Origin of the sequence: Rhizobium sp. 2MFCol3.1 (genome assembly GCF_000377565.1) — a bacterium.
Lineage (GTDB): Bacteria > Pseudomonadota > Alphaproteobacteria > Rhizobiales > Rhizobiaceae > Rhizobium.
Genome location: NZ_KB898356.1, coordinates 301,142 through 358,812, shown reverse-complemented (window position 1 = coordinate 358,812; position 57,671 = coordinate 301,142). Strand labels below are relative to the sequence as shown.

Annotated in this window: 51 protein-coding genes (1 of these 51 cut by a window edge); 9 read left to right on the top strand and 42 right to left on the bottom strand. The window is 61.6% G+C overall.

The genetic code is table 11. The features are described from left to right. On the bottom strand, window positions 1–1,339 hold the 5' portion of the coding sequence (locus D460_RS0110425) for an acetoacetate--CoA ligase (RefSeq protein WP_018898487.1). It extends 614 nt beyond the left edge of the window; only the first 1,339 of its 1,953 coding nucleotides appear in the window; its start codon is at window positions 1,337–1,339; its stop codon lies beyond the left edge, outside the window. A 161-nt stretch (window positions 1,340–1,500) separates the two neighbouring features. Here D460_RS0110425 and D460_RS0110420 point away from each other — a divergent pair, with 161 nt between their 5' ends. Then, the gene (locus D460_RS0110420) at window positions 1,501–3,405 is read left to right on the top strand and encodes an AsmA-like C-terminal region-containing protein (protein WP_018898486.1); all 1,905 of its coding nucleotides are present in this window, start codon (window positions 1,501–1,503) and stop codon (window positions 3,403–3,405) included. On the opposite strand, the gene D460_RS0110415 is transcribed toward D460_RS0110420, so the two are convergent. The 5 genes from D460_RS0110415 to D460_RS0110395 all read right to left on the bottom strand — a co-directional run bounded on the left by D460_RS0110415 (window position 3,406) and on the right by D460_RS0110395 (window position 9,017). Continuing rightward, window positions 3,406–4,224, bottom strand: coding sequence for an ABC transporter permease subunit (locus D460_RS0110415; protein ID WP_018898485.1), 819 nt, complete (start codon window positions 4,222–4,224; stop codon window positions 3,406–3,408). A 3-nt stretch (window positions 4,225–4,227) separates the two neighbouring features. Then, window positions 4,228–5,139 (bottom strand): ABC transporter permease subunit, encoded by a 912-nt coding sequence (locus D460_RS0110410; protein ID WP_018898484.1) that lies wholly within the window; start codon window positions 5,137–5,139, stop codon window positions 4,228–4,230. A gap of 4 nt (window positions 5,140–5,143) precedes the next feature. After that, the gene (locus D460_RS0110405; protein ID WP_018898483.1) at window positions 5,144–6,286 is read right to left on the bottom strand and encodes an ABC transporter ATP-binding protein; all 1,143 of its coding nucleotides are present in this window, start codon (window positions 6,284–6,286) and stop codon (window positions 5,144–5,146) included. Window positions 6,287–6,367: 81 nt separating this feature from the next. Beyond that, entirely contained in the window at window positions 6,368–7,465 is a 1,098-nt protein-coding gene (locus tag D460_RS0110400; RefSeq protein ID WP_018898482.1) for a polyamine ABC transporter substrate-binding protein, read from the bottom strand. A gap of 142 nt (window positions 7,466–7,607) precedes the next feature. Further along, window positions 7,608–9,017: an XRE family transcriptional regulator gene (locus D460_RS0110395; protein WP_018898481.1), complete on the bottom strand. Its 1,410-nt coding sequence runs from the start codon at window positions 9,015–9,017 to the stop codon at window positions 7,608–7,610. Between the two features lie 194 nt (window positions 9,018–9,211). Between D460_RS0110395 and aceA the strand changes: the two genes are divergently transcribed. Further along, complete coding sequence (gene aceA, locus D460_RS0110390; protein ID WP_018898480.1) at window positions 9,212–10,501, top strand: isocitrate lyase; 1,290 nt, start codon at window positions 9,212–9,214, stop codon at window positions 10,499–10,501. 24 nt (window positions 10,502–10,525) lie between these two features. After that, window positions 10,526–10,762, top strand: a complete 237-nt coding sequence (locus D460_RS0110385) for a hypothetical protein (RefSeq protein WP_018898479.1) — start codon at window positions 10,526–10,528, stop codon at window positions 10,760–10,762. Window positions 10,763–10,793: 31 nt separating this feature from the next. Here D460_RS0110385 and D460_RS0110380 read toward each other — a convergent pair whose 3' ends face one another. The 5 genes from D460_RS0110380 to D460_RS0110360 form a co-directional block, all read right to left on the bottom strand. Further along, window positions 10,794–11,663: a LysR family transcriptional regulator gene (locus tag D460_RS0110380; RefSeq protein WP_018898478.1), complete on the bottom strand. Its 870-nt coding sequence runs from the start codon at window positions 11,661–11,663 to the stop codon at window positions 10,794–10,796. A 297-nt stretch (window positions 11,664–11,960) separates the two neighbouring features. Further along, on the bottom strand, window positions 11,961–13,811 hold the full coding sequence (locus D460_RS0110375) for a methyl-accepting chemotaxis protein (RefSeq protein ID WP_026283004.1): 1,851 nt from the start codon (window positions 13,809–13,811) through the stop codon (window positions 11,961–11,963). A 197-nt stretch (window positions 13,812–14,008) separates the two neighbouring features. Beyond that, entirely contained in the window at window positions 14,009–16,537 is a 2,529-nt protein-coding gene (locus D460_RS0110370) for a HAMP domain-containing methyl-accepting chemotaxis protein (RefSeq protein WP_018898476.1), read from the bottom strand. Between the two features lie 300 nt (window positions 16,538–16,837). Next, window positions 16,838–16,981, bottom strand: coding sequence for a hypothetical protein (locus tag D460_RS36365; protein ID WP_018898475.1), 144 nt, complete (start codon window positions 16,979–16,981; stop codon window positions 16,838–16,840). 164 nt (window positions 16,982–17,145) lie between these two features. Then, the gene (locus D460_RS0110360) at window positions 17,146–18,327 is read right to left on the bottom strand and encodes an aminoacetone oxidase family FAD-binding enzyme (protein WP_018898474.1); all 1,182 of its coding nucleotides are present in this window, start codon (window positions 18,325–18,327) and stop codon (window positions 17,146–17,148) included. A 126-nt stretch (window positions 18,328–18,453) separates the two neighbouring features. Here D460_RS0110360 and D460_RS0110355 point away from each other — a divergent pair, with 126 nt between their 5' ends. The 5 genes from D460_RS0110355 (at window position 18,454) to edd (ending at window position 25,417) form a co-directional block, all read left to right on the top strand. Then, window positions 18,454–19,890 carry a glutamine synthetase family protein gene (locus tag D460_RS0110355; protein WP_018898473.1) on the top strand — a complete coding sequence of 479 codons (1,437 nt, stop codon included), beginning with the start codon at window positions 18,454–18,456 and terminating at the stop codon, window positions 19,888–19,890. Between the two features lie 10 nt (window positions 19,891–19,900). Continuing rightward, on the top strand, window positions 19,901–21,199 hold the full coding sequence (locus D460_RS0110350; RefSeq protein WP_018898472.1) for an FAD-binding oxidoreductase: 1,299 nt from the start codon (window positions 19,901–19,903) through the stop codon (window positions 21,197–21,199). 134 nt (window positions 21,200–21,333) lie between these two features. After that, the gene (gene zwf, locus D460_RS0110345; protein WP_018898471.1) at window positions 21,334–22,809 is read left to right on the top strand and encodes a glucose-6-phosphate dehydrogenase; all 1,476 of its coding nucleotides are present in this window, start codon (window positions 21,334–21,336) and stop codon (window positions 22,807–22,809) included. Between the two features lie 11 nt (window positions 22,810–22,820). After that, window positions 22,821–23,519: a 6-phosphogluconolactonase gene (pgl, locus tag D460_RS0110340; RefSeq protein WP_018898470.1), complete on the top strand. Its 699-nt coding sequence runs from the start codon at window positions 22,821–22,823 to the stop codon at window positions 23,517–23,519. Window positions 23,520–23,596: 77 nt separating this feature from the next. Further along, window positions 23,597–25,417, top strand: coding sequence for a phosphogluconate dehydratase (gene edd, locus D460_RS0110335; protein ID WP_018898469.1), 1,821 nt, complete (start codon window positions 23,597–23,599; stop codon window positions 25,415–25,417). An 82-nt stretch (window positions 25,418–25,499) separates the two neighbouring features. On the opposite strand, the gene D460_RS0110330 is transcribed toward edd, so the two are convergent. From D460_RS0110330 to D460_RS0110305, 6 genes are all read right to left on the bottom strand, one after another. Continuing rightward, window positions 25,500–25,853, bottom strand: a complete 354-nt coding sequence (locus tag D460_RS0110330) for a hypothetical protein (RefSeq protein ID WP_018898468.1) — start codon at window positions 25,851–25,853, stop codon at window positions 25,500–25,502. 173 nt (window positions 25,854–26,026) lie between these two features. After that, entirely contained in the window at window positions 26,027–27,118 is a 1,092-nt protein-coding gene (ugpC, locus tag D460_RS0110325) for a sn-glycerol-3-phosphate ABC transporter ATP-binding protein UgpC (protein ID WP_018898467.1), read from the bottom strand. A 24-nt stretch (window positions 27,119–27,142) separates the two neighbouring features. Beyond that, window positions 27,143–28,795 (bottom strand): alpha-glucosidase, encoded by a 1,653-nt coding sequence (locus D460_RS0110320; protein WP_018898466.1) that lies wholly within the window; start codon window positions 28,793–28,795, stop codon window positions 27,143–27,145. 40 nt (window positions 28,796–28,835) lie between these two features. Beyond that, on the bottom strand, window positions 28,836–29,999 hold the full coding sequence (locus D460_RS0110315; protein ID WP_018898465.1) for an ABC transporter permease subunit: 1,164 nt from the start codon (window positions 29,997–29,999) through the stop codon (window positions 28,836–28,838). 1 nt (window position 30,000) lies between these two features. After that, window positions 30,001–31,014, bottom strand: coding sequence for a sugar ABC transporter permease (locus D460_RS0110310; RefSeq protein WP_018898464.1), 1,014 nt, complete (start codon window positions 31,012–31,014; stop codon window positions 30,001–30,003). Between the two features lie 162 nt (window positions 31,015–31,176). Beyond that, window positions 31,177–32,538, bottom strand: a complete 1,362-nt coding sequence (locus D460_RS0110305; RefSeq protein ID WP_026283002.1) for an ABC transporter substrate-binding protein — start codon at window positions 32,536–32,538, stop codon at window positions 31,177–31,179. A gap of 272 nt (window positions 32,539–32,810) precedes the next feature. On the opposite strand from D460_RS0110305, the gene D460_RS0110300 reads away from it, so the two are divergent. Next, window positions 32,811–33,833 carry a substrate-binding domain-containing protein gene (locus D460_RS0110300; protein WP_026283001.1) on the top strand — a complete coding sequence of 341 codons (1,023 nt, stop codon included), beginning with the start codon at window positions 32,811–32,813 and terminating at the stop codon, window positions 33,831–33,833. Between the two features lie 272 nt (window positions 33,834–34,105). Here D460_RS0110300 and folD read toward each other — a convergent pair whose 3' ends face one another. From folD to D460_RS0110175, 25 genes are all read right to left on the bottom strand, one after another. Then, on the bottom strand, window positions 34,106–35,005 hold the full coding sequence (folD, locus tag D460_RS0110295) for a bifunctional methylenetetrahydrofolate dehydrogenase/methenyltetrahydrofolate cyclohydrolase FolD (protein WP_026283000.1): 900 nt from the start codon (window positions 35,003–35,005) through the stop codon (window positions 34,106–34,108). A 122-nt stretch (window positions 35,006–35,127) separates the two neighbouring features. After that, window positions 35,128–36,951, bottom strand: a complete 1,824-nt coding sequence (locus tag D460_RS0110290; protein ID WP_018898460.1) for a hypothetical protein — start codon at window positions 36,949–36,951, stop codon at window positions 35,128–35,130. Between the two features lie 95 nt (window positions 36,952–37,046). Then, window positions 37,047–37,859 (bottom strand): WecB/TagA/CpsF family glycosyltransferase, encoded by an 813-nt coding sequence (locus D460_RS0110285; RefSeq protein ID WP_018898459.1) that lies wholly within the window; start codon window positions 37,857–37,859, stop codon window positions 37,047–37,049. 249 nt (window positions 37,860–38,108) lie between these two features. Continuing rightward, a complete protein-coding gene (locus D460_RS0110280) occupies window positions 38,109–38,642 on the bottom strand; it encodes a hypothetical protein (RefSeq protein WP_018898458.1) in 534 nt (177 codons plus the stop codon). Further along, complete coding sequence (locus D460_RS0110275; RefSeq protein WP_018898457.1) at window positions 38,642–39,007, bottom strand: hypothetical protein; 366 nt, start codon at window positions 39,005–39,007, stop codon at window positions 38,642–38,644. Before D460_RS0110275 ends, D460_RS0110280 begins: the two co-directional genes overlap by 1 nt. Window positions 39,008–39,024: 17 nt before the next feature. After that, entirely contained in the window at window positions 39,025–39,591 is a 567-nt protein-coding gene (locus D460_RS0110270; RefSeq protein ID WP_026282998.1) for a rod-binding protein, read from the bottom strand. A gap of 32 nt (window positions 39,592–39,623) precedes the next feature. Beyond that, window positions 39,624–40,037 carry a hypothetical protein gene (locus D460_RS0110265; RefSeq protein ID WP_018898455.1) on the bottom strand — a complete coding sequence of 138 codons (414 nt, stop codon included), beginning with the start codon at window positions 40,035–40,037 and terminating at the stop codon, window positions 39,624–39,626. Between the two features lie 4 nt (window positions 40,038–40,041). Beyond that, a complete protein-coding gene (gene fliR / locus D460_RS0110260; RefSeq protein ID WP_026282997.1) occupies window positions 40,042–40,794 on the bottom strand; it encodes a flagellar biosynthetic protein FliR in 753 nt (250 codons plus the stop codon). Next, window positions 40,791–42,878 (bottom strand): flagellar biosynthesis protein FlhA, encoded by a 2,088-nt coding sequence (flhA, locus tag D460_RS0110255; RefSeq protein WP_018898453.1) that lies wholly within the window; start codon window positions 42,876–42,878, stop codon window positions 40,791–40,793. Before flhA ends, fliR begins: the two co-directional genes overlap by 4 nt. An 88-nt stretch (window positions 42,879–42,966) precedes the next feature. Continuing rightward, the gene (gene fliQ, locus D460_RS0110250) at window positions 42,967–43,233 is read right to left on the bottom strand and encodes a flagellar biosynthesis protein FliQ (protein WP_018898452.1); all 267 of its coding nucleotides are present in this window, start codon (window positions 43,231–43,233) and stop codon (window positions 42,967–42,969) included. Between the two features lie 69 nt (window positions 43,234–43,302). Next, window positions 43,303–43,743: a flagellar hook assembly protein FlgD gene (gene flgD / locus D460_RS0110245; RefSeq protein WP_018898451.1), complete on the bottom strand. Its 441-nt coding sequence runs from the start codon at window positions 43,741–43,743 to the stop codon at window positions 43,303–43,305. Further along, window positions 43,734–44,183 (bottom strand): flagellar biosynthesis repressor FlbT, encoded by a 450-nt coding sequence (gene flbT / locus D460_RS0110240; protein ID WP_018898450.1) that lies wholly within the window; start codon window positions 44,181–44,183, stop codon window positions 43,734–43,736. Before flbT ends, flgD begins: the two co-directional genes overlap by 10 nt. Beyond that, window positions 44,180–44,527, bottom strand: a complete 348-nt coding sequence (gene flaF, locus D460_RS0110235; RefSeq protein ID WP_018898449.1) for a flagellar biosynthesis regulator FlaF — start codon at window positions 44,525–44,527, stop codon at window positions 44,180–44,182. The genes flbT and flaF overlap by 4 nt, the downstream gene beginning before the upstream one ends. Window positions 44,528–44,568: 41 nt before the next feature. Continuing rightward, the gene (locus D460_RS0110230) at window positions 44,569–45,690 is read right to left on the bottom strand and encodes a flagellar hook-associated family protein (RefSeq protein WP_026282996.1); all 1,122 of its coding nucleotides are present in this window, start codon (window positions 45,688–45,690) and stop codon (window positions 44,569–44,571) included. A gap of 4 nt (window positions 45,691–45,694) precedes the next feature. Then, window positions 45,695–47,155: a flagellar hook-associated protein FlgK gene (gene flgK / locus D460_RS0110225; protein WP_018898447.1), complete on the bottom strand. Its 1,461-nt coding sequence runs from the start codon at window positions 47,153–47,155 to the stop codon at window positions 45,695–45,697. A 19-nt stretch (window positions 47,156–47,174) separates the two neighbouring features. Continuing rightward, the gene (locus tag D460_RS0110220) at window positions 47,175–48,461 is read right to left on the bottom strand and encodes a flagellar hook protein FlgE (protein WP_018898446.1); all 1,287 of its coding nucleotides are present in this window, start codon (window positions 48,459–48,461) and stop codon (window positions 47,175–47,177) included. A gap of 128 nt (window positions 48,462–48,589) precedes the next feature. Continuing rightward, complete coding sequence (locus D460_RS0110215) at window positions 48,590–49,261, bottom strand: winged helix-turn-helix domain-containing protein (protein WP_018898445.1); 672 nt, start codon at window positions 49,259–49,261, stop codon at window positions 48,590–48,592. A gap of 282 nt (window positions 49,262–49,543) precedes the next feature. Beyond that, on the bottom strand, window positions 49,544–50,128 hold the full coding sequence (locus D460_RS0110210; RefSeq protein ID WP_026282995.1) for a lytic transglycosylase domain-containing protein: 585 nt from the start codon (window positions 50,126–50,128) through the stop codon (window positions 49,544–49,546). Beyond that, window positions 50,049–51,470, bottom strand: a complete 1,422-nt coding sequence (locus tag D460_RS0110205) for a flagellar hook-length control protein FliK (RefSeq protein ID WP_018898443.1) — start codon at window positions 51,468–51,470, stop codon at window positions 50,049–50,051. Before D460_RS0110205 ends, D460_RS0110210 begins: the two co-directional genes overlap by 80 nt. 1 nt (window position 51,471) lies before the next feature. Then, on the bottom strand, window positions 51,472–52,968 hold the full coding sequence (motC, locus tag D460_RS32870; protein ID WP_018898442.1) for a chemotaxis protein MotC: 1,497 nt from the start codon (window positions 52,966–52,968) through the stop codon (window positions 51,472–51,474). Window positions 52,969–52,971: 3 nt separating this feature from the next. Next, the gene (locus D460_RS0110195; protein ID WP_018898441.1) at window positions 52,972–54,219 is read right to left on the bottom strand and encodes a MotB family protein; all 1,248 of its coding nucleotides are present in this window, start codon (window positions 54,217–54,219) and stop codon (window positions 52,972–52,974) included. Then, window positions 54,216–54,857 (bottom strand): hypothetical protein, encoded by a 642-nt coding sequence (locus tag D460_RS0110190; protein WP_018898440.1) that lies wholly within the window; start codon window positions 54,855–54,857, stop codon window positions 54,216–54,218. The genes D460_RS0110195 and D460_RS0110190 overlap by 4 nt, the downstream gene beginning before the upstream one ends. A gap of 168 nt (window positions 54,858–55,025) precedes the next feature. After that, window positions 55,026–55,991 (bottom strand): flagellin, encoded by a 966-nt coding sequence (locus D460_RS0110185; RefSeq protein WP_018898439.1) that lies wholly within the window; start codon window positions 55,989–55,991, stop codon window positions 55,026–55,028. A 286-nt stretch (window positions 55,992–56,277) separates the two neighbouring features. After that, window positions 56,278–57,186, bottom strand: coding sequence for a flagellin (locus tag D460_RS0110180; RefSeq protein ID WP_018898438.1), 909 nt, complete (start codon window positions 57,184–57,186; stop codon window positions 56,278–56,280). A gap of 260 nt (window positions 57,187–57,446) precedes the next feature. Further along, window positions 57,447–57,671: flagellin (locus tag D460_RS0110175; RefSeq protein ID WP_026282994.1), on the bottom strand; the 225-nt coding region annotated here is incomplete at its 5' end.

Genomic DNA, 57,671 nt, shown 5'->3' with positions numbered 1-57,671 from the left:
GGCCGAGCCCGGGACCCTGGATTTCGCCGCGCCAGACCGGCTGCATGGGATTTCCCAGTACAAAGCAGGAGACGATGTCGGTGCCGCCGGAGATCGAGGCCAGCTGAATGTCCTCCTTGATGCCCTCATAGACGAAGGTAAAGCCCTCGGGCGATAGCGGCGATCCAGTCGAGGTCATCAGGCGAAGGCTGCTCAGATCGTGCGAACTGCGCGGCATAAAACCGCTTTTGCGGACGGCATCGATATATTTCGCCGAGGTGCCGAAGACCGCGAACTTTTCGGCTTGCGCATAGTCGAAGAGCACATTGCCATCGGGCGCGAAGGGCGAGCCGTCGAAGAGGCAGAGCGTGGCGCCGACGGCGAGCCCCGATACCAGCCAGTTCCACATCATCCAGCCGCATGTCGTGAAATAGAAAAGCTTTTCGCCGGCGCCGAGGCCGCAATGCAACCGATGTTCCTTGAGGTGCTGCAAAAGCGTACCGCCGGCCGAATGCACGATGCACTTGGGCACGCCCGTCGTACCCGAGGAGAACAGGATATAGAGGGGGTGCGAGAACGGCAGGCGCCGGAATTCGATCGGGCGGGCGGGATGGGCGGCGATGAAAGCGTCCAGCGTTCGGGCACCGGATACGGCCCGCGCGACATCGTCGGCATCACCCGCATAGTGCACGACTACGGTGGGAACGCCGAGTTTCGCCGCGACCGCGGCCACCTTCTCCTTGATAGGCTGCAGCTTGCCGCCATACCAATAGGCATCGCAGGTGACGAAGAGCTTCGGCTCGATCTGGCCGAAGCGATCGAGCACGCCCTGTTCGCCGAAATCGGGGGAACAGGAGGACCAGATCGCACCTATCGAGGCGGCTGCGAGCATGAAGGCGACTGTTTCGGGCACGTTTGGCATCATTGCCGCCACACGGTCTCCAGGCCCAATGCCCTCGGCGCGCATGGCCTGCTGCAATCTCGATACCTGCTCGCGCAGCCGGTCCCAGCTCCAGCGATCCTCTGCCTTGTCTTCTCCGCGAAAGATGATCGCGTCGCCGGTACCCTCTTCTGAGAGCAGGTTTTCGGCAAAGTTCAGCGTTGCGTCGGGAAAGAAGCGGGCGTCGAGCATGATTTCGTCATCGACAAGCACGCGCTCGCCGCGTTCACCCTTGACGCCACAGAACTCCCAAACCGACGTCCAGAATTTGGCGCGGTCGGCGACCGACCAGGCATGCAACTCGCCATAACTGGATAGTGAAAGGCCAAAGTCCCGGTTGCATTTCTGCATGAAGGAGAAGATCGGGCTTTCTTCGACCGAGGCTCGCGAAGGGATCCAGAGTGGCTTATCGTCACGCATGCAGAACTCCTCTTGTTAGAGACCTATATAACATGCCGTGACGGCGGATAAAGGTGCTACTCGGCCGGGTCGCCCGGCTATATATTTGCAACCGCGCAGCATTTGATATATCCGGAATTTCAGTACATTAACGGGCAGATGTCGAAAGACTGGCGAAACGCATGGGTACGTCCCGACCACCGCCGCGGCGGATAAAAATCAGGCCCGTCTCCCGCTGGCTGCCGGGTGTCGCCCGCGTCGGCACGATCTCGCTGCTGGTCTTTCTCGCCGTCTTCGTTTCGCTTCGGGTCGCCGGGCCCTATGTGATCTCGACCGGGCTCGTGCGCTCCGGCATCGAGGATAGGCTGTCGCGATGGACGGGCTACAATGCCGAGATTTCCGGTCGGCCTGTCATCGAGTTCTGGCCGACGCCGCGCATCACCGTGAACAAGATTGCGGTGCGCCAGAAGGACGCCAACAAGCTGCTCGGCACGATCGAAAGCGTCTCGGCCGAGTTCAGCCTGATCGATGCCTTCAGAGGCAAGGCGAGCTTCCACGAATTCCATATCCTGCGCCCCAACCTGCTTTTGACGCGCGAGCGCGATGGCACGATCGACTGGACGAATGACGGCCAGCTGGCGCAGGCTATCGCCGGCGCGCAGGAAAAGAACGGCGAAGAGACGCTCGACACGACGCTGGATGCTGACATCGGCACCATCACGGTCGAAGACGGCACCTTGAACGTGACCGATGTCGCCAGCGGCAGGACCTACCGCTTCGATGGCGTGACCGCCGATATCGGCTGGCCGCGCCTGTCGAGCCCAATCGGCGCGGTGCTGATCGCCCGCACCAATGGCCTCGACCTGAAGCTCGACTTCTCGTCGCGCAGCCCCTTGCTGACCTTCGGCGGCAAGAATGCACCGTTGCGGGCCGCGCTGACATCGAACCTGGTGACGGCCAAGTTCGATGGCGTGGCCAACATCGCCCATCTGTTCAGCCTGCAAGGCACCATGTCCGTCGGCATTCCTGATCTGCCGGCCTTGCTGACATGGGCGGGACGCGCGCTGCCGGATGCGGCGACGCTCAAGGCATTTTCGATCGACAGCGATGTGACCTCGTCGGCGAACGGTTTTCGCTTCGATAATCTCACGCTCGGCATGAACGGCTCGAACGCCAATGGCGCGATGGATGTGAGCTTCGTGCCCGGCAAGCGCGCCAAGCTCGGCGGCACGCTGGCCTTCGACCAGATCAATTTCAAATCCCTGTTCGACGCCTTCGTGGTGCGGCTCGCCGCCGGCGAAGATCATGGGCCGCCCGATGGCGGCGCCTTGCAACAGCTCGATATCGACCTCAGGCTATCAGCCAAGCAGGCCGATCTCGTCCCCTTCAAGCTCGCCAATGTCGGCGCGAGTATTATCGTTTCCAGCAATGAGGCGCGGTTCGATATCGGCGACGGCCAGTTCGAAGGCGGCGCGCTGACTGCTCATATCGAGACCAAGCGCGGCGACTTCGATGGCGGTGGTAAGCTGCAGATGTCGATCCGGGGCGCGGATTTCGCCAGCCTGATCGAACGCCTCAACCTCAAGGGTCCGCTGCCGCTCGCGACCGGTTCGCTCGACCTTTCCGTCAGCACCGCGCTGCCGATCTGGAAGGCGGGGCCGGCGGATGTGAGCGGCAACATTCATTTTCGCGCGCAGGCAGGTTCGCTGCCTGGGTTTGATTCCGAGGCGGTGCGCAGCGAAGCGGCAAAGGCGGAGTTCTTCGCGCTGAGCGCCGTCTCACATCGCTCCTTCGCGTTCGATCGCCTTGATATCGCGGCCGATCTCGATGACGGGGCTGCGCAGATCAAGCGCGGCCGGATCGAAGGGCCGCAGGAAACCATCACGCTTTCGGGCGTCATTCCCTACAAATCGAGCGGGCTTGCGCTCTCAGGCAAGATCATCGCCACCGATCCCGCAAACGACGCAGCCTTTCCGGCCCTGCCGTTCTTCGTCGGCGGTTCCTGGCCGGATCCGGTCCTTTCGGCGCTGCCAGGTAACCAGCAACCGGGCAACCAGCAGCCGCCGCAGGAAGGCGCTACGAAGTAATCACGGCGCGTTCGCGGCCGCCCGCTCGTCCCTCTCACGCTGCAACTCGCGCCGCTTGGTGATGACGGATGTGCAGACGACGCCGACCGCAACGATGCCGATCAGGATTGTGCAGACCGCGTTGATCTCCGGCGTGACGCCGAGGCGCACCTGGCTGTAGATCTTCATCGGCAGCGTGGTGGCACCCGGACCGGACGTGAAGCTGGCGATGACGAGATCGTCCAGCGACAGGGTGAAGGCGAGGATCCAGCCGGACGCCACGGCGGGCGCGATGATCGGCAGCGTGATCTCAAAGAAGGTGCGCACTGGCGGCGAGCCGAGATCGAGCGCCGCTTCCTCGATCGAGCGATCGAACGTCAAAAGGCGCGACTGCACAACGACCGCGACGAAGCACATGGTGAGCGTCGTATGGGCCAGCGTGATGGTCCAGAAGCCGCGGTCGAGGCCAATCGCCACGAAGAGCAGCAGCAGCGACAGGCCGGTGATGACCTCGGGCATGACCAGCGGCGCGTATACCATGCCGGAGAAGAGCATGCGGCCGCGAAAGCGCGTGTAGCGCACCAAAGTGATGGCAGCGAGCGTGCCGAGAATGGTCGCGGCGGTTGCCGAGAGCACGCCCACGCGCAGCGTCACCCAGGCGGCGTCGAGCAGCGCCTGGTTCTGGAAGAGCGACACGTACCACTTGGTCGAAAAGCCGCCCCAGACGGTGACGAGCTTCGATTCGTTGAAGGAGAAGACGACGAGCAGGACGATCGGCAGATAGAGGAAGGCGAAGCCGAGCGTCACGGAGGCTACGTTGAAGCGGGTCCATTTCATCATGGTCTATCTCCCCTGCTCATCAGCCTTGGCCTGCACATTCTGGAAGAACACGATGGGTATCACCAGGATGAGAAGCAAGATGGTGGCCACGGCCGAGGAGACCGGCCAGTCGCGGTTGGAATTGAACTCGTTCCACAGCGTCTTGCCGATCATCAGCGTCTGCGATCCGCCGAGCAGATCGGGGATAACGAACTCGCCGACCGCGGGGATGAAAACCAGCATGCAGCCGGCGACGACACCAGGAAGCGACAGCGGGAAGGTCACGCGCCAGAAAGCCGTTATCGGCGGGCAACCGAGATCCTGCGCCGCCTCGATCAGTGTGCCGTCCATCTTCTCAAGTGACGAGTAGAGCGGCAGCACCATGAACGGCAGATACGAATAGACGATGCCGATATAGACCGCGATGTTGGTGTTGAGGATGATCAACGGGCTGTCGATGACATGCAGCGACTGCAGCAGCTGGTTCAGCAGCCCCTCGGGCTTCAGGATGGCGATCCAGGCGTAGACGCGGATCAGGAAGCTCGTCCAGAACGGCAAGATGACCAGCATCAGAAGCGTCGGGCGGATGCTGCGCGGGGCATTCGCCATACCATAGGCGATCGGATAGGCGATCAGCAGCGTCAGCAGCGTGGAGATGCCGGCGATGATGACGCTGGAGAGATAGGCGTTGAAATAGAGCGGATCGTCGATCAGGTAATGATAGTTGTCGAAGGAGAAGCTTGCGATCTTGTCCCAGACGTCGGCCCAGCTATCCGAGAATGAAAAAGCCGGATCATAGGGCGGCATCGCGATCGCCGTCGTCGACAGAGAAATGCGGAAGACGATGAAGAACGGCGCCAGGAAGAACAGCAGCAGCCAGACGTAAGGGACGATGATGACGAGGCGGTTGTAGACGGATGATCCGAGCTTGCCCATTGCGTCAATCCCTCAACAGAACGCCGGCGTCCTCGGCGAAGGTGACCCAGACTTCCTGATCGTAGACAAAGGGATCATCGACCGCGCGCTGCGCATTCAAAGACGACGCCTTCACCACCTTGCCGCTCTTCAGCTTCACATGGAAAACGGTCATGTCGCCGAGATAGGCGATGTCCCAGAGCTCGCCCGAGGCGGCATTGATGCCGGGATTGGCCGGCGGGGTGCGCGTGACCTTCAGCTTTTCTGGCCGGATGGCGAAGCCGGCGGGGCTGCCGACAGCCAGGGGCTCCGCGCCCGACAGCTTGATCGTGAGGCTCTCGTCGATAGCGATCTCGACGCCAGTGGCATTGGAGGCCGTGACCTTGCCGTCGAAGATGTTCACGTCGCCGATGAAGTCGGCCACGAAGCGGGAGTTCGGGGCCTCGTAGATTTCGGCCGGCGTCGCCACCTGGATGACCTTGCCGTGGCTCATGACCGCGATGCGGTCGGCCATGGTCATCGCCTCTTCCTGGTCGTGGGTGACGACGACAAAGGTGAGACCGAGGTTCTGCTGCAGGTCCATCAGCTCGAACTGGGTTTCCTCGCGCAGTTTCTTGTCGAGCGCGCCAAGCGGTTCGTCGAGCAGCAGCACTTTCGGGCGCTTGGCAAGCGAGCGGGCGAGCGCCACGCGCTGGCGCTGGCCGCCGGAAAGCTGGTTGGGCTTGCGGGACGCGAATTTCTCCAGCTTCACCATCTTCAGCATCTGCAGCACGCGTTCGCCGATCTCGTCCTTGGCCATCCCATCCTGGCGCAGGCCGAAGGCGATGTTCTTTTCGACCGTCATGTGCGGGAAGAGCGCGTAGGACTGGAACATCATGTTGACTGGCCGCTTGTAGGGCGGCGTTCCGGCCAAATCAGTGCCATCGAGGATGATCTCACCTGATGTCGGCTGCTCGAAACCGGCCAGCATGCGCAGCAGCGTGGACTTGCCGCAGCCCGATGCGCCGAGCAGCGCGAAGAACTCGCGGTGATAGATATTGAGCGAAAGGTCGTCGACGGCGGTGAAATCACCGAAGCGCTTGGTGACGTTCTTGACCGAGATGAACGGCTTGGCGGCCGGATCGGCCCAAGGCGCAAAGGAACGGCGAATATTGCCGAGTGACTTCATGATTTTTCCCCGAAAACTGACCTGATCCAATGCGCCACTAAAAGAAATGCCCGAACCATCAGGTTCGGGCAGATCAGTGCATTACTGACCGGTGACGACTGTCGTCCACAGTCGCGTCACTGCACGCTGCGCTTTCGCATCGAGCGGCGGAACGGTGAATAGCTTCGCCATGACCTCGGGCGTCGGATAAATCGCCGTGTCATCGATCACTTCCTTGTCGAGCAGCGGCTGCGATGCCTTGTTGCCGTTGGCGTAGAAGACGTAGTTCGATGCCTTGGCGGCAACCTCGGGCTTCATCATGTAGTTGATGAATTCATGCGCTTCCTCGACATGCGGGGCATCCTTCGGAATACCGAAGACGTCGAAGAAGATCTGCGCACCCTGGTTCGGCACCGAGTAATCGACCTTGACGCCGGAGTTGGCTTCGGTGGCGCGGTCGCGGGCCTGGAAGACGTCGCCCGAGAAGCCGAGCGCGATGCAGATGTCGCCATTGGCAAGCGCGCTGATGTATTCCGACGAGTGGAATTTGCGCACGAAGGGACGAACGGCCATCAACACGTCCTGTGCCTTCTTCAGGTCTTCCGTCTTGGTGCTGTTCGGATCGAGTCCGAGATAGGCAAGCACGGAGGGGATGACGTCGGTCGGAGAGTCCAGCATGTAGATGCCGCAGTCCTTGAGCTTGGCAGCCTTTGCCGGATCGAAGAGCGCATCCCAGTTGGGCTTCTCATCCGTGCCGAGCGCTGCCTTCACCTTGTCGACGTTGTAGCCAATACCTGTCGTGCCCCACATGTAGTCGACGGCGTATTCATTGCCAGGATCGAAGGACGCCACACCCTTGGTGACCACGTCCCACATGTTGGACAGGTTCGGCAGCTTCGACTTGTCGAGCTTCTGGTAGACACCGGCGGCGATCTGGCGCTGCATGAAGGATACGGTCGGAACCACGACGTCGTAGCCCGTGCCGCCGGCCAGAAGCTTGGCTTCCAGCGTCTCGTTGCTGTCGAAGGTGTCGTAGACGACCTTGATGCCGGTTTCCTTGGTGAAATCTTCGAGGATGGAACTGTCGATATAATCGGACCAGTTGTAGACATTGACGACGCGATCCGCGGCAACGGATGGCGTGATCGAAAGCCCAGTCACGAGAGCCGTGGCCGCGAGCTTTACGAGAATTGACCTCATGCTATCTCCTGCTTTTTGTTTGGGCACCGTTTTCCGCGGATGCCCTCCCTCTGGTTTTGGTTGCAGACTAGAAAGGATTTCTGGAGCCGACAAGCGCAAAATCCTGCACTCTCAATGATTTCGCTGTGACTAAAGACCGGGACTAAAAGTCGAAGTTGCCAAGGCCCGAGACCATCTCGTCGAGCCCCAACGGGCGTGTAACAGGCGGCTCGGCGCGCGAGAGGCAACCGCGCCTTTCGCAGAGACGACAGCCGGAGCCTGCCGTGATCGCCTTTTGCGCGGAAACCGCCCGGCCGTAGACCGTCCCCTCGCCCGCCGAAGCATCACAACCGACGAGAAGCGCCGTGCGACGGACGCGCTCGCCGAACGGCGCGTTCGGCCCTTCCAGCGTGCGGGATATTGTGAGGTAGCGGTTATTATCAGGCATCTCGACCATCTCGGCCAAGATCTGTCCGGGCTGCAGCAGGGCGGCATGGACGTTGAGCTTGGGACAGTCGCCACCGAAGCGGAGATGTGGGAAGCCCTGTGATCCTGACCGCCGCAGCCGATGGCCGGCGCCGTCGATCTCCATGGTGAAGAAGGAGACGGCCGAGGCGCCGGGGCGCTGCAGCATGGTCAACCGGGTTGCGGCTTGCGCGAAGGAGACATTGAAGCGCACGCGCAGGATATCGATGTCGTAGGACGCCGCCTGGGCCGCGGCAAGGAAGGGCGCGTAGGGCATGGTCAGCGCCAGTGCCGCATAGCGCGCAAGCTCGAAGCGGGCGATGCGCTTCGCCTCCTCGGTGGAGAGCATCAGGCCTTCGAGCTCGGCGAGGATTGCCTCGCGCAGCGCCAGCGTTGCGACTTCGATTGCGATCTCCTGCGCCTGCTCTGCCGGCGACAGGCGCTCGGAAATGAAAAGCCGCATGGAGTGACGATCGAAACGACGGCGGAGATCCGGCATGACGTGGATGGGGAGGACGCGGACGCCGATGCCACGCTCGGCGCGCAGCCACTCCTTGAACGTCGAGATGATATCGCGGGGGTCGGAGAGCGCATGCAGGAACGCTTCCGCCGCCGTCTCGATGCGCGGGAAATAGGCCGAGCGGCGCTCCAACACATCGCGCACCTCATCGGCCGGCAGCCGCGCGCCCGACAGCGGTACCTGCCCCTCCCCTGCACTCAGAAGCGTGAGATCGGAGAGGCGCGCCGCCTGCTCCCGGTAAGCGCGGTAGAGCTTGATGACGCCGCTTGCCGCATTGGGTGCCGCTTCCGCGACTTCGACCAGCTCCTGATCGCCCGGCAGCTCGCCGGATAGCAGCGGATCGGCGAAGACTTCCTTCAACTGAGTGAGGCTGCCGCCGCTTTCGGCGCGCAGCTCCTCCAGATCGACCTTGTAGACCGCCGCGAGCTTCAGCAGCAGCTGGACGGTCAGCGGGCGCTGGTTGCGCTCGATCAGGTTGAGATAGGACGGCGAGATCTCCAGCGCCTCGGCCATCGCCGCCTGCGTCACGCCGAGGCCGTTTCGGATACGGCGGACCTTGGGACCGGCAAACATCTTGCGCTCAGCCATGTGACAATCCTTTACAGAATATCCGGATCAAAGAATTTACAAAACTTGACAAATTTACTGTCCAAACTTGTCACGTCCTTTGCATCACGACCCTTATTGTATCGCGTTTCTCCGGTTAACTCTGGCCACTTCCCGATGATTTGTAAATCCTGTCAATCAGCCAGACGGCCATGATGTTATGCAAGGAGGAAGACATGACAGAGTTTGACAAGCTTCACCGCAATATCCCCGCCAACCGCTTCGCCGGCATCGAGCGCCCCTATTCGGCCGACGATGTGCGACGGCTGCGCGGATCGGTCGAGCTTCGTTACTCGTTGGCCGAAATGGGCGCCAACCGGCTCTGGCAACTGCTGCATCAGGATGACTTCGTCAACGCGCTGGGCGCGCTTTCCGGCAACCAGGCCATGCAGATGGTCCGCGCCGGGCTGAAGGCAATCTATCTCTCGGGTTGGCAGGTCGCGGCCGATTCCAACACGGCATCGGCGATGTATCCCGATCAGTCGCTCTACCCTGCCAATGCCGGGCCGGAGCTTGCAAAGCGGATCAATAGAACGCTGCAGCGCGCCGACCAGATCGAGAGCTCGGAAGACAAGGGGCTTTCGGTCGATACCTGGTTCGCGCCGATCGTTGCCGATGCCGAAGCGGGCTTCGGCGGGCCGCTTAACGCCTTCGAGATCATGAAGGCCTATATCGAAGCGGGTGTCGCGGGGGTTCATTTCGAGGACCAGCTGGCGTCGGAAAAGAAGTGCGGCCATCTCGGCGGCAAGGTTCTGATCCCGACCGCCGCCTATATCCGCAACCTCGACGCCGCGCGCCTTGCCGCCGACGTCATGGGTGTTCCGACGCTCGTCATCGCCCGCACCGACGCGGAAGCCGCCAAGCTGTTGACCTCCGATATCGACGAGCGCGACCAGCCCTTCGTCGACTACGATGCCGGCCGCACGGTCGAGGGCTTCTATCAGGTGCGCAACGGGCTGGAGCCCTGCATCGCCCGTGCCGTCGCCTACGCCCCGCATTGCGACCTGATCTGGTGCGAGACCTCCAAGCCGGATCTGGAGCAGGCGCGCCGGTTCGCCGAGGGCGTGCACAAGGTGCATCCGGGCAAGCTGCTCGCTTACAACTGCTCGCCGTCTTTCAACTGGAAAAAGAACCTCGACGACGCGACGATCGCCAAGTTCCAGCGTGAGCTCGGTGCGATGGGCTACAAGTTCCAGTTCATCACGCTGGCGGGCTTCCACCAGCTGAACTTCGGCATGTACGAGCTCGCCCGCGGCTACAAGGACCGGCAGATGGCCGCCTATTCGGAGCTGCAGCAGGCGGAGTTCGCCGCTGAAGTGAACGGCTACACAGCCACCAAGCACCAACGCGAAGTCGGCACCGGCTATTTCGACGCCGTGTCGATGGCAATCACCGGCGGGCGGTCCTCGACCACCGCGATGGAGGAATCCACCGAGCACGCACAGTTCAAGCCAGCAGCCGAGTAACATCGTTCAAAGGAGGAGAAGACCATGCCTACGCTTGCACGCGTCAAGGAACGCGCAGAGGAACAATCCACCAGCATGACACCGGATCAGCAGGGCATGATCCGCATGCTCGCCAATGATCTGCACCGGCTGAACCAGTCGGTCATGAAGGCGGTCGATGCCGGCGTTTCGGTCGAGATCGTGCGATCTGCCCGCCATCACGGCGGCGATGGAAACTGGGGTGACCTGTTGATCCCCGTCATTGTTGCAGGCCGGAGCTGACTAGCCCCCAATCCGCCTGCAACACGGCGCCTCAGCTTCGGCTGGGGCGCTTTCCCGCGAAAAGATCGCTGTAACTTTTCAACAGCTTGGTCATGCGATCGGCGACGGTACGGATCTCCTGGCGATGCCGGTCTTCGTTGTTCATGACGATCCACTGCTGGTGGCGCAGGTCCGGTAGTTCCGAGCCGAGGCGCTGCAGGTCTGGATCAAGATCGCCGACGAAACAGGGCAGCACCGCCTTGCCGGCGCCGGCGCGAACGAGATCGAGCAGCGAGCGCGGGCGATTGACGGTGGCGACGATGGCACCTCCAGCATTGCGGTGCGGCCAGCGCAGATAGTTGGAGATCGCATCCTCTTCTCCGACAGCCAGCCAGCGCTCTTCCTGTTCGCCGGCATTGCGCCTGGCATAGACGGCGTAGGCCACCTCCCCCAACAGCCGCGCGGCGAGATTGTTTTCCTCCGGCTTGAAGGCGCGGATGCCGATATCGATCTCGCGGTAGTTCAGGTTGGCGCGCGCCTCGCCTATCGTCAGCGACACCGCGAAATGGTCGCCGGGCATGCGGACGGCGCCAAAATTCTCGGCCATCAGCCAGGCGACCCAGGTGCCGGCGGCGATCCGTACGGTCGCTCCAACGCTGCTTGCCTGGCGCCAGGCATCGACCTTGCGGGCGGCGGCTTCCATGTCCTTCAAATGTTCGAGCAGAGCCTGGCCATCCGGCGTCAGCCGGTAGCCGGTCTGGCTGCGGGAAAACAGGGTTCGGCCGATCTCCTGCTCGAGATCAAGCATCCGCCGGCCGATCGTGGCGGGGCTGAGCTCGCTTGCGGCAGCCGCTCCCGTCAGACCGCCGAGGCGCGCCACCTGCAGAAAGAGCTGAAAGGAATCCCATTGCGTGCTTTTCATGAGCGAAAAACATAATGGGATTTCTTGCGTTTATGAAGCGAATTTTGACGAATACCCTGTGTCCATCTTCACTCGGAAAGGACATGGTCATGATTGAGTTGATCGCCTTCACGCAGCTTGCGGAGCTCGGCCAGAGGAATTGCGACAGGTATTCGGCGCGGGCCGAAGAAGCCTTCTATCAAGGCTACGGGCAATCGAAGCTTGAGCGCTTCGCCGCTCGCCTTCTCGCCCTGCTACCCACGAAAAAGGGCCGCCCAACGGGCAGCCCTTCGATGATCAAACCTGATGGCAAAGATATCAGGCCGCGTTTCGCATGCGGATCTGCTGGGGCGCCGAAGACGCATCGATGCGGAACTGCTGTATCAGCGACATGAGCGCATCGGCTTCACTCGCCAGCTGGCGGCTCTGCTCGGTGGTATCCTCGACCATGGCCGCGTTCTTTTGCGTCATCTGATCCATCGCGTTGACAGAGCTGTTGACTTCCTGCAGGGCGGCCGACTGGTCGGCGCTGGCGGTGGCGATGGTTTCGACGTGCTTGCTGATCGCGATGATCTCGCTGCTGATCGAGGCCAGCACCGAGCCGGTCTTCTGGACCAGTCCCGAACCTGCCGCGACTTCGCGGGTCGAGGTTTCGATCAGGCTCTTGATCTCGCGCGCGGCATCGGCCGAGCGCTGGGCAAGTTCACGCACTTCCATGGCGACGACGGCAAAGCCCTTGCCGGCTTCACCGGCGCGCGCCGCCTCGATGCCGGCGTTCAGCGCCAACAGGTTGGTCTGGAAGGCGATGTCGTCGATCACCTCGATGATCTGCTCGATCTGCTTGGATGCGGCTTCGATGCGGTCCATCGCGGCAACCGTATCGCCAACCACGACAGTCGAGCTGTCCGCGGTCTTCTTGGTGACGATGACGGCGCTGTTTGCCTCGCGGGCGCGTTCGGCCGACGATCGGACGGTGACGGTGATCTCTTCCACGGCAGCAGCGGTTTCCTCCAGGCTTGCGGCCTGGGCTTCGGTGCGCTTGGAGAGCTCATCGGCAGAGTTGAGCATGGAGCCGGAATTGCGGTGGATCGTCGCCGCGTTGTCGCGGATGCGCGAGAGCGTATCCTGCAGGCGTTCCAGCGAGGCGTTGAAATCAACGCGCAGCTGTTCAAGCCGGCCGACGAAAGGAGTCTCGATCGTTTCCGAGACATCGCCGCGCGACAGGCGGCCAAGACCGGCCGCGAGCTCGGTAACGGCAAACTGGATCTGGTCGTCGAGCGTGCGCTTTTCGGCGTCGTTGCGGCTGCGCTCTGCGTCGCTGAAGGCGCGCTGCTCTGCGGCCTGCGTTTCCAGCGTGAGCCGGGCGCGGGCGCCGTCCTGGAACAAAGCGAGCGCCTTGCCGATCGCGCCGAACTCGTTCTCCTTCTCGGTGCAGGGAATCTTCGTGTCGAGATTGCCAGACGAGATCGTGTTGATGGCGCCCGTCAGCGTCTCGAGCGGACGGATGGTGGCGCGGATCGCGAAGTAGGCGATGACGCCGACGATCAGCAGGACCGCGAGGCCGACGCCGACCACCAAGGTCAGGAGCTGCTGCAGGCTGCTATAGTAGACTTCCATCGGAATGCCGATGAAGAGCACACCAACGGTGGCGCCCGCAGCACTCTTGACCGGGAAGTAGCCGGTCATGAACTTCTTGCCGAAGAGATCGGCCGGGCCGTAATAAGCCTCGCCCTTTGCAAGAACCGCCTGCGCCGGATGGCCGGCAGCCAGCTTGGTGCCGACGGCACGCTCGCCGTTTTCCTTCTTCACGTTGGTCGAGATGCGGACGAAATCGCCGCCCTGACGCTCGAACACCGTGGCGTAGCCCGCGATGGAGGCGGCGGTGCGATCGACGAGAGCATGATCGGTGAGCGACGATGGCAGCTTCTCTTCGCTGACGGCCACGAGCTTGTTGTCGCGAACATCGACCTTCGCCGCCTGATCACCGGCCGCATAGAGCACCGCCATGGCGCGGCTTGCGTCCTTCGCATCGGTGACCGCGCTGGTCATGACGTACGCGCTAAGATTGTAGTATGTTACAGAAACAATCGCCGCTGTACTGAACACCAGAAGAGCAAGCGTGATCGCGACGATCTGCCGGACAATAGACGCAGAGAAAAAACGAAGCATACAAAGACCCCTGAATACTAATCGGGACAAGTTTTAATGCTAAAGTTTTAAAATAAATCCTATCGAAACTGACAAGCATCATGTCCGGCGAAGCGAAAATGCATGGATGATTTCCTGCATGTCCACCATGCCCTGGAAACGCAAATGGCTCCGTCACCGGAGCCATCGCATGTTCGCCTCGATAATATTGGCCGCGATCAGGCGGCGCGGTAGACCTTTTCCTGGCTGCCGCGGTCGATCTTGAACTGCCTGATGAGACCAAGCAGAGCGTCGGCTTCGTTGGCGAGCTCGCGGCTGGCGGCCGTGGTTTCCTCGACCATCGCGGCATTCTGCTGGGTCATCTGGTCCATCTGGTTGACCGTGGTGTTGACCTCCTGCAGCGCGCCGGACTGATCGTGGCTGGCGCGAGCGATGACTTCGACATGCTCGCTGATGGCGACGATCTGCGTGCTGATCTTTGCCAAGACCGTGCCAGTCTGCTGCACGAACTGCGAACCGGAGTTCACCTCGTTGGTCGACTTGTTGATCAGCCCCTTGATCTCCTGTGCGGCAGCGGCGGAGCGCTGCGCGAGTTCGCGGACTTCCATGGCGACGACGGCGAAGCCCTTGCCAGCTTCCCCAGCGCGCGCAGCCTCGATGCCGGCGTTGAGCGCCAGAAGGTTGGTCTGGAAGGCGATCTCGTCGATGACGCCGATGATCTGCTCGATCTGCTGCGAGGCTTCCTCGATGCGCGTCATCGCGTCGATCGCATTGTTGACGACGGTGGCGGAATCATCGGCGCTGCGCTTGGCCTGGCGCACGACCTGATCGGCCTCCTTGGCGCGTTCGGCGGACGAACGCACGGTGACGGTGATCTGGTCTACGGCGGCTGCCGTCTCTTCCAGCGAGGCGGCCTGGTTTTCGGTGCGCTTGGCGAGATCCTCGGCGGACTGGGCCATCTGGTTGCCATTGCCCTGGATCATTTCGACGTTGTCGCGGATCTGGCTCATGGTCGCCTGGAGGCGCATCATCGAGCCGTTGAAATCCTGACGAAGCTGTTCGAGGCGGCCGATAAAGGGCGTGTCGATCGTGGTCGAGATATCGCCCTGCGACATGCGCTCGAGACCAGATGCAAGCGCATTGACGGCAAACTCGATCTGGCGGTCCATCTCGCGCTTTTCGGCGTCGTTGCGCTGGCGCTCATGCTCGGAAGCGGCGCGCTCTTCGTCGCTCTGCTCCTCGATGCGGATCTTGGATATTGCGTTTTCCTTGAAGATGCCGAGCGCGCGGGCCATGTCGCCGATTTCGTCGTGGCGCTGTTCACCCGAGATGCTGGTGTCGAGCGCGCCATCGGCGATGCGGCGCATGGCTGACGTGATCTGGCCGATCGGCCGCTGCAGGGTCAGGACAAGCGCGATGCCGCCGACAACCGAAAGCAGGATGCCGAGACCGGTTGTGAGAACGGAGATGCCATTGGCCTGGGTGCGTTCGACGCCGGCCGTCTGCTTCTGCAATTCGGCAAAGGCGGTGAGTTCGCCCCAGACGGCGTTCAGCTGCGTGCGGGCGGAGGCGTAGTCGGCGACGCGCTGCTCAATGGTAGCGACGAGGCTTTCGGCATCCTTGTCCATCGAGGCAAGCGCCGGCGACATGGCGGCGACGATATCCTCGGCGAAGTTCATGCCCTTGGCGCTGGCGAGCAGCGTATTGAGGTTGGTGCCGAGGGTGGCGATTTCCTGGTGCAGGCGAACGCGGTTGTCCTTGTCCGGCTTGGCGGCGAATTCGCCGAGGACCAGCTGCAGCGAATAGATCGCGCTTTCGAGGCGGCGCGTATCTTCCAGCACGGAGTTGGTCTGGGCGATGCGGCTGTCGAGCTCGACGAAGGTGGTCGTGGCGGCACGCATCATCTGCGTCGCGGTCAGCTGGGTGTAGGTCGACATCTGGCGGAAGCGCGAAACGAGACGTCCGAGATTGGCGATCGCCTCATCGGTGCCGGCGTCGGCGGCGGTCGCCTGCGCCTTCACGTCGCTGATCGTCTGAGCGAGCGACTGCGTCATGCTCTTCTGGTTCTGCGGAACGGAGATCTCGATCAGGCGCTGGGCTTTCAGGATGCCCGGGAGCGCGTCGGTAACCACCTTGAGCTTGTCGGCCGGCAGTTGCGCCTTGCCGAAATCGGCCATCACGGTTGCCAGCGCATCGCCGCCCTTCAGGAGCCGGTCGGCGGCGCGCAGCGTCGCGGTGGCGTTGCCTTCGTCGTTGCGAATGTTTTCCTGCAGCTGCTGGGCGTCGTAATTGACGTTGAAGCGGCTGGAGATCATCACCTTCTGCGCTTCGTCGATCGACTTGCGCAGGGCGACTTCCTGTTCGTGCAGGGTCCAGAGCTTGCCGACCGTGTCGGAGATACCGGAGGTGCCATCGGTGGCCGCCTGCAGATTGGCGCGGCCGGCATTGTCGCCGATCTGCTTCAGCGTGGCGCTCAGCGTCGCATGCTGCGTGGAGACATCTGCGTAGAGCTTGTCGCGCGCTTCCTCATTGGTCACGCGCAGGAAATCGTCCATGGAGCCGAAGAGATCCTTGAAACCGCTCAGCGACTGAAGAACGCTGTTGGAGATCTCCATTCGGCCCTGAAGCAGGCCGGACGCATAAAGGCCGGTGAAGCCGACTGCTGAAATGCTTAAAACAAACGGCAAGACGAAGATGAGGACCTTTGTCTTGATCCTGAAACGGGAAAGAATCCTGTCAATAAACATGGGGGTTCCGGCCTTCCATACACCACTCCTCCCACCGGCGGCGAGATTGCGCGTCGGCTGAGTGCATCGAACATTTTGGAACAATGGGGGATCGCGAGCGCATGCTCGGACGGCAATCATTGCCTGTCACGCCCCGCAAAAAAGCGAGGCGCCCATAAGTCATACTAAAGCTTTGCCGAAGATGCGTTAATTTTTATATAAGCTTAGGTAGCCGGATATCACAGCAAACCGGGCGTTCGCGCGCTTATAGTGCAGGCGCATCGGTGCGCCGCAAGGTCTCGTTGTCTTAAAGGGAGTGCCTTAGAGCATTCGTGGAAGGAAGAGCGCCATGACGGCGGCAGCGGCACTGGCGGCCAGAACGAAGTAGCGGATTGCGACAAGCCGTGTGTCCGGCTGGGCCTTGGCAATTGCGATGGCGCGGGCGCGTCGTGTGTTCTTGTTCATCTGCAGAACCTCACTTCTCTATGTCACAACAATCCAACAAAAGACTGTGCTCGTAAAGCCTTATTTAGGAAGCCAATTTAAGCACGTCATCGGGACAGGATGGCGCACCCTGCTTAAGAACTCTTGAATCCTTCAACTGGTTTCATCTCTACGAAGAATAAGCTTTATAGACTGTCACCAGCCGCGACACCCGAGGCCCAGGCCCACTGGAAATTGTAGCCGCCGAGCCAGCCGGTCACGTCCACGCACTCGCCGATGAAGTGGAGACCGGGGACTGCCTTGGCCTGCATGCTGCGGGAATCGAGCGCTGCTGTGTCGATGCCGCCAAGCGTGACTTCAGCGGTGCGGTAGCCTTCGGAGCCCGAAGGCTTGATCGTCCAGTTCTGTGCGGCATCGACGAGGCGCACCAGCACCTTGTCGGACATGTCAGCCATGTTGCCGGTGACGCCGGCGCGCTCGGTCAGATATTGCGCCAGACGCTTGGGGAGCACCTCGCCGAGTGCTGTCTGCGCCGACTGCCGACCGTTCGCCTGCTTTGCCGCCTTCAAATGTGCGAGGAGATCGATGTCGGGCTCGATGTCGACGGTGATCTCGTCGCCCTCGCGCCAGTAGGACGAGATCTGCAGGATGGCCGGGCCGCTGAGGCCGCGATGGGTGAAGAGCAGCGCTTCGCGAAAGGCGGTCTTGCCGTGGCGCAGTTCGGCGGGGGCGGCGATCCCCGAGAGCGGGGCGACGCTTTCGAGCAATTGCGGGTCGAGCGTCAGCGGCACGAGGCCGGGGCGGGTTTCGATGAGGGGCAGGCCGAACTGTTCGGCGATGCGATAGGCGAAACCGGTCGCGCCCATTTTCGGGATCGACTTGCCGCCGGTGGCGATCACCAGCGAGGTTGCGTGATACTCGCCCTCGGAGGTGGAGACGCGAAAGCCGTCTTCGGTCTTATCGACGGCGACGATCTCGGTGCGCAGCTCGAGCCTTGCGCCCGCCGCCTGCATCTCGTCCAGCAGCATACGGATGATGTCCTTGGCGCTGTCGTCGCAAAACAGCTGGCCGAGCGTCTTCTCATGCCAGGCGATCCTGTGGCGATCGACCATGGCGACGAAGTCCGATGGCGTGAAGCGGGCGAGCGCCGACTTACTGAAGTGCGGATTGGCCGAGAGGAAATTCTTCGGCGAGGCATGAATATTGGTGAAGTTGCAGCGACCGCCGCCGGAGATGCGTATCTTGTCGCCGGGCGCCTTGGCGTGATCGAGCACGACCACCGAGCGGCCGCGCTGCCCGGCGCGGATGGCGCACATCATGCCGGCGGCGCCCGCGCCTATGACGATCACATCGCTTCTTCGCTGCACGGCTGTTTCCTTCGTCGAAAGGCGTCTTCTTTTTCCATCAATAGGCGAAAGTCAACGTGCCTCCCCCCTCGCCAATTGCCAAACTCCGGTTATTATGGCTGCAAGATCAACGCAAACCGGTGTGTCATGTCCCCAAAAAAGACGACGCTGAAGCCTGCCAAGAACGTTCCCGCCTCGAAGAAATCTCCCCCGGACCCTGGATATCTTCGCGGCGTGGCCTCCTGGAAGGAAGCAGCGCAGTTCTTGCGGGCACGCGGGATCGAAGACATCGAATGCATCACGCCAGACCTTGCCGGCGTGCCGCGCGGCAAGATGATGCCGAGCTCGAAATTCACCTCCAACACATCGCTGGCGCTGCCTTCCGCGATCTACCGCCACACGATTTCGGGCGAATACCCCGAGGAAACCGAAAGCTTCCGCTACGAGCCGCGCGACAGCGATCTGAAGCTGGTGCCCGACCTTTCGACGCTTTCCGTCGTGCCTTGGGAGACGGACCCGACCGCGCAAGTGATCTGCGATATCGTCAGCGCCGATGGAGAAGAGGTCCCCTACACGCCGCGCAACGTCTTGAAGCGGATCATGAAGCTTTATCATGACCGCGGCTGGAAGCCGATCGTGGCGCCCGAGATCGAGTTCTATCTCGTCGCCAAGAACGACGACCCCGATTATCCGCTGCATCCGCCGAAGGGCCGCTCGGGCCGCGCCATTCTCGGTGGCCAGGGCTATTCGATCGCCGGGATCAACGAGTTCGACGAACTGATCGACGATATCTACCACTTCTCCGAAAAGCAGGGGCTGGAGATTGACACGCTGATCCACGAAGAAGGACCGGCGCAGCTCGAGATCAACCTTCGCCACGGCAATCCGATCGAGCTTGCCGACCAGGTCTTCATGTTCAAGCGGACGATCCGCGAGGCGGCGATGAAGCATGGCATCTACGCTACCTTCATGGCCAAGCCGATGCAGGGCCAGGCCGGCTCGGCGATGCACATCCACCAGTCGGTCATCCACGAGGACACGGGCAAAAACGTGTTTTCCAACCCCGACGGCTCGCCCTCGAAGGAGTTCTTCCACTTCATCGGCGGCATGCAGAAGTATGTGCCGAGCGCGCTCTGCATGCTGGCGCCCTACGTCAACTCCTACCGCCGCCTGACGCCGGACATGTCGTGCCCGGTCAACAACGCCTGGGGCTACGACAACCGCACGACGGCGTTCCGCGTACCGGTTTCTGATCCGCAGGCGCGGCGTGTCGAAAACCGGCTGCCTAGCTCCGACGCCAACCCCTATCTGGCGCTGGCGGCATCGCTTGCCTGCGGCCTCTTGGGCATCATGAAGGAAATCGAGCCGACGGCGCCGACCGAGGATTCGGCCAATGAAGGCTCGATCGACCTGCCGCGCGGGCTGCTTGAAGCCGTCGCGCTGATGGAGGATGAGCCGGCCTTCGAGGAGGTGTTCGGCCGCGAGTTCATCGGGCTCTATGCCGGCGTCAAGCGCGGCGAGTTCGAGACCTTCATGCAGGTTATCAGCCCGTGGGAACGCGAATTCCTTCTGCTCAACGTGTGAGGATGGCGCCATGACATCCGAACAGAAATGGCAGAGCCCGATCGCGCCCGGCATTTCGTGGTATCAGGCAACGGCGGGCGAGCGGCCCACCTATCCTGAGCTCGACGGATCGAAGACATGTGACGTCGCCATCATCGGTGGCGGCTATACCGGGCTGCAGGCGGCCTATCATCTCGCCAAGGCGGGCGTGTCGGTGGTGCTCATCGAGGCCTGCCGGTTCGGTGATGGCGCGTCTGGCCGCAACGGCGGGCAGCTCGGCACCGGGCAGCGCTCCTGGCCGGAGGAGCTGGAAGAAGAGATCGGCTTCGAGCGCTCCAAGGCGCTGTTCGACCTGGCCGAGGACGCCAAGAAGCACCTGCTTGATTTTGCAACCGAGCATCAGATCGACATCGATTTCATGCCCGGCCAGATGAACGTGGCGCATAAGGCGAGCTACGAGAAGGCCTTTCGCGACAATGCGGAGATCGGAGCGAGCCGCTACGGCTACCCGCACGCCACCTTCATGGACCGCGCGGAAACGCAGGAGCGGCTGGGGTCTACACGCTTTTTCTGCGGCGTGCGCGACACCGGCACCGGCCACATTCACCCGCTGAAGCTCCTGATCGGGCTGGCGCGGGCGACGGCGGCTTCCGGCGCTCAGGTCTTCGAAATGACGAAGGCGACGGCGATCCGGCAGGGCGGCGGCAAGGTGACGGTCGATACGCCGCGCGGCCAGATCACAGCCGACAAGGCATTGATTGCCTGCAACGGCTATATCGACAATCTGGAACCGATCACTGCCAGCCATGTCATGCCGATCCGCTCCTTCATCGGCGCCACCGTGCCGCTCGGCGAGAAATCCACGGTCATTCCTGGTAGCGAGGCGGTTGCCGATTCGCGCTTTGTTGTCCGCTACTTCCGGAAATCGAAGGACGGGCGGCTGCTGTTTGGTGGTCGCGAGGCCTATACGGCAGACAATCCGCGCGATATCTCCGAGCACATCCGCCGGCAGATCGCCGAGATCTATCCCGAACTCGGCAATGTCGAGATCACCCATGCCTGGGGCGGATCGGTCGCGATCACCATGCCGCGGCAGCCCTTCGTGCGCGAAGTCATGCCAGGGGTGACCTCGATCGGCGGCTATTCCGGCCATGGCGTGATGCTCGCGAACTATTGCGGGCGGCTCTATGCCGAAACTGTGATCGGGAAATCCAGGGACCTCGAACTATTCAAGGCGCTGAAAATCCCGGCCTTCCCGGGTGGCCCGGCGATGCGCGCCCCCCTGCTCTTCCTGGCGCTTTCGTGGTTTGCGCTGCGCGACAAGTTTTAGTCAGATTGCGGATTTCCTCACGAGGCTTTTCGATCTAAAACCAGTGCCGGACAAATTCGTTGCAGCGCACACTGGCTTTTTTAAATCGATTAGATTAAAGAGGCCATGAACCAGTCTGATTGAGAGATAGCCTCATGAGCAGCCAAATCATTCCCGTTGAACCTTTCGATTACGTCGTCTTTGGCGGCAGTGGCGACCTTGCCGAGCGCAAGTTGCTGCCGGCCCTCTACCATCGTCAGATCGAAGGCCAGTTCTCCGAGCCGACCCGCATCATCGGCGCCTCTAGAAGCGCGCTGACCCACGAAGAATACCGCAAGTTCGCGCAGGACGCTCTGAAGGAGCACCTGAAAAAGGGCGAGTACGACGAGGCCGAGGTCGCCAAGTTCTGCGAGCGCCTGTTCTACGTGCCCGTCGATGCCCGCTCCGACGCCGGTTGGGACCAGCTGAAGAAGCTGCTCGACGAGGGCAAGGACCGCGTGCGCGCCTTCTATCTGGCCGTCGCACCCGGCATCTTCGGCGACATCTCGCAGAAAATCCACGATCACAAGCTGATCACCAAGACCACCCGCATCGTCGTCGAAAAGCCGATCGGCCGCGACCTGGACTCGGCCCTGCAGCTCAACGACACGATCGGCAAGGTCTTCAAGGAAGAGCAGATCTTCCGTATCGACCACTACCTCGGCAAGGAAACCGTGCAGAACCTGATGGCGCTGCGCTTTGCCAACGCGCTCTATGAGCCGCTCTGGAATGCACAGCATATCGACCACGTGCAGATCACCGTTGCCGAATCCGTCGGCCTCGAAGGTCGTGCCGGCTACTATGACACGGCTGGCGCGCTGCGCGACATGGTGCAGAACCACATCATGCAGCTCGTCTGCCTGGTTGCCATGGAAGTCCCGTCCTCGATGGATTCCGAAGCGGTTCGCGACGAGAAGCTCAAGGTGCTGCGCGCGCTGAAGCCGATCGACGCTTCGAATGTCGAGCAGACCACCGTGCGCGGCCAGTATCGCGCCGGCGCTTCGGCGGGCGGCCCGGTCAAGGGTTACCTCGAAGAGCTCGAAGGCGGCGTGTCCAACACCGAAACCTTCGTTGCCATCAAGGCCGAGATCAACAACTGGCGCTGGGCCGGCGTTCCCTTCTACATCCGCACCGGCAAGCGTCTTGCCGGCCGCATGTCGGAGATCGTCATCACCTTCAAGTCGATCCCGCACTCGGTTTTCGACCAGTCGGCCGGCCGCATCAACCAGAACCAGCTGATCATTCGCCTGCAGCCCGACGAAGGCGTCAAGCAGTCGCTGATGATCAAGGATCCGGGCCCGGGCGGTATGCGCCTGCGCAACGTTTCGCTCGACATGAGCTTCGCCGATTCCTTCCAGGTTCGTAACCCCGACGCCTACGAACGCCTGCTGATGGACGTCATCCGTTCGAACCAGACGCTGTTCATGCGCCGCGACGAAGTCGAAGCGGCGTGGCAGTGGGTCGACCCGATCCTCAAGGGTTGGGAATCCACCGGCCAGAAGGTTCAGGGCTACACGGCCGGCACCTGGGGCCCCAGCCAGTCGATCGCGCTCATCGAGCGTGATGGCCGCACCTGGCACGACAACCTCTAAGGATCGAGAGAATGGCAGCGACCATGCACAATTTTGCCAACGCCGCCGAACTGGCGCGCAACCTTGCCGACAAGGTCGCTGCATCGCTTTCGACGGCCATCGCCAAGAAGGGAACGGCGGAAATCGCCGTTTCCGGCGGCTCGACGCCGAAGGCATTCTTCCAGGAACTGTCGACGCGCGATCTCGACTGGACGAAGGTGACCATCACCCTCGTCGACGAGCGTTTCGTGCCTGCGGATAATCCGCGCTCGAACCATCTGCTCGTGATCAGCAATCTCCTGCAGAACAAGGCGAAAGCGGCAAAGTTCCAGCCGCTCTACCAGTCGGCGGCAACGGTCGAGGAAGCTGCAAAGCTCTCGACGGCGGCCACGGCTTCGATCGGCAATCCGTTCGATGTCGTCATTCTCGGCATGGGCGGCGACGGCCACACGGCATCGTTCTTCCCCGGCGGCAGCAATCTTGCGGTCGCTCTCGACCCGAAGACGCCGCGCGGCATCATCACCATGGACGCTGACGGCGCGGGCGAACCCCGCCTGACCTTCACCTTCTCCAGCCTGCAGGATGCAGGGCTGCTCGTTCTTCACATCGAAGGCGACGGCAAGAAGGACGTTCTGGCAAAGGCCGAGGGTGCCGGCGACGAGGCGGAGATGCCGATTCGGGCAATCCTTCGCCGCGCCGCGACGCCCGTCGACATTTACTGGGCTCCGTAAGCCAACGGCCTTAATGGCCAACACGGCGTAAAGCCGCGAACAGACAATCGAATACCAGCAAACGACAAGGATCTCCCATGTCCGCTCATTCGCGCGTTGCCGCCATCACCAACCGTATCGTCGAACGGTCGAAACCGTCGCGAGAGCTTTATCTCGAGCGCTTGCGAAACGCGGTGGGCAAGAGCGTGGTTCGCTCTTCGCTCGGCTGCGCGAACCTGGCGCACGGCTTCGCGGTCTGTTCCCCCGCCGAGAAGGATGCACTGGCCGGCGACCGTGTTTCCAATCTCGGCATCATCACTTCCTACAACGACATGCTCTCGGCGCATCAGCCGTTCGAGACCTATCCGGCGATCATTCGTGAGGCGGCAGCGGAAGCTGGCGGTATCGCGCAGGTGGCGGGCGCCGTTCCCGCCATGTGCGATGGCGTGACCCAGGGCCAGCCGGGCATGGAGCTCTCGCTCTTCTCGCGTGATCTGATCGCCATGGCTGCCGGTATCGGCCTGTCGCACAACATGTTCGACGCGGCGCTCTATCTCGGTGTCTGCGACAAGATCGTGCCGGGCCTGACGATTGCCGCGCTGACCTTCGGCCATCTGCCGTCGATCTTCGTGCCGGCAGGACCGATGACTTCAGGCCTGCCGAACGACGAGAAGTCGCGCGTGCGCCAGCTTTATGCCGAGGGCAAGGTCGGTCGCGCCGAGCTGCTGGAGGCCGAGTCCAAGTCCTACCACGGACCGGGCACCTGCACCTTCTACGGCACAGCGAATTCCAACCAGATGCTGATGGAGATCATGGGCTTCCATATGCCCGGCTCCTCCTTCATCAATCCGGGCACGCCGCTTCGCGAAGCATTCACCCGCGAGGCGACCAAGCGGGCGCTGGCGATCACGGCGCAGGGCAACGAGTTCACGCCGGCGGGCGAGATGATCGACGAGCGCTCGATCGTCAACGGCGTCGTCGGCCTGCACGCCACCGGCGGCTCGACCAACCACACGCTGCACCTCGTTGCCATGGCGCGCGCCGCCGGCATCGAGCTCACATGGCAGGATATCGCCGAGCTCTCCGAAGTGGTGCCGCTGCTTGCCCGCGTCTACCCGAACGGGCTTGCCGACGTGAACCATTTCCACGCGGCCGGCGGCATGGGCTTCCTGATCAAGGAACTGTTGAAGCACGGCCTGGTGCACGACGACGTGCGCACCGTGTTCGGCCACGGGCTGCAGGCCTACACGATCGATCCGCGCCTTGGTGAGGATGGAAACATCGTGCGCGAGCCCTCCCCGGAAAAGAGCGTCGATCCGAAGGTGCTCGCCAACATCGAAACGCCGTTCCAGGCCAATGGCGGCCTGAAGATGTTGCGCGGCAATCTCGGCAAGGGCGTCATCAAGATCTCGGCCGTGAAGGCCGATCGCCACGTCATCGAGGCGCCGGCGATCGTCTTCCATAGCCAGCAGGAGCTTCAGGACGCCTTCAAGGACGGCAAGCTCAACCGCGACTTCATCGCCGTCGTCCGCTTCCAGGGACCGAAGGCGAACGGCATGCCCGAGCTGCACAAGCTGACGCCGCCGCTCGGCGTGCTGCAGGACCGCGGCTTCCGCGTGGCGCTTCTGACAGACGGGCGCATGTCCGGCGCGTCGGGCAAGGTTCCGGCGGCGATCCACGTGACGCCGGAGGCCGTCGACGGCGGACCGATCGCGCGCATCATGGACGGCGACATCATCCGTCTCGACGCGATCGCCGGCACGCTCGAGGTGCTGGTGGACGCTGCCACCATGGCCGATCGCAAGCCTGTCGTCGCCGACCTCTCTGACAACGAGTTCGGCATGGGCCGCGAGCTGTTCGCCCCCTTCCGCCGCGCCGTCGGCGCGTCCGACAAGGGCGCCAGCGTGCTGTTCCACTGAGGCACGGCGATACAAGATAGAAACGACAAGGCCCGCGAGATCGTCTCGCGGGCCTTGTCTTTTTAATCGTAGCGATCGGCGATCAGCCGCGGATATCGAGCACGCGGTCGCGATGGGCTGGATGGGTGCTGTAGACGAAGATCTTGTTCAGTTCCTTGTCGGTCAGCATGCGCAGGAAGCGGACTTCCACGGTGTTGTTGGGATTAACACGGGTCAGCATGCAGCCGATCTTGGTGATGCGGGCATCGGGAAGATCGAGATAAAACTGACGCGGAAGATTGAACTGCGTCAGGATCGCCAGGACCGCGCTGCTCTTGGAAATGCGGATGATGTCGCAACGGCGCGAGGCCATGTTCATGACGCCCTTCTCGGTATATTCGAGACGCGCGGCGTTCATTGTGTCCTCCATCTTGAACCGCACTTCGCGGTCGTACATGAAGGATTCTTCCTTGTTTAGAAAATGTCCTGATGACTGGGGGCTCGGTGTCGCCACTGTCGTAATCCTCTAAGTATGCAATGAGGAAAGACTACCAAGCGATCTTTAACAGAAAGTTCGAACAGCATAGCGCCGGGCCGCATTATTCACACGGCCCGGGAGCTATTTACAACTTACTTGCGATAGGTTCGACCTTCTGCATCAAAGAGATGCAGCTTCGAACGTTCGGCCGAGAAATGCATCTTCTGGCCACGCTTTACATCATAGATGCCGGGCAGCTTGACGATGATCGGCTCGTTCTGAACGAGACCCTCGATATAGAGCAGCGTCACCTCGCCGAGCGCTTCGACGATCGAGACTTCACCTTCGAAGAGGTAGTCGTCGGCCGGGCCAGCGATGCGTAGGTCTTCGGGGCGAACGCCGAAGCTGGCGGTCTTGCCCTTCTCGGAGGCTGCCGTCGGGATATCGAGCGTGACGGACTTGCCGCCGGTCAGCGTAACGGTGGTCGTGTTGCCGGCTTCCGTGACGGTGGCCGGGATGACGTTCATGGCGGGCGAGCCGATGAACTTGGCAACGAAGAGGTTGGCAGGACGCTCATAGAGCTCCAGCGGCGCGCCAACCTGTTCGATATTGCCGGCGGACAGAACCACGATGCGATCGGCGAGCGTCATCGCCTCGACCTGGTCGTGGGTGACGTAGATCATCGTCGTGTCGGCCATCTGCTCGTTGAGGCGGGCGATCTCGATGCGGGTGGCGACGCGAAGGGCCGCGTCGAGGTTCGACAACGGCTCGTCGAAGAGGAAGACCTTCGGGTTGCGGCAGATGGCGCGGCCGATGGCGACGCGCTGGCGCTGGCCGCCCGAGAGCGCCTTGGGCAGGCGATCGAGATATTTGGTGAGCTGCAGGCTTTCGGCCGCCGCGCGCACGCGACGGTCGATTTCCTGCTTGTTCTCGCCGGCGATCTTCATGCCGAAGGCCATGTTGTCGTAGACCGTCATATGCGGGTAGAGCGCATAGGACTGGAACACCATGGCAATGCCGCGCTTGGAGGGCGGGACGTCGTTGACCAGTTGGCCGTCGATATACATGTCGCCGCCGGTGATGTTCTCCAGGCCGGCGATCATGCGCAGCAGGGTGGACTTGCCGCAGCCCGACGGACCGACGAACACAACGAATTCGCCCTCCTTGATATCAAGATCGATGCCATGGAGCACGTCCACGGCACCGTAGGATTTGCGAATGTCCTTGAGTGTCAGTCCAGTCATCGAGTTCTCCTCCTCCAGAAGTCTCTAGGCGAGCCGAGCGAAATACGCGCCCCAGGCGGGTATATCGATCTTGTCGCCATAGTTATTGCTGACGAAACCATGGCCCGTCAACGCCTGCCAGTTGCCTTCAGGTAGAGCAACCAAGGCTTCGGTCGCGCTCATGTTGAAAACGCAGAGCAGCTTTTCGTTGCCGTATTCGCGTTGGAAGACCAGCATGTCGCCCTGCGGCTCCATGAACTTGATCTCGCCCTTGGCGAAGGCCGGGTGCTGCTTGCGGAAGGCAATGAAGCGGCGATAGTGCTCGAGCACCGAGGCCTCGTCGCCCTGCTGAACGCTAACGGCGCGCAGGATATGTTCGACAGGAACCGGCAGCCATGGCTTGACCGTCGAGAAGCCACCCTGGGCGACCTGACTGTCCCAGACCATCGGCGTGCGGCAGCCATCGCGGCCCTTGAACTCCGGCCAGAACTGGATGCCGTAGGGGTCCTGCAGGTCCTCGTAGGCAAGGTCGGCTTCCGTCAGGCCGAGCTCCTCGCCCTGATAGAGGCAGACGGAGCCGCGCATGGTCATCAGCATCGCCGCATACTGCTTGGCGAAGGCATCGCGATCGGCAACGAGCGAGCCCCAGCGGGTCACATGGCGCACGACATCGTGGTTGGAGAGCGCCCAGCAGGCCCAGCCATCGGGGGCGGCAGCGGCGAAATCGTTCATCACGTCTTCGATGCGCTCGGGCGACAGCGGATCCGGCGACAGGAACTCGAAGGCGTAGCACATGTGCATCTTGTCATCGCCCGACGTGTATTCGCCGACGATCTCCAGACCGCGCTGGCTATCGCCGACTTCGCCGACAGCGGCGATATCCTGGAACTCCTCGAGCACCGCGCGGAAGCGCTTCAGAAAGGCGATATTCTCCGGCCGGTTCTTGTCGTAGATGTGTTCCTGGAAATTGTAGGGGTTGACCGCAGGCGCCGTCGAGGCGTTGCGGCGCTCGGGCGCCAGGGCCGGATTGTCGCGCAATTCCTTGTCGTGGAAATAGAAGTTGATGGTGTCGAGGCGGAAGCCGTCGACGCCGCGCTTCAGCCAGAAGCGGACGACATCGAGCAGACGGTTCTGAACCTCGGGGTTATGCAGGTTGAGATCCGGCTGCGAGGTCAGGAAGTTGTGCATGTAATATTGCATGCGGGTCGGATCCCACGCCCAGGCGGAGCCGCCGAAGATCGACAGCCAGTTGTTGGGCGGGGTGCCATCCGGCTTTGAGTCGCTCCACACATACCAGTCGGCCTTGGCGTTGGTGCGGCTGGAACGGCTTTCGACGAACCAGGGATGCTGATCCGACGAATGCGAGATGACGAGATCGATCATCACGCGGATGCCGAGGCGGTGGGCTTCGGCAATCAGGGAATCGAAATCGACAAGCGTGCCGAAGATCGAGTCGACGTTCTCGTAGTCGGAGACGTCGTAGCCGAAATCGCGCATGGGCGAGGTAAAGAAGGGCGAGATCCAGATGGCGTCGGCGCCAAGGGCCGCGACATGCGGCAATCTCGCGGTAATGCCCTTGAGATCGCCGATGCCGTCGCCGTTGCTATCCTGGTAGGAGCGCGGATAGATCTGATAGATCACCGCGCCGCGCCACCAGTCCTTGTCCACCGTCAGGTTGGATTGAGATGCCATGCTCATATGTGGTCCTGTATTGTCTTCTGATTGTCCTGGGAAATGACTAGCCGCCCTTGACCGAACCCGAGAGCAGACCACGCACGAGATAGCGCTGCAATGCGAAGAAGACGAGCAGCGGTACTATAATCGTGATGAAGGCCGAGGCCGTCAGGATTTCCCAGTTGCCGCCACGCGAGCCGAGCAGCGCATTGAGCGCCCCCGTCAGCACGAGGTGATCCCTGTCGGTGCCGAGGAACACCATAGCGACGAGCAGGTCGTTCCAGACCCAGAGGAACTGGAAGATCGAGAAGGAGGCGAGCGCCGGGAAGGACAAGGGCAAAACGATGCGCGTGAAGATCTCGAAATCGCTGGCGCCATCGACGCGGGCGGATTCGATGATCTCCTTGGGTAGGCCCGCGATGTAGGATCGCAGGAGATAGATAGCGAGCGGCATGCCGAAGGCGGTGTGCGCCAGCCAGATGCCGGGATAGGTCTTGGACGGCGTATCGAGCAGCATGCCGACCTGATTGTAGAGCCTCAGAAGCGGGATCAGCGACATCTGCAGCGGCACGACGATGAGGCCGACGACCAGCGCGATCAGGAGCGCGCGGCCGGGGAATTCCATCCAGCTCAGCGCGTAGGCTGCGAAAGCGGCGATCAGGATCGGGATGATCGTGGCCGGGATGGTGACCGTCAGCGAGTTGATGAAGGACTGGCCGATCCCCTCGCCCGTCAGCACCGTGCGATAGTTCTGCAGAGTGAACTCCGGCGGCGTGGCGACGGACACGTAGACGCGGCGGCCGCCGTCATCCGGGCCGAAGGCGGCGTTCTTGGCGTAGCGATAGGTGCCGTCTTCGTTGACCGTGAGCGTGAGGCCATCGCCGAGATCGGCGGTCTCGCCCGCCTTGTAGGCCGAGGGCTGTGCGACGCGGGTGCCGAAGGCATTGATCGAGCGTCCCTCCTGGCCATCCAGCACATTGCCTGAGATGACGTAAGCGGGGCCATCCTGCTTCTGCTGATCGACCTGCCCGAGGCGGGCGGCCACGGTGCGCGACGAGCCGGAGAAGGCGGTCCACCAGCCGGAGACGACGATCTGGTCCTTGTCGCGCAGCGCGCTGACGAAGATGCCGAGCGTCGGGATGAGCCAGATGATGACGATCAGTAGGACGGCAGCGTGGACGAACAGGCGGGCCGGGCCGATCTTGAAGAAATCGCGGGTCAGGGTCATCTCACTTGCCTCCCATTTCGCGATTGGCGCGGCGGACGTTCCACACCATGATCGGCGTGACGGCCAGCATGATGATCAGCGCAATGACCGCACTTCGGCCGCTGTCGCCGCCGCCGCGGAACATCCAGTTGAACATGAGATTGGCGAGAACCATCGTGTCCCACTGACCGTTGGTCATGGTGAGCACGATATCGAAGACCTTCAACACGAGGATGGTGATGGTGGTCCAGACGACGGCGATCGTGCCCCAGACCTGCGGCACCATGATGCGCCAGAAGATCTGCCAGCCATTGGCGCCATCGATAACGGCGGCCTCGATGGTTTCTTCCGGAATTCCGCGAAGGGCGGCCGACAGGATGACCATGGCAAAGCCGGTCTGGATCCAGATGAGGATGATCATCAGGAAGAAGCTGTTCCAGAAGGGTACCGAGATCCACACCTGCGGCGTGCCGCCGAAGAGTTGGACGATGGCATTCAAGAGGCCGATCTGCGTGGCGTTGCCGCCGCGATACTCGTAGATGAACTTCCAGATGACGGAGGCGCCGACGAAGGAGATCGCCATCGGCATGAAGACGATGCTTTTCGCGATATTGCCCCACCAGATGCGGTCGGTCATGACGGCGATAACGAGGCCGAAGAAGGTGCAGGCCGCCGGAACGACGGCAAGCCAGAGGATGTTGTTGAAGATCGACTGGCGGAACTCGCGGTCACCCAGAGCCCACTGGTAATTGCTGAAGCCGACGAACTGGGCTCCGGAGCGATCGTAGAAGGACAGGATGACCGTCGCGACCACGGGATAGACCAGATAGACGACCAGCAGGAAGAGCGCCGGGAACAGGAACAGCCACGGCCTGATGATGGAGCGGCGGTTGAGGTTCTGCGAGGCGGCGCGAATGTCGCCGTCCTTCACCGGAAGCGCCATATCAAGGAGCTTGTTCGAGAAATAGAAATAGGCCGCGCATGCGAATACGGCGACGACCACGACCCCCAAAGCGGAAACCAGCTGCGATAGCATTCATCCCTCCCCTGATGCCTACGTCTTTTTGAAATCACGCCGCCTGATGGCCGGGCACGCTGCAGCGAGCGCAAGAGGCGGCGATGGCCGGCGCTTGTGACGGCATCCGGCCAGGCATTTGCATCCATGCCGCCGAGCAGGCGGCATGGAGATCAGGCGATGTTACTTGATGCCGTCCCAGGCGCTCTGGATTTCCTTGGCGGTATCCTGAGCGGACTTGCCGCCGACGAAATCGACCATGCCGGTCCAGAAGGCGCCGGCGCCGATCTTGCCGGGCATCAGGTCGGAACCGTCGAAGCGGAACGTCGTTGCCGTCGTCAGGATCTCGCCTTCGCGCTTCATCTGCTCGTTGGCGTAGGCGGCCGTGTTGACGCCCTTGTAGGGTGTCAGGAAGCTCGACTGCGCCATCCAGACTTCATGCGCGATCGGCGTCTTCAGGAATTCCACGAAGGCGCGAGCCGGCTTGGAATCCTTGGCGATGGTGACCAGCGTACCTGCGCCCAGAACCGGCTTGCCGAGTTCGGGATGCGAGGCGAAGGTCGGCATGTAGAAGAAGTCCGCATCCTGGCCCATCTTCGTTCCTTCAGGGAAGAAGGACGGGATGAAGGACGCCTGGTGGTGCATGTAGCACTTCGGCGGCACGGCGAAGAGGCCCTTCGGGCTATCGCGGAAGTCGGTCGAGGCAACAGCCTTGACGCCACCATCGACGTACTTCTCGTTCTTGGCGAACTTGCCGAACTCGTCGATGACGGAGACGACTGCGGGATCATCGAACTTCAGTTCGTTGGTGGTCCACTTGTCGTAGGCTTCCGGCGGCTGCATACGCAGCATCAGGTCTTCGATCCAGTCGGTTGCCGGCCAGCCGGTGGCGCCGCCGGAACCGAGACCGATGCACCACGGAACGCCGCCGTCCTTGACGATCTGCTCGGAGAGAGCCTGCAGCTCTTCCATCGTGGTCGGGACCTTGTAGCCCGCTTCCTTGAAGTTTTCAGGCACGTACCAGACCAGCGACTTCACGTCGGCCTTGTAGGGGAAAGCGAAGAAGGCGTCCTTGCCGTCCTTGCCCTTGTAGGTGCCGTAGCCGACCCAGCTGTCGCCGGCGCCGTAATTATCCTTGATCCACTTGGAGTTTTCATCGCCGAGCGGCGCCAGGAAGCCCTTGCTGGCCAGATCGGCGAGAAGGCCGGGCTGCGGCAGGATCGCGATGTTCGGCGGCGATCCGGCCTGGGTATCGATGACGATCTGCTGTTCGTAGTTTTCCGAGGACGAATACTTGGCGTCGATGCCGGTCGCCTCGGTGAAATAGGCGAGAATGCTGCGGAACAGCGTCTCGTCCTCGCCGCGCCATGGCCCGAAGATCGTCAGCTCCTGGCCCTTCAGGTCGGCATTGGCCGCCTTGAAGTCATCGTAGCTCTTCCAGTTGAACTTGGCGTCCTCGCCCGGCGCGAATTTCAGATCGGCCGCGGACGCGCCGCCGGCCAGAAGCGCTGCCACGGCAACGCCCATCAAAAATGACTTTTTCATGTGATCAACCTCCCATCACAATCCCAATCACGCCCTGCAACCGAAATTCCAAAGCGCTTTGACAACGAACTCATTTCACTTTCGGCATAAAAGAGTCAAGGCAATTCGCAAAACCCACCTCGGGGCCTTTGAATATCGCAATGCAGCAACGCCTATGGGGCAATATGGAGCGATTTTTCTTGAGTCAAGCGGCGCAGCTGCTACATTGCTAAAAGCGCTTTGGATGCCATTTGGGAGACATGACCTCCAAGGCGTTGGAGGAAGTTTAACACGTGAATCTGAAACAGCTATCGGAAATGCTGGGCCTGTCCCAGACGACGGTGAGCCGTGCGCTGAACGGCTATCCCGAGGTCAACGAGGCGACACGCGAGCGGGTGCTGCGCGCCGTGCAGGAAACCGGCTATCGTCCCAACAAGGCCGCGCAGCGGCTGGCAACCGGCAAGGCGGGCTCGATCGGCCTCGTCATGCCCACCGCGCCCGGGCATTATTCCGACGTGCATTTCGGCGAATTCCTGACCGGGCTTGGCGAGGAAGCGGTAAGGCACGACTTTCATTTCGTGATCATGCCCGCCGATCCCGACGACGAAGTGGGCGCGCTGAGGCGGCTGGCGATCAGCGGCAATGTCGACGCACTGTTCGTGGCCTATATGCGCGGCCACGATCCCCGGCTGCCGCTCCTGAAGTCGCTCTCCATGCCGTTTCTCGTGCATGGCCGCTCGTTTGGGATTGAGCCGGATTACCCCTATCTCGACATCGACAATGAGGGCGCCTTCTACGATGCGACGCGGCTGCTGCTGCAGCTCGGGCATACGCGTTTCTGCCTGCTGAACGGGCCGGAGCATCTGGATTTCGCGATCCGCCGCAAGAAGGGCGTGGTCTCGGCACTTGCCGAGCGCGGGCTGGAGCTGCCGGAGAACTGCACCAGCCACATGTCGATGACCGACGAGCACGGGCAATTCGCCATGGAACGCTTTCTGCAGCTGCCGGAGCCGCCGACGGCCATTCTCTGTTCCAGCACGGTACTGGCGCTTGGCGCTATCCGCGCGGTGACGCAAGCGGGGCTGAAGCTCGGCGAGGACATTTCGCTGATCGCCCATGACGACGTGCTGCCGCATCTGAAGCCGGAGAATTTCTCCGTGCCGTTGACGACGACGCGCTCATCGTTGCGCGCGGCGGGTGTTCGGATCGCCGAGCGGCTGATCGGGACCGTCAAGCAGGACGGCCCCTTCCCCGAACAGGAACTGTGGAAGACGGAGTTGATCGTGCGGGCGTCGACGGGTGCCGCGCCGCGCTAGAGCCTTTCCTGGTTAGATTGAAACATTCTGTTGGCTCAAACGGAGTCGGATGGTCGTCCGGCCGGCGCGTGTCGTAGCCAACGCATACGGCCAAGCCGGCCGGACGATCAGGCGGCCCGTTTCAGCCAACCCGAAGGGCCGGGCATCTTTCCGCCAGGATCAAAGGCGATCGGCTCGACCGTACCTAGGGGTATGCCCTTCGCCAATCGCCTTTGCCCTGACTAAAACCTGCGCCGGCAGAATGCTTCAAGCTAACCAGGAAAGGCTCTCGATCAGAACTTCGGCGGCGTCTGGCCGGCGGCGCGGTGCGCGGCGATCACGGTGTTGGCCATCAGCATGGCGATGGTCATCGGACCGACGCCACCGGGGACCGGGGTGATGACATCAGCGACTTCGGCGGCCTCGGCGAAGGCGACATCGCCCACGAGGCGCGTCTTGCCCTCGCCCTTTTCGGGCGCTGCGATACGGTTGATGCCGACATCGATCACCGTGGCGCCGCGCTTGACCCAATCGGCCTTGACCATCTCGGGACGGCCGACGGCGGCAACCAGAATATCGGCGCTGCGGCAAACAGACGGGAGATCCTTGGTTCTCGAATGGGCGATGGTCACCGTGGCGTTGGCGTTGAGCAGAAGCTGCGCCATCGGCTTGCCGAACAGATTGGACCGGCCGACGACAACGGCGTTGAGCCCGGAGAGATCCTCGCCGTGGGTGCGGCGCACGAAGACCATGGCGCCGGCGGGCGTGCAGGAAACGAGGCCGGTCTCGAGATCGCCGACCGCCAGCTTGCCGGCGTTGACGACGTGGAGACCATCGACATCCTTCTCGGGCAGGATCGACTGGATGATCGGCTCGGAATTCAGGTGCTTGGGCAGCGGCAGTTGCACGAGGATGCCGTGGATCGTGTCGTCAGCGTTAAGCGAGGCTACCAGCGCGGCTAGGTCTTCCTGCGTCGTCTCGACCGGCAGCGTGTGCTGCACGGACTTGAAGCCGCATTCCTTTGCCATTTTGCTCTTGGAGCCCACATAGGCGTGGCTTGCCGGATCGTCGCCGACGATGATGACCGCGAGACCGGCCTGAACGCCGCTCTGCTTGTCCAATGCCGCGGTCGCCGCCTTCACCGTGTCGATGACCGAAGCTGCAACCTGTTTGCCGTCGATTACTGTCGCCAAGACCGTCTCCCTGCCATTGCCCGCCATTCTACTCGGCGGCATCGGGCACAATTTGCCTGTCCACGCCCTATCCTGCCTGAAACGAGAAATGCAAGAACAATCATGCCGCAGGCGGGCGACGATCAGGCCGTCGCCGCGTAGGAGCGCAGGCGATCGCGCATGGCGGCGATCTCGGCGCGCAGCGTTTCGACCTCGTCGGCGGCCTCCGCGACCACAGGCTCCGGCGTGGGTGCGCGCGGGATATTGACCGATGGTTCGATCGCGGCGACGGGCTCGACATGCGCGACGTCTTTGCTCTGGTCCACGCGTCTGCGGAAACCGGCAAGGCCGAAGGCCAGACCGGCGAGCGCGCCGAGTGCCGGGGCGAGCCACGGGCTGCGGCCCGGCTCGATGGCCGTGATCACAGGCGCCTTGATGACCTGCACATGCGCGCCATCCGTGCCGATCGCGCCGGTGCTGAGCTCATCTTCGAGACGCTGGCGCGCAACGGCGGATTTCTCGCGCAGTTCCGTCAGCTTGGCGAGATCGACGCCGGTGTCGCGGCTTTGGGCGATCAGCGTATTGCGCTGGTCGCCAAGTTGCCTGACGGCGGCGACCGTTGATTTGACTTCGTCGGCGGCATCGCGCGACAGTCTGCCGAGTTCCTGGCCGATGCTGGCGCGCAGGCCATCGACTTCGGCTTGCTGGGCGATCAGACGTGGATGGCGGGGGCCGAGGCTGGCGGCAAGCTGCGCGAGCGTCGACTTGGCAACGGCATAGCGGCCGCGGCGATCGTCCAGCGCGGGCGATGTGATGTCCGCGGCAAGTGTGCCGGTCAGCGCGTCATCAGCCGTCGCGGTCTTCAGCAGGTCGGCGCGCGTTTTCGCCGCCACGACCTTCTGCTGCGCGTCCTTCAAGGTTTCGTTGGCCTGGACAAGCTGCTGCTGCAGTGTGGTTGCGACCTCGACATTGCCTTCGCCGTTCTGCTTGGTGAATGCCTCGAGCTCGGCGTCGGCGACCGCACTCGCCTTCTTCACTGCGCCGTCGTTGACGCCTGCTGCCGACACCGGATGGGCGACGGTCGAGACGAGATAGGATGCGATGCGCGCGGATTTCGCGGCACTTGCCGTCGTGACGCTGAAGCCGATGGTTCCCGATTTCGGGTCGGCGGATGCGCGAATGGCGGCGGCGAGAGACGCTTCGGCGCGCGAGACGGGATCGGCAGCGGCACCGCTTGCGGACAAGAGATCGACCACGACATTGAACGCGCTGCCGCTGGCGCCCGCGAACTCGGCGTCGCGGTCGAGCTGCAATTTGGCGACGGCCATGGCGATGGTTTTCTGCGAGATCAGTGCATCATGCGCGGCGCTGACCAGCGCCCGATGATCCTTGGCCGGGCCTTCGACGCCGAGCAGGCTCTGTGCCCGAAAGCCGGATGGCTCGCTCGGGATCAGCGTTCCGCCAAGCGCGCCCAACGCGCACAATGCGCCGGCTGCGATCAGCGAGCGGCCGCTGCGCGCGGATGCCGGGGCAGGATGTTCGGCGGCCGGGTGCGATATGGATTCGACGTGGAATTCCTGTGCGGCCAGATCGTCAATCAGGTCGTCCATCGCCGCCTCGTCCATCGCCGTTGCGTCGACGGCAGCGCCTATGAAGGCCGGGCTGGGGGCAGCAAAATCGATGGGCGGCTTTGGCGCCGTGGCGGCGTCGTTGGCAGCCTCGAGCCTTTTGCCGAGGATGGTTTCGATGCGGCTGACGAGAGGCGCGGTGGCGTCTTGCGGCGCGGGTTGCTCAAGTTCTGGCGTTCGCTGCGCCTGGAGAGCCCGCTCGATGACCCGCAGGAGCTCGGCTTCCGGCACGGCCATTTCGTCCTGATAATGGCCGCTGGAAAAGCCGCTCGAGCCGGTTTCATCCTTCGGCTGGGATGACCATGAGTGGGTGGGACGTCTCGAATGATTTTCGCGCATCACCAAGTCTCGTGCATGGAACGATCGAACCCATCGCAGTCGCGTGTGGTTAATCGAGCCTAAACAGGCTTGGCAAACAAAAGGTTAATTTTCGCTCAATCTCGACGTGTATCGCCGATTTCCGAGCGCTTCATGATCACCTTGCGGCGGCTGAACCGGTACTTGGCGACGTGATAGAGAAAGACCGGGATGCCGAGCGCATAGCGGCGCCAGAGGCGGCCGGGTTCCTGGACGAGCCTGTAGGCCCATTCCAGGCGCATCGAGCGCACCAGCTTCGGCGCACGAGGCACCGAGCCGGAGACGAAATCGAACAGGGCGCCGACCGTCAGCACCAGGCGCGCGTGATCGGCGCGGATGTGCTTGTGCGCCCACTTTTCCTGCAAGGGCGTGCCCATGCCGACGATGATGATGTCGAGATCCTGCGACGCGATCTCGGCGACGACGGCCGACGGATCGTTCTTGTCGAAGAAGCCGTCGGAGATGACGACGAATTCATGCCAGGGCGCATGCCGGCGGAAATTGGATGCCGCGCGCTCGACCACGGCACGGGTGCCGCCGATAAGGCCGATGCGGCGGGGCTGTTCCATGAAGGTCAGCAGCGCGGGCACGAAATCGGTGCCATTCAGATTGGCCGGGAAAGGCGATCCGTGCGCGATCTGCGAGGCGATGTTGAGGCCGATGCCATCCGGCAGGACGAGGTTCTGTGAGAGAATGTCGCGATACTCTTCATCGCGCAATGCCAGGAGCATGTTGTGCGCGTTGACGAAGGAGATCGACGTCTGGCCGACGGGCATGGACAGGAGCTCGTTGATGAAGACGAGCGCATCGTCCCAGCCGAGATCGCAGACGGGCAGATCGAAAATGGCGCGACGAGAGGCGAGGACCGCGAAATTCGCAATCAGATTCATACCCGCTTCCTGACGATAATGCTTCATGGCTCGGAGATCCCGGTAACACTGAGGTCTGCCTGGGATCAGGCGCCGGCTTCCAAATCTGGAATGCGGCGCGCATGTCGGCCCATCACGGGACGGTATAACAGGGCTCCCTCAAACAACCTTTAGGAAAACCCGTCGACTTTGCTCAGCGATATCAGGGATTTGTTAACCATCGCAGATGGCTGGTCGCGGTGATGAGGCCACCGCGACGATAAGCGGGCGTCAACCGCCGGCGGCCGGGTCCTTGACGGGCTCTGGCGGCACGACATTGACAGGCTTGCCGGTTTTCTTCGGCTGGCCGGAGGCGTTGGCGGCGACCTCTTCCTTGGAGAGGTAATCAAGCTGCTCCAGCAGCACCTGGTCGATGTACTCGCCGCCCAGATGCGTGTTGAGGTCTTTCTTGATCATCTCGCGGAAGGCAATCGGATCGAATGCCTTCATGTTCGATATATCGACCATCTTGTTGCCGACAAGCAGCGAGAACAGTTCGTCGGTGGTCATCTCGGTGAGCGGCAAGGTCGCGCCCTTCACCATGTCCTTCTTGATCATGAAGGATATCTTCCCGAGGAAATAACCGCTGACGGCGCCATCGTGGACCACAGGGATGGTGATGGACTCGCCCTTTACAAGCTCGACAAGGCTCTGCTTCGACTGATCGGGGGCCGGCGCCGGCGCGGTTGCCAGATGCACCGACATATAGACCGCCGCCAGCGTGATCACGCAGACCCAGACGCCTGTAAGAACGAGTTTAATCATCAGTGTTCACGCGCCAGGAACTGTTCCTGGGAATAGGTGCCGTCGGCATCCGCATCTTGAACCGCGTTCTTCAGGAGATCGGCGACGGTGCGCACGGCCTCGAGATGAGCCTCGACGCGGCGAGCGTTGAGCGCCAGCTTTTCCTTCAGGCCATGCAGCTGCTCGAGGTGCGAGGCTGCGAGTTCCTTGGGGTCCGTATCGCTGAAGAGCATCGACAGCTCATAAAGGCAGCGGCTCTTGTGGGCATTCGACACCTTGAGATCGAACTGCGGATCGCTGCCGATGCGCGTGTTCTCGTTGTCGATAATCATTTCCAGGCGTCCAAGAACCGATTTGATACGGTATTCGTTCGAGATTATTTCCATTGTTCTCCTCGATTCCCTTAGGCGTCGTTTGCGGACTTGTTGTCCGTCGATGTCACGCCAAACGTCTGGCGCTGAATTTCATTGATCATGCTGACCGCGGCATTGCGGTCATCCTTGTCGGTAGTGGCGTTGACGACCCTACCTTCCTGTTTCTTCAGAGCATCGTGATAGAGCTGCTTGGCAACGCCGATGCCATCGCCCTTGGCGATGGTGTTGCCGAGCTGTTCGGCCATCATGCCCTTCCAGATATCGCCCGTGGCGCCCTTACCGTAGACGTCTTCGCTCTCGTTGGGCAGCATGTTCTTGATAAAGTTCTGCAGCACCATCGCTTCGAACTTGCGATAGGTCTCGGGAACTTCTTCCGTCTTGCCGGTGCGATTCTGGACGTCGCTGAGGCCTGCCTTGTTGGAGGCGCGGTCGAGAATGTCCACCGCCGAGGTGAAGCCCTTGCCTGCTTCGGCAAGGCTATTGGCCGCGAATGCCGCCTGGTTCGCCTTCAGCTTTGCCTGGGCAGCCTGGACTTCCATGGGGTCGGCCGCCTTGACAACATCCAGCACCAGATCACTCGGGGGTGAAATCGCCACGTCATAATCCTCTAAATTTCAGATCGAGGCGATTATGAGTTTTGAAGCTTGCTGGAGGCTGGCGTACCGTATTTTTGATCGATGATATCATAGACCGCGTTGTCATCGGCCTCGCGGCGCTCGTCTTCGAGCGCTTCGCGCATGCCGTCTTCCAGCCGGTCGCCCTTGGCACGCTCCTGCTGAACGCGCATCTGGTGAACTTCCTGCATGCCGTTCAACTGCTTATCCTTGATACCAAGCCGGTTGAAACGATCGGCATAGCCCTGCGAGAAGGCGTGATGCACCGGGTCCATCGAGCCGAGCGCATGGATGACGCTGTCCATCTCTTCGCTGACCTCGGCGCGCTGGCGCGTGGTCTCGGCGAGATCGAATTCCGCCATCTGTTCGAGATGCCGCTGGACAGCGACGAGGCGTTTGAGCTTGTCCGAGCGCGTCCTTTCCGCCATCCGCCTACTGCCCGATAAAGACGCTGGTAAACGACTGGCCGAACTGGCTGATCATCGCCGCGACGGCGAAATAGAACAGGAAGAGGCCGCCGAACAGCAGGTAAGGCGTCGAGATGAAGTAGACCGGGATCTGCGGCGCCAGCTTGTTGATGAAGCCGATCGCGACGTTGAACAGCAAGCCGTAGATCAAAAACGGGCTTGCGAGGCGTAGCATGATGAAGGTGGTCGTCGACAGAGTGTCGGTGAACGAGATCAGCGTCGCGCGCATCTGCATGGCGCCACCAAACGGCATCGACGTGTAGGAATCGATCAGGGCCCTGAAGACGATGTGATGGAAGTCCATCATGAAGAGAATCATCATGCCGGCGAAGATGATGAAGCCCGAGATGGCGCTCTCCTGGCCTTCTTCGAAAATGTCGGCGGCGCTCGGCTGCGTGTAGCCGATCATCATGGCGGCGATGTTGGCAGCGAACTGAAGGCCCAGCGTATAGAGGCGAGCCAACATTCCGAACATCACACCGATCAGCGATTCGCTGAAGATGAAGCCGATATAGGTGGCGTTCGAGGTGCGGACGGCCGGATAGACCGTGTCCCAGAGGACGGGCATGATCGCCAGCGACAGTGCGCCGGCGATGAAGACTCGCAAGACCGAAGGGATACGCGCCGAGGAAAAACCCGGCATTGTCAGCACACAGCCACCGATCCTGCAGAAGATCAGAAAGAGCGCCAACACGGTCCCTTGCGGGTCAGTTATCATGAAATAGAGCCTAGAATCTTTATCTCGATGCCCTTTGCCAGTTCCACATGCGAGAGAACCGGGAGCGTGGCGAACAGGCGTTCGATGATCATGCGCACATAGGACCGTGTTTCCGGCGAGGTGACAAGGGCGAAAGGCAGGCCGCGGTCCATGAATTCACGGATAACTTTGCTCGCCTGCTCGCTGAACTCTTCCAGCATGCGAGGATCGATGTCGAATTCGACGACTTCGCCCTTGTTGTCACGCTTCAGCGCCTGGTGGAAAGCGAGGTCCCACTTGCTGCCGAGGCGGAGTACACGAAGCACGCCGTTGTCGGCAAGGTCGCCGCAGAGCTGCTGCGACATGCGCACGCGGACGTGTTCGACGATCTGCTCGGTCTTGCGGACATGCGGGGCAAGTTCGGCCACGGCTTCGAGGATGAGATGCAGGTTGCGGATCGAGACGCGCTCGGCAAGCAGCAGCTTCAGCACGGCCTGCAGACCCGAATAGGACATATGCGAAGAGCAGATCTCGTCGGCAAGCTTCTTGTACTCCGGATCGAGACGATCGATCAGAACCTTGAGGTCCTTGTAGGAGAGAAGTGCCGGCAGGTTGTTGCGAATGACTTCGCTCATGTGGGTGAGAACGACCGAGACGTTGTCGATCGGCTGGAAGCCTTCGCGCTTCAGATCTTCAGTGAAGGCCTCAAGCACGGAGACAGCAGGCATGCCGAAAGCCGGTTCGCGAATCTCGTCGCCCGGGACGCGCGGCTTGCGGCCGGAGCCGGTGACGACCAGCACTTCGCCGACGCGCAGTTCGTTGGAGGCGACCGTCGTGCCGTGGATGCGGATCTGGTAGGACTTCTCGGTGATGGCGATATCGTCGGTGACCTTGATTTCCGGAACAACGAAGCCGTACTGGGTCGCGAACTTCTTGCGCATCTTGCCGACGCGGAAAGCGAGTTCCTGGTGGGCGCCGAGAAGGCGAGAGGAGACCATCTTGCCGAGTGCCAGCTCGATTTCCGAGGTGCGCAGCACGGACTTGACCGAATCCTTCTCCAGTTCCTTGTTCTCGACGACCTTCTTTTCCTCCTGCTCGCGCAGAATCTTGTTTTCCGCATCGATCTGGCGCGGAATGAACCAGGCGCCGAAGGCGAGAACGCCACCGAGGAACATGAACGGGATGAACGGCAGGCCGGGCATGAGGCCGAGAACGATCATCAGCACGGCGGAGACCGACAGCGCGCGCGGATAGCCACTCAGCTGATCGACGACGGCCTTATCGGTCGAGCCGACGGTGCCGCCGCGCGAAACGAGAAGGCCGGCGGCCAGCGAAATGATGAGGGCCGGCATCTGCGACACCAGACCGTCGCCGACGGAGAGCTTGACGAAAACGTCGGCCGCTTCGCCGATCGGCATGCCGTGGCGGAAGTAGCCGATGATGATGCCGCCGAAGACGTTGATGGCGGTGATCAGAAGGCCGGCGATGGCGTCGCCGCGCACGAACTTGGACGCACCGTCCATGGCACCGAAGAAGGAGCTTTCCTCTTCGAGTTCTTTACGGCGGCGCTGCGCCTCGCGCTCGTCGATGATGCCGGCCGACAGGTCGGCGTCGATCGACATCTGCTTGCCGGGGATGGCGTCGAGGGTGAAGCGGGCGCCGACTTCCGCGATACGGGTGGCGCCCTTGGTGATGACGATGAAGTTGATGGTGATCAGGATCAGGAAGACGATCAGACCGATCACGAAGTCGCCCGACATGACGAGGCTTGCGAAGCCAGCGATGACGCCACCCGCCGCATCGTGGCCTTCGTTGCCGTGCGAGAGAATGACGCGGGTCGTCGCGATGTTCAGCGACAGGCGCGTCATCGTGGCGATCAGCAGAATGGTCGGGAAGGACGAGAATTCGAGCGGCTTCTGGATCCACAGCGCGACCATCAGGATCAGCACGGACAGCGCGATCGAGAACGCCAGGCCCATATCGATGAGGAACGGCGGGATCGGCAGGAAGAGCACGCAGATGATGACGACAATGCCAAGGGCAAAGCCAACGTCACGCAGGCTGGGGCCGGCTTTCGGAAGGGGGAGTGCGGGTGGTTGCGCCATATCGATTCCATCTCTTCATGAGAAGTGCGGGCATGATGCCCGCCAATTCGAACCGACAGTTAAATGGCGAAGCTTGCGCGAGGGTGGCTCAGAAGCCGGATTGGATGCGCGAGAAGACGAGATTGGTGAAGATCGAGATCTGCGAGCCGACGAAGGGAGCGGAGATGCCGATCGTCACCAGAACCGCGACGATCTTCGGGACGAAGGTGAGCGTTGCTTCCTGGACCTGGGTCAGCGCCTGGAACAGCGCGATGACGAGACCGACGATCATCGCCGCGGCAACGGCCGGCCCGGCGGAAACGAGAACCGTCCAGATCGCAGCCTGGAACAGATCGAGTGCGTCAGCTTCATTCATCCAGGCAACCTCATATCGCCTTTCGGTCCGTCCGCAACCCGGCCGGACCGTCGTTCAGTTTCTTTTCGATCAGCTGCCGGTCGTGGTCGACTTGGGCGCCTGATCCGCGACAGTGATTCCCGCTTGCACGAGAATACTCTTCCCATCGGTGGTCGTCGCGATAATTCCGTCGGAATACACTTTTACAGAATCGACGGTGCCGGCGGTGGTGCCATCGGCGCTGGTCATGTACTTGCCGACGTAGCTGCTGGCCTGCGTCAGGCTCGAGCTTGCCAGAAGCGTGTCCAGCTTGGTGTTGGTCTGGATCGTCTGCTCGACCTGTGAGAAGCTGGCGAGCTGCGCCATCTGCTGGCTGGCGTCGACGGGTTCCGTCGGATCCTGATTCTTCATCTGGGCGATGAGGAGCTGCAGGAAGTTGTCGTAGTTGAGCGTCGCCTTCTGCTGAGCGGTCGACGTCGTCGATGTGGTATTCTGCGTCGTTGTCGCAGAACCGGTTGCGCCTACCGCCATGGTGCGATCTCCTTGCGAATCTGCTCAACCATTGCAGGGTGCATTTCCTGGTTGTTCAGAATGTTGTCTTCGATAACGTAGAGACCGCGGATGGCCTTCAGAGCGTCGAAGGCGCGGCCGGTCGAAACCAGACCGTCGATGCGCTTCAGCTCGGCCAGAACTTCCTCGTTCTTGAAGCAAGTCAGCAGCATCGTCACCGACTTGCGGAACATCGCCGTCGACTGATCCTTGCCCTCTGGGTTGATCAGGATCATCTGCGCGATGAAGTAGAGCTGGCGCAGAGGCGTTGTCGCGTCTTCCGGCTGGAGGACGTGGTTTTCCAGAAGGAACGTTACATCATTCAGGAATTCCAGCGCGACCTTGCGGTCGACGCGCAAAACCGCACCGTTGATGAAGATCTTTTCCCCGGCTTTTAGCGAGATGCGAAGCGTGCTTTTCATTTAAGTCCATCCCTGATGATGGTGGTAACGTCAATAATGCCCTGAAAGTTCGTCGACTGCCGTTTCCGGATCCGATCGCCTTCTTTCAAGATCCAAATAGCGATCGAGATCAGATTGGCGCGCAACTGAACTTCGAGCTGATTGTCCGGATGCTTGAGGTCTTCGATAAAGCTCACCCAAACACGTCGGGTGTAAAACAATGCATCGATAGCCTCACGGCCATACTTCTCTTTGTCGCGTGCAATCGCGAGCAGCTCGATGGACCGGTCGAGAACTTGACGTTCCCGCTCCTTGGCATCGGCTACCGAGTCTTGCATGACCTCGGCGTAAGAGAACTGATACATTCATGCATCCTTCTTTGTACTTGTACTTCTACCTCTGATCATCAGAGGTAGTTCACGAGGCTCAACTGCTGAATTTTTGAAACGATCGTGTATGCGGTTTCGAGCTGCGTCTGCAGGGTGTTGACCAGTGTGGACGCTTCCGACTGATCGACGCCCTGAAGGTCGACGAGCTTGTTCTGAATGATGCTGGACTGCGCATCGAGGGCGTCGTTCGCCTTCGTGACGCGTTCCTGCGACAGGCCGAGCTGGCTCGCCTGCGTGACGATGCCCGTCGTGCCCTGCGCGGCGAAGCCGATTGCCTTCGAGGTCGTCATTGCCAACGCGTCGCCGCTGAGGCCGGTGCCGGCCAGAGCCGAGACGGTGATCGACGCGAGCGCGAAGTAGCGCATGCCCTCGGAGTTCGAATTGGTCGACGACGTAACGGTTTCGGAGTTGCTGATCCGGCTCGTCATGTTCTGGTTGGACGCGCTCGACCAGTCGGCCCATGCCGGCGGCGTCACGTAGGCCAATGGCGGGGTCGGCGCGCCGACGCCAACGGGCGGGAACGGCAGCGGCGTCGACGTCGCGTTCAGCGTATCCTGCGAGAACATCGGCTCGACGAAGTTGGAGATGAACGTGTCCATCTCGTCGCCGGTCAGTTCGGACTTGGTCTTGCCAAGGCTGCTTGCCCAGGCATCGAGGTTGGTCTGGATCGCGGTGGTCGCAGCATCTGTCTGGTCGGTCAGCGGCTGGATGTCGGTGTTGATGCCGGAGAACAGATATTCGCCGTTCAGCATCGAGTTGCCGGTGTCCATCAGCGAAGACAGCGCGTCGCCGGCCGACTGCAGGGCAACGGTGATGCTGGTGTTGTCCTGGCTGCCCTGGAGCGCGGTCAGCTTCGAGACGAGCGCATCGCCCGCCGTCTTCATGCTGGTCAGCCCAAGCTGGGAGGCTTCGAGGCGGCCGGATACAACCGAGTTGCTGCCCTGCAGCGCCTTGATGCGGGTGACTTCGGCGCTGAAATTGACACTCTTGGCTGCGCCCGAACCCAGCGAGGCACCGATATCGGCATAGACGCCGGTCGTGGCTTCAAGCGAGGATTTGACGAGCTGGGTCTGCGACTGACGAATGGTCAGTCGCATGGCGTTCTGAATGGCCGAACTCGAAATAAATGAACTTTTCATGGGCTTACCTCGCTATGTCCAGCAGCGACTGGTACATCTCGTTGACGGCGTTCAATATCTTCGTGGCCGCCTTGTAAGACTGCTCAATATCAAGCAGCAGTGTCAGTTCCTCGTCAAGGTTGACGCCTGTCTCATTTGAGTACGCTTCGGTTGAGCGAGAGAGGGCAGCGGTTGTATTTTCCGATGCCGTCGTTGCGTCGCTTCTCAGCTGTTCAAGCCAGCCGACCGAGTTCTGCGCGTAGCTGATGAGGCTGACATTCGAGGAGATGCCGGCATCCGACGAGAAGGTCTGAGCCGAGCCCAGCGCGGTATAGAGCGCGTCGAGGTTGTCGGAGAAGCCACTCGCGCCTTCCGTGTTAAGGTTGGTCAATCCGGTGATGGAGCCATCGCGCAGCTTCATCGGATCACCACCCTGGCTGGTGATTACCGCTGTGTTTACCGTAATCGTACCCGCAATGCCGTTGATGACATCTGGGGTCGTCGGCGTGTCGCCATCGACACCGGTCGACGTCTTCCAGACGAAGAGGCCCGGCTCGGTCGTCGTGCCGTCGGTTTCCGAGAACATCGTCACCAGCGACTTTGCGATTTCGTCGAGCTGCGACTGGAAGGTCGGAGCAACGTCGTCGCGGATCTGCAGCAGGGACTGAAGGCTGCCCTTGGCTGTCGTCGTGGACCCCTGCCCGCTGGTCAGCGCCACGCCGTCGATATAGACGCCGTTACCCTTCGTGCCCGTCGTGTAGGTATCCTGCGAGACGAAGGTGACCGCGCGCGGGATGGTGTCGAAGACGACCGTGCCGTCGTTGGTGTAGAGTGCCATGTCGCCGTTGGCGCGATCGGCGGTCTTGACGCCGACGATCGAGGAAATCTGCTTCAGCAGCTTGTCGCGCTCGTCGAGCGCGTCGGCCGGGTTGGCGCCGCTGGCTGTCGCACCCTTGACGGCGTCGTTCGCCGTCTTGAACTGCGCGAGCAGCGTGTTCAGCGTATCAACCTGGGTGGCGATCTCCTTGTCCGCGTTCTGGCGGATAAGCTGGACCGACTTGGTTGCGCTGTTCAGTGAATTGGTGACGTCCTGCGCGGCAGTAACGGCGCTCTGGGCCGCGATAGCACTGCTGGGCGAGGTACGAAATGCCTGGAGCTTCTGCTCGAAAGTCGAGAGATAGGTGGCCGGCGACGTTTCGTAGTCGTTGCCGCCGAGCACCGATTTCAGGTCGGTAAGGCCGCTCAGCAAGGTCTGCTGAGCGCTATCACCGGCGCTTGCCTTCAGCCACTGCCGCATCAAGGCGTCTTCTTGCGCCCTGCTGATCTTCACAACCTGCGCGCCATTCAGAGACGTCGTGACCATCGCCTGACGGCGCACGTAATCGCTGTTGCTGGAATTCGAGATATTGTTCGATACGACACTGCTCTGCGTGCCGGTATTGTTGAATATGCTCTGCGCAGTATTCAGTGCTGATGTAAGCGACATGACTACCCCGTTACCCTACTTATCTCTTAAGGTTGACGAGGACGTCCATGATGTCGGACCCCGTCTGGAACACCTTGGAATTGGCGGTGTAGCTGCGCTGCGATTCGATCATCTCGGTCAGTTCGCCGGCGAGATCGACGTTGGAGCTTTCGATCGCACCCGACTGGATGGAGCCGAAGCCGTTGGTCTGCGGGAAGCCCGTGACCGTAACGCCGGAGTTACCGTTGGCGCTGTAGACGTTGCCGCTCATGAGCGTCATGTTGTCAGGGCTTGCAACGGTTGCCAGCGGAATGCGGTAGAGCGGCTTGGACGTGCCGTCGGCGTACTTCGCCGAGACCGTGCCATCCTTGCCGATCGATACGCTGTCGACCGGGCTCGCGGCCTGGCCGTTCGGCGTGCCCTTGCCGGCGAAATCGGAAGCGAGCTGCGTGAAGCCGGAGAGATCCATCTGGATCTGGCCGGTCGTAACCGGATCGTCGATGAGGAGCGAATTGCCGGAGACCAGCTTGCCTTCGGCGTCGAATTCCATCGTGCCGCTGCCGACCATGGCCGACGAATAAGGGAAGGACGTGGTGCTGCCGCTTGCGGCGTCCGCGTGACGATAGACAGTGACATCCCAGGTGCTCGCGGCGCCCGTGGCAGGCGGCGGCGTGGTGACGTCGGTCTTCGTGAAGTAGAAGTCGTACTGCACGGTGTTGCCGAGCTTGTCGTAGCCGACCATCGAGATCTGCTTGGTATCGGCGGTCATCGGCACGGCGTTGTCGGCCGGCAGGTTGCCGGTTGCGACTTCGGCGCCGGCGTCCAGGTTACCGGAGAAGGTGCCGGCCGTGGAAGCGATTGCCGTCAGGCCCGACTGGGCGACGTTGACCGGGACCAGGCCCGAGAAGCCGTTGACGACGACAGCCGGCGCGCCGGAATCGTAGGAATAGCCCATCAGCTTGAAGCCGGCGGAATTGACGAGGTTGCCGTCCGGGTCCTTCGTGAAGTCGCCAGCGCGGGTCAGGACAGGAACGCCATCAGGGCTCTGCACGATGAAGAAGCCGTCGCCGGAGATGGCGAGGTCGTAGCCCGAGGTCGTGTAGGAGATATCACCCTGTGCGGAGACCGACTGACGAACCGACGTCTGCACGCCGCCCGAATTGTAGTTGCCCGAGCTCGAAGGCAGGACAAGCGACGAGAAGGCGGTCGATACCGACTTGTAGCCCGACGTGTTTACGTTGGCGATGTTGTCGGCCACGGTGCTGAGGCGGTTCGCCTGCGCGTTCATGCCGGACACCGCCGTCTTCATGCTGCCGAAAATGCTCATCTGAAAACCTCGATTCCCTTAGTAGGCTTGAGAGTATCCGGTGGGCCTTGCGTGAAGCTGTCTGGCATTTGCGTGATCGGAGAAAGATCGAAGCCTAGACCGCCGCGCCCACCTAGGACGCCAAAAAACTATTCCCAATCAATGCAGTAGCCGAGGAAGCGCTTGGAATCGACCGGGTCGACGCCGAGCTTCTTGCGCAGCTTTTTGCGAAGCTTGGAAATGTGGCTTTCAACGACGTTTTCTTCGACTTCCTCGTCGAAAATTCCGTAGATGGCATTGAAGATCTGGGTCTTGGTGACGCGCCGACCGCGGTTGGCGATCAAGTATTCGAGAATGCGGCGCTCGCGGCGCGGCAGTGCGAACACTTCGCCGTGGATCTCGGGATCGCGGCCATCGGAGAAGACGCGGATGGCGCCGATGTCCGTGTGTGTGGAAATCGCCTTGAGGCGGCGGCGGATGGCCGCTGCGCGTGCGAGAATTTCGCGGGGATGAACCGGCTTGCGAACGACGTCGTCAACGCCGCAATCAAAAAGTGCAAGCGTGTTTTCGAGCGACGGCTGGTCGCTGACCGCGATGACGGGTGCCATCGAACGGTCGCGAATTGCGCGCGGCAGCTCGAACGTCTGCTGGCCCTGGCCAATCAGAAACGCCTCGACAGCCGCGATATCAGAATCAGCAGCCGTCTGCACCCACTCACCAAACTCGTTTGGATCAAAACCGGTCGAAGGAATACCTTCTCGACCAAAAAGGGAAGTGTAGCCATCCTTCACGAGCTCACGCTCATCAACCACTACGATCATTCGTCCGCCTCCGAATCACTTGTGGCACATCGATGACCTATGGGTACGAATCGCACGATTCTGGGACAAGCTGTAGGAACTCATGGGCGGAAATTAATAGTTGATTAAGAATTGCCCCCCGATTTGCTCTACATTTAGTGGGTAGGCAAAATTATGCACACAAAAGTTTCGTGGAAAAGTTAACATGTCCTAAATTGTGACTTGCCTTGCCACATTGGCCCGAATTCTTGCCATATTATGACACATTTCCGGTTTGTTCTTTTTTCGCTATCTTTGGGCGAGTCAGCCGCGGCAGAAATTGCTCGCATTGGGAGTCCATTTCCCATAGCCCGTGGCGACCAGATTGGCGATGACGCGGCAGACATATTGCTTCTGCGCGGGATCATTATTGGGGCCGGCGTGGTAGCGGGCGACCGCCATGGTCCATGTCTCGTGGCGATCGTGCAGGTTCTTGAGAAACCGTGCGGCGTATTCCACGTTGGTGCGGGGGTCGAACATCTCCTCCAATGACCGAAAATTCTCCCCGTGGTAGAACTGGTTGATCTGCATGCAGCCGACATCGATCAGCTTCGCGCCAGACCTGTGAGCCGTATCCACCTGCCTCAACGCATCGCGCTCGGAGGACGGAAAGAAGGGCTTGCCCTCTATGTTCAAGGCATAGGGATAGAGCGAGCCCTTGCGGCCCGTTTCGGTCAATCCGACGGAATAGAGAATGCCCTCGGGGATACCATACTTCAGCGCGGCCGACTGGATTTCCTGCTCGCAGGCGCCATCGGACGCCCGCGCGTCAGAGGTATACGTCGCCAGTGCCGCTGCCGCCAGAGGAGCCAGCAGAAGCGCTCGTAGCGTCGCTCTCACCTGTAACATTGAAGCCTCCGGCACTGCGCTGCCCTGTTTGATTCTGACGCTCGCGCGCCTCGCCGCCCTGCCCCTGGGCGGAGCCCTGCTGCGAGCCGCTCTGTGCGTTCGCCTGGCTGCTGGTATCGGTGTTGGCGACCGGCGCCATGCTGACGCTCACGCCGTCGATGGCGTAGCCCTGGCTGCGCAGCGACTCCAGCATCTTCGTGTGGTCTTCCCTGAGCTGCCGGTAAGCGGCTGCGGTCTCGACCTTGAGATCGACGTTCAGCGTGTCGCCCTGCAGCCTCAGCGTCGCGGTGACGAGGCCGAGGTCGATCGGGTTCATCTGGATCTTGAGCGTGTTGACGACCTTGCCGGTGCTGCTGAGTTCAGCGGCATTCGACAGGGACGACGAGGCCTGCATGGCGTGCGCCCATTCCTTGTCGCCGGCGATCGCCGCCGTGACGGCCGCGGAATTGGTGTTCTGCGCGAGGCCGATATAGCGGCGGGAATCGAGGATGGTGACCGTCTCGACATTCGCTTTTCCGCCAACGTCGCCCGCATCCTTCTCGATGCCGAGATGCATGTCCATGGACGTGCCGCGGCTGTCCGCACGCGTCAGCCGGAAGGTCTGGCCCACCGTATCACCGGCCGAGGTCGCGCCAGGCATGTCCACGTCGGACGCGGCGTCTGTGGACGCCGTCAAGGCGCTGGCGACATCGGCGACGGCGTCACCCTTGGTTTTCTGCTTGCTGGAAGACTTGTCCTTGGCGTCAGTGGGCGCGGAATCCTGCGCCTTCTGTCCGAACAATGCCGCAGCGGCGACCGAAGCGCTATCGACAGGCGCGTTTCCGAGCATGCTCAGGACGTCCGAAACAGCACTGTCGTCGGCCGCTCCGGGCTTGGCCTCGGTCTTGACCGGTTTGCCTGTCTTGTCGTCCTTGGATGTCGGCGCGGCGATCTTGTCGGCCACGTCTTCGGCCGTACCATCGACCGTTGCGTCGTCGATCTGCTTGCGCAGTGACTTGATGTCGACCCGACCCGTCTTCTGAACGTCCTTGCCGGCATTGGCCGCCGTCGCATCGGCTTCCGCCTGCGCCAGTGCGGCCGAGTTGCCGAGATCGATCACAGCCTTCGGGTTCTGCCTGTGCGGTGCCGACCCAACGGCGCCATTGCCGCTATCGGTGGTGCCCGACGGCTGCTGACCATCGGCCTTGGCGCCCTGGTTGCGGTCGGAATTGGCATTGGCCTTGTTCAGGACGTCCGAGAAGCCACCGCTGCTGTCCGTGTCCGAACCTTTGCCGGCCGGCCGGCTGGCCTTTGCGCCTGCGGCGGCATCTGCGGCTCCGGCCGGAACGCTGATATCCATCATATCAATTGCTTTCTTTGTTCAAAAGGCCGTCGATCTCATCCAGCTGAGAGCGGCTTGAGGTCACAAATGAGCTGAATGCGGGGTCGGTGTTCTGTAGATCCGCTGACTGCGATCCGGCCGCCGGTGCGGCGTCGGGAACCGCCCCCTCTCCGGCCGATCCTCCCCCGGCCGCCTGTTCAGAACTGGCTTCTTGACCATCCGGTGTATTAGCAGAGCCTTGCGTCAGGCTTGCAGCGTCTGGTTGTCGAAGCACCTGCTCGGCCACTGAGCGCGCAGCAGCCCGCAAGATCTGGTCGCGCGGCGAAAGCGCCTTGTCGGCGATGGTGGAGATATCGCGCGCGGCGGTATCGATCTTGTCCGTCGGGATCGCGGCCATGCCGCCGTAGAAATCGGCCAGTGCGCCAAAGGCGTTGTTGTTATCGCCCGACAGGGCCTGGGCGCGGCCGGCGGCCATGCGGGCGAGTTCGCCCTTGCCCGCGATTGCTGCGGCACGCGCGATGCGCAGGTAGATTTCGCGCTGGCGCGCATCATCCATGAAGGACAGGATGCCGATGACATCATCCGGCTTCACATCATGATCGTGATCGACGAGCAGCTTCACGAAGAGATCGGCGAACTGGCTGGCATAAGGCGAATGCAGGAAGCGGCGGACATAGCGCTGCGAATATTGCAGGCCCTGGTCCACCAAACCCTTGTCGACGCAAATCGCGACCGAGCGGCGCAGCGCGGCTTCCTCGATGATTGTGCCGGGCGCATTAAGGCGCGCGAGATCGTAGAGCTTCAGCGCCTCTTCCGGGCTCTTGGCGATGGTGACGTTGCCGCCGACCAGCGCCAGATAGGGACCGATCTTCTTGTCCTTATATTCCTGCGCGGTATCGACAAGCGTCTTGGCGACGAGGAGGCCCTTGCCGCTCAGATATTTGCGCAGGATGTCGGTCACGCGGTTGTCGAAGTAACCGTTGACGTCACGCGCCACCAGATATTCCAGCGTCTGCGGATTGCCGCCGCTCATGGCGTAGATCAGGGCCGCATCGACGTTGCGGTCGTCATCGAAGACGGCGGGATCGACGGCGCGCAGGCGCTTGTCGATCGTGCCAAGCATGAAGCGCTGCATCTCGCTGGCGGAATGGTCGCCAAGCACGACGGAATCCTGCACGAACTGCAGGGAGCGGAGCATCTTGTAAGGTACGGTGTCGCCGCTGTCGTCCGTCGTCGGGACGATGGGCAATGCCTCGGCAGGTGCCGCCGCGTCGCCGTGTCCGGCAGACGATGCTTGCGCTTCGCTGGGCGCTGGTGTCTCCGCATGCGCTGCCGGCGGCTCTGCGGGTGTTTCGCCATGCCCGACCGCCGGTGTTTCGGCTGGTGCCTGGGCATGTCCGGCCGGCGCCTCGGCGTGGGCGGCGGGCGCTGCCGCTTCTTCCGCGCGCACGACGCCGGTCGCCGTCAGCGCGAGGCTGAAAGCGAGGGGCAGGAGATGCCTGTGCTGCCGGCGCTTCATCGATTATCCCTGATCGGCCTGGAGAAGAATTTCGATACGGCGGTTGGAGGCGTTGAACGGATCGGCGGCGTCCTTGAGCTTGCGATCGGCAAAGCCGGAGACCTGCGAGACGCGCTTCTCGTCGAGCCCGCCGCGCACCATCATGTAATAGGCGGCCTGGGCGCGATCCATCGAAAGGCGCCAGTTCTCGTTCTCGCCCTTATACTGACGGCCGTCGGTATGTCCGCGAATGGCGACGACGCCATTCTTCTCCTTCAAAACTTCGCCGATCTTCTGCATCGCAAGGACCATTTCCCGGCGCGGGACGGCGGAACCGACGTTGAACATGGAATCGTCGCTCTGGTCGGAAATGCTGACCAAGAGGCCGCCCTCCGCCGGGGTGACGGTCAAGCCTTCGGCGAGCTTGCCGGCGATACCGCCGATCTGCTGGGCGATCTGCTGCTGAAGATCCTTGGCCTCCTGCTGCTGCTCGACGGCCTTCTGCTCAGGGGTCTGCGTGTCAGGCGCTATGCCATCCTTGTCGGCGGCCTTGTCCTTCGTCTTGTCCGCGGCTTCAGGGTTCTGAGCGTCAGCAGCCTTGGCTGCGGCCTGCTCGGCCTTCGCGTCCTCGGCCTTGGCGAGCTCGATCGCCTGCTTGGCCGGATCGTCGGCTTGCGTCTTGTCGGCGCGGGTCACCTCGATCTGCTTCGTCCAGAAATCCGGATCGAACGGGTCGCGATAGGCTTCGCCGCCATCGGCGCCGGTCGCGGGGCCGGAATCGGCCGCGCCGCCCTCACCCTTGGCGCTGACGTTTGCCTGCTGGCCAACTTCCTGGGCGATCTCGGCCAGAACCGAATAGGGATTTTCGAAGAAATCCGCTTCCGAATAGTTCTTCTGGTCGCCTGATGTCGAGGTCTGGTCGTCGCCGCTGGCAGCGGCAGCGCCCTGGTTCGGCTGGTCCTGCTTTTCCTTCGACTTGTCGGCCTTCTCCTCCCCGTCAGCCTGGTCGACCGGCTTCTTCAAGCCTTTCTCGGTGGGCTTTTCGTCGGAAAGCTTGATCGGGTTGAAATAGGTGGCAACGGAGGCCTTGGTCTCCTCGTTGGCGGCATTGACCAGCCACATAACAAGGAAGAACGCCATCAACGCGGTCATGAAGTCGGCATAAGCGATTTTCCAGGCGCCACCATGGGCGCCATCGTGATCGCCACCACCATGTCGCTTGATGATGATGACCTCGCTCTTGCCGTGATGATGATTTTCGCTGTCGCTCATTCCAGGACTTTCTTGACGCTCGCCGCCCAGGCAGACATGCGGGTTACGAGTACCGAGTCATCAAACTCGGCGATCAGGTCGATATCGTCGCTCTCGTGATGGCGCAGCAGGTCCGCCTTCTCGCCGAGTTCGGTCTTCAAGATATTGAAAAGCGTTTCCGGGCCTTTGATGGTGATCGTGCCGATCTCGCCTTCCAGAACGGCTTCGCGCAGCTGCGCGGCCAGTTCGACGGCTGCCTTTTCGGCCAATGCTTCCGTGAGAACGGGAGCCAGCGTACGGGCGACGGTGGCGCTTACGAGATCGGCGACCTCGGCGGAAATCGCCGTGATCCGCGAAGCGAGAAGCTCGGCGATCTCGGTCTCGTACTTGTTGCGGAGCTCTTCAATCTCGCGCTGGTGAACAAGAGCGACCGTCTGCGCCTCGGCCTCGAATTTCTCGGTGAGCTCGGCGGTCGCCTTGGCCTCGCCCATGGCGTTGGCGTCACGACGTTCCGCCTCAATGTCGACCACGGGCTCCGGGGCAATATCGTCGAAACCGCCAAAGCCGCCGAAATCGTCGGAGAGCGGCGTATCAACCGCAGCAGGGGCGGCGACGGCGGGTTCGCCGAAGTCTTTCAGACGAGACAGCAGCGCGCTCACTCAACCCACCTCGTATCAGCAGAAGCCTGCGACATGCCGCGCCTCACATTGCACCAAACAAATCTTTCGCGCGGTTTTTCACCACGCCTGTTGTCCCTGACCCTAGGAGGCCAAACTTGTGCGAAGATGATGGGCGCCGCCGCGCGACGCTCGACAGCGACCGTGCAATCACTGCAGCAAGATCAGAACCTTGCTGGCAGTGGTGTTGAGGATGGAAACAGCCTGCACGCCCATCTTCTGCTGCGTCTGCAGCGCCGTCTGACGCACCGACGCTTCATCCATATCGGTATCGACAAGCGCACCGACATTCTTGTCGATGATGTCGGCCATGTTGGCGGTGTAGTCGATGCGGTCGTTGATGCGGGCGCTCATCGTGCCGAGACCGGCGGCGGTCGTGGTCAGCGTCGACAGAAGGTTATCGACAACAGACATCATATCGTCGACCTGCTCGGTCGTGGTGTTGTTGTCGAGCTTGATCTCGTCGCCATCGGCGCCGGTGACCGATCCGGCGCTGAGCAGATAGTAGTTGCGCGGCGCGGTCGAACCGGTGTTGTTCAAGGTGCTGGCATCGACGGTCTTGGTCAGCAGGCCGCGATTGGCGTTGTTGGTGTCGATCATGACGGTCTGGTCGGCCGGGAAGCTGATGTTCTGCGGCTGATACTCACCGGTGGGAGCCCGGGTGAAACCGCCAATGACCGAACGCGAGGTGGTCAGCGTCGGATCCTGGTTGAACAGCCAGTTCTCGCCGGCGATGCTGGTCGACTGGACCGTCGTCTGCATCTGCTGCTTCAGCTGCTCCAGCGTGGTGTTGAGCTTCTCCTTGTCGACGCCGTCTTCCTTGGCGCTGACGAGCGTTGCGCGGATGCTGGTCAGCTGATCAATCAGGCTGTCCATCGCGGTATAGGCGGTATCCACCTTCGAGGCGCCGACGCCCAGCGCATCGTGAATGTTGGTCATGGAGCTGCCGTCGGAGCGCAGGACGCTCGCAAATGACCAATAGGTCGCGTCATCCGCCGCCGTTTCCACGCGCTTGCCCGATGATACCTGCTGCTGGGTGGTCGCCGCTTCCTTGTTGATGATCCGCAGTGCGGCGAGAGCGTTTACCTGAGAGGAGCTGGTGATTCGATAGGTCATTTTGGAGCTCTATGGTAGAGGAGAGGATAGACCGGACCGCCGGCAGCGACAGGCGTGGCATCATGCCGCCAACCGGATTTTCCGATCGGCTCGTCGCTAAACAAATCAATTCTTAAGAGAAGTTAACCAAGGGCTGCAGCCAGCGCAAGTAGCCGACAAACGGTCTCGCAAGCCTCGCGCAACCTTGATTCTCTTTTCAAAAACAAAGAGAAAGCCGCGTCTTGCGAGACGGCTTTCAGGGCTTTGACGATTGTGTTGGCGGCGTTTGCAACGCCGGGGAACCAGCTTAGTTCTGGAACAGCGTGAGCACGTTCTGGGCGCTCGAATTGGCGATCGACAGCGACTGGATTGCCAGCTGCTGTTGGGTCTGGAGCGCCGTCAGCCTGCTCGATTCCTCTTCCATGTCGGCATCGACGAGACGGCCGACGCCGGAATCGATCGAGTCGCTGAGGTTGGACACGAAGCTGTCCTGGAGGTCGATGCGGGTCGAGATCGAGCCCAGCTGCGAGGCGGCCTTGGTGAGCGCGCTGAGGCCGGTCTCGACATTGCCGAGCGTGGTGTTCAGGTCGGTCACGCTGAGCTGCGAGATGTCCATGTTGTAGATGGAGCCGTAGGTGCCGAATTCCGAGCCGATGACACCGGTGGTGGTGTCGATTTCGCCGGTCGCCTGCATGCCGAAGAGCACGTTGCCGTCAGGACTATCGTCGAGGGTGTAGTCGGTCGTCTGAACCGAGACCTCGCCGTTGGCACCGCGAACGAAGGAGGAGACGACGCTCTTCGTGCCGTTGCCGGCGACCCAGTTCTCGCCCGAGAAGGATGCCGACTGCGCGACGCTGAGGAGCTGCTGCTGGAGCTGCTGGATTTCGTCCTGGATCTTGGTCTTGTCGACACCGTTTTCGGTGGCGGCGACGACCTTGGCCTTGATTTCGCTGACGATGTTGATCGCGTTGTCCATGGCGGCATAGGCGGTATCGACCTTCGCGGCGCCGAGGCCGAGCGCGTCGGAAACGGCAGAAAGAGCCTTGTTGTCCGAGCGCATGGTGGTCGCGATCGACCAGTAGGCGGCATTGTCCTTGGCTTCGGCAACGCGATATCCCGAGGACACATTGCCCTGCGTCGTCTCGAGATTGGAGTTGATGCCGCGGAGTGTCTGAAGCGCGGACATCGCCGCGACGTTGGTCAAAATGCTAGACATGAAAAGAGCGCCCCTTGTTGGCAAACTTTTAAAAAGGGACATCCCGGTCTACCGCCGGGAACGGTTCATCAGCGTCATGCCTGCTAACCGCTTCTTAAGCTTGGTTAACATACCGTTTAATGTTGGCCACAAGACATGAGTTTGGTTAACAAAAAGTTAACGGCAATAAAAAAGCCGCGCTCGGGAGAGCGCGGCTTTCGAAAACCACCCGCCGAAGCGGAGGCGTACCTGTATGCTGGCGCCTGGCGGCGCCGGCGATCTTAGCGGAACAGCGAGAGGATGTTCTGCGAGGAGGAGTTCGCGATCGACAGCGACTGAACAGCGAGCTGCTGCTGGGTCTGCAGGGCCGAAAGCTTGCTGGACTCTTCTTCCATGTTGGCGTCGACGAGACGGCCAACGCCGGAGTCGATCGAGTCGCTGAGCTTCGAGACGAAGTCCGTCTGCAGGTCGATACCCTTCTGCAGCGAGCCGAGCTTGGAGCCGAG

Coding starts and splice junctions, on each gene's coding strand:
- D460_RS36365 (WP_018898475.1), bottom strand. CDS start 16,981: ATGAACAAGAACACACGACGCGCCCGCGCCATCGCAATTGCCAAGGCC.
- D460_RS0110185 (WP_018898439.1), bottom strand. CDS start 55,991: ATGACCTATCGAATCACCAGCTCCTCTCAGGTAAACGCTCTCGCCGCA.
- D460_RS0110330 (WP_018898468.1), bottom strand. CDS start 25,853: ATGTACGACCGCGAAGTGCGGTTCAAGATGGAGGACACAATGAACGCC.
- flhA (WP_018898453.1), bottom strand. CDS start 42,878: ATGGCGCAACCACCCGCACTCCCCCTTCCGAAAGCCGGCCCCAGCCTG.
- D460_RS0110220 (WP_018898446.1), bottom strand. CDS start 48,461: ATGAGCATTTTCGGCAGCATGAAGACGGCGGTGTCCGGCATGAACGCG.
- D460_RS0110265 (WP_018898455.1), bottom strand. CDS start 40,037: ATGGCGGAAAGGACGCGCTCGGACAAGCTCAAACGCCTCGTCGCTGTC.
- aceA (WP_018898480.1), top strand. CDS start 9,212: ATGACAGAGTTTGACAAGCTTCACCGCAATATCCCCGCCAACCGCTTC.
- D460_RS0110385 (WP_018898479.1), top strand. CDS start 10,526: ATGCCTACGCTTGCACGCGTCAAGGAACGCGCAGAGGAACAATCCACC.
- zwf (WP_018898471.1), top strand. CDS start 21,334: ATGAGCAGCCAAATCATTCCCGTTGAACCTTTCGATTACGTCGTCTTT.
- D460_RS0110400 (WP_018898482.1), bottom strand. CDS start 7,465: ATGAGGTCAATTCTCGTAAAGCTCGCGGCCACGGCTCTCGTGACTGGG.
- fliR (WP_026282997.1), bottom strand. CDS start 40,794: ATGATAACTGACCCGCAAGGGACCGTGTTGGCGCTCTTTCTGATCTTC.
- D460_RS0110205 (WP_018898443.1), bottom strand. CDS start 51,470: ATGATGGATATCAGCGTTCCGGCCGGAGCCGCAGATGCCGCCGCAGGC.
- D460_RS0110355 (WP_018898473.1), top strand. CDS start 18,454: ATGTCCCCAAAAAAGACGACGCTGAAGCCTGCCAAGAACGTTCCCGCC.
- D460_RS0110405 (WP_018898483.1), bottom strand. CDS start 6,286: ATGAAGTCACTCGGCAATATTCGCCGTTCCTTTGCGCCTTGGGCCGAT.
- D460_RS0110215 (WP_018898445.1), bottom strand. CDS start 49,261: ATGATCGTAGTGGTTGATGAGCGTGAGCTCGTGAAGGATGGCTACACT.
- flgD (WP_018898451.1), bottom strand. CDS start 43,743: ATGGCGGTAGGCGCAACCGGTTCTGCGACAACGACGCAGAATACCACA.
- motC (WP_018898442.1), bottom strand. CDS start 52,968: ATGAAGCGCCGGCAGCACAGGCATCTCCTGCCCCTCGCTTTCAGCCTC.
- D460_RS0110410 (WP_018898484.1), bottom strand. CDS start 5,139: ATGGGCAAGCTCGGATCATCCGTCTACAACCGCCTCGTCATCATCGTC.
- D460_RS0110370 (WP_018898476.1), bottom strand. CDS start 16,537: ATGTTTATTGACAGGATTCTTTCCCGTTTCAGGATCAAGACAAAGGTC.
- D460_RS0110315 (WP_018898465.1), bottom strand. CDS start 29,999: ATGACCCTGACCCGCGATTTCTTCAAGATCGGCCCGGCCCGCCTGTTC.
- D460_RS0110285 (WP_018898459.1), bottom strand. CDS start 37,859: ATGAATCTGATTGCGAATTTCGCGGTCCTCGCCTCTCGTCGCGCCATT.
- D460_RS0110195 (WP_018898441.1), bottom strand. CDS start 54,219: ATGAGCGACAGCGAAAATCATCATCACGGCAAGAGCGAGGTCATCATC.
- flgK (WP_018898447.1), bottom strand. CDS start 47,155: ATGTCGCTTACATCAGCACTGAATACTGCGCAGAGCATATTCAACAAT.
- D460_RS0110380 (WP_018898478.1), bottom strand. CDS start 11,663: ATGAAAAGCACGCAATGGGATTCCTTTCAGCTCTTTCTGCAGGTGGCG.
- ugpC (WP_018898467.1), bottom strand. CDS start 27,118: ATGACTGGACTGACACTCAAGGACATTCGCAAATCCTACGGTGCCGTG.
- D460_RS0110350 (WP_018898472.1), top strand. CDS start 19,901: ATGACATCCGAACAGAAATGGCAGAGCCCGATCGCGCCCGGCATTTCG.
- D460_RS0110320 (WP_018898466.1), bottom strand. CDS start 28,795: ATGAGCATGGCATCTCAATCCAACCTGACGGTGGACAAGGACTGGTGG.
- fliQ (WP_018898452.1), bottom strand. CDS start 43,233: ATGAATGAAGCTGACGCACTCGATCTGTTCCAGGCTGCGATCTGGACG.
- D460_RS0110230 (WP_026282996.1), bottom strand. CDS start 45,690: ATGAAAAGTTCATTTATTTCGAGTTCGGCCATTCAGAACGCCATGCGA.
- D460_RS0110305 (WP_026283002.1), bottom strand. CDS start 32,538: ATGAAAAAGTCATTTTTGATGGGCGTTGCCGTGGCAGCGCTTCTGGCC.
- D460_RS0110395 (WP_018898481.1), bottom strand. CDS start 9,017: ATGGCTGAGCGCAAGATGTTTGCCGGTCCCAAGGTCCGCCGTATCCGA.
- D460_RS0110310 (WP_018898464.1), bottom strand. CDS start 31,014: ATGCTATCGCAGCTGGTTTCCGCTTTGGGGGTCGTGGTCGTCGCCGTA.
- D460_RS0110210 (WP_026282995.1), bottom strand. CDS start 50,128: ATGTTACAGGTGAGAGCGACGCTACGAGCGCTTCTGCTGGCTCCTCTG.
- flaF (WP_018898449.1), bottom strand. CDS start 44,527: ATGTATCAGTTCTCTTACGCCGAGGTCATGCAAGACTCGGTAGCCGAT.
- D460_RS0110375 (WP_026283004.1), bottom strand. CDS start 13,811: ATGCTTCGTTTTTTCTCTGCGTCTATTGTCCGGCAGATCGTCGCGATC.
- pgl (WP_018898470.1), top strand. CDS start 22,821: ATGGCAGCGACCATGCACAATTTTGCCAACGCCGCCGAACTGGCGCGC.
- D460_RS0110280 (WP_018898458.1), bottom strand. CDS start 38,642: ATGATTAAACTCGTTCTTACAGGCGTCTGGGTCTGCGTGATCACGCTG.
- D460_RS0110275 (WP_018898457.1), bottom strand. CDS start 39,007: ATGGAAATAATCTCGAACGAATACCGTATCAAATCGGTTCTTGGACGC.
- D460_RS0110180 (WP_018898438.1), bottom strand. CDS start 57,186: ATGTCTAGCATTTTGACCAACGTCGCGGCGATGTCCGCGCTTCAGACA.
- edd (WP_018898469.1), top strand. CDS start 23,597: ATGTCCGCTCATTCGCGCGTTGCCGCCATCACCAACCGTATCGTCGAA.
- D460_RS0110415 (WP_018898485.1), bottom strand. CDS start 4,224: ATGATGAAATGGACCCGCTTCAACGTAGCCTCCGTGACGCTCGGCTTC.
- flbT (WP_018898450.1), bottom strand. CDS start 44,183: ATGAAAAGCACGCTTCGCATCTCGCTAAAAGCCGGGGAAAAGATCTTC.
- D460_RS0110420 (WP_018898486.1), top strand. CDS start 1,501: ATGGGTACGTCCCGACCACCGCCGCGGCGGATAAAAATCAGGCCCGTC.
- D460_RS0110290 (WP_018898460.1), bottom strand. CDS start 36,951: ATGCGCGAAAATCATTCGAGACGTCCCACCCACTCATGGTCATCCCAG.